Annotated in this window: 56 protein-coding genes (1 of these 56 only partly in view); 45 read left to right on the top strand and 11 right to left on the bottom strand. The window is 61.2% G+C overall.

The features are described 5' to 3' along the window. On the bottom strand, positions 1–1,316 hold the 5' portion of the coding sequence (locus DYL59_RS21330; RefSeq protein ID WP_193557568.1) for a GH3 family acyl-acid amido synthetase. The gene continues 286 nt to the left of window position 1, outside the view; only the first 1,316 of its 1,602 coding nucleotides appear in the window; it begins with the start codon at positions 1,314–1,316; its stop codon lies off the left edge, out of view. A gap of 355 nt (positions 1,317–1,671) precedes the next feature. Here DYL59_RS21330 and DYL59_RS21325 point away from each other — a divergent pair, with 355 nt between their 5' ends. From DYL59_RS21325 to DYL59_RS21305, 5 genes are read left to right on the top strand one after another with little or no spacing between them, the layout of a single operon-like run. Continuing rightward, complete coding sequence (locus DYL59_RS21325; RefSeq protein ID WP_135290948.1) at positions 1,672–2,658, top strand: aldo/keto reductase; 987 nt, start codon at positions 1,672–1,674, stop codon at positions 2,656–2,658. A 21-nt stretch (positions 2,659–2,679) separates the two neighbouring features. After that, on the top strand, positions 2,680–3,846 hold the full coding sequence (locus DYL59_RS21320; protein WP_135290947.1) for a hypothetical protein: 1,167 nt from the start codon (positions 2,680–2,682) through the stop codon (positions 3,844–3,846). Between the two features lie 11 nt (positions 3,847–3,857). Continuing rightward, positions 3,858–5,237 (top strand): MFS transporter, encoded by a 1,380-nt coding sequence (locus tag DYL59_RS21315; RefSeq protein WP_135290946.1) that lies wholly within the window; start codon positions 3,858–3,860, stop codon positions 5,235–5,237. 41 nt (positions 5,238–5,278) lie between these two features. After that, a complete protein-coding gene (locus DYL59_RS21310; RefSeq protein WP_135290945.1) occupies positions 5,279–6,109 on the top strand; it encodes a phytanoyl-CoA dioxygenase family protein in 831 nt (276 codons plus the stop codon). Between the two features lie 60 nt (positions 6,110–6,169). After that, on the top strand, positions 6,170–6,553 hold the full coding sequence (locus tag DYL59_RS21305; protein WP_135290944.1) for a tautomerase family protein: 384 nt from the start codon (positions 6,170–6,172) through the stop codon (positions 6,551–6,553). A 147-nt stretch (positions 6,554–6,700) separates the two neighbouring features. Here the strand turns inward: DYL59_RS21305 and DYL59_RS31420 are convergent, their stop codons facing one another. Then, positions 6,701–6,856, bottom strand: a complete 156-nt coding sequence (locus tag DYL59_RS31420) for a hypothetical protein (RefSeq protein WP_167496702.1) — start codon at positions 6,854–6,856, stop codon at positions 6,701–6,703. A gap of 141 nt (positions 6,857–6,997) precedes the next feature. Here DYL59_RS31420 and DYL59_RS21300 point away from each other — a divergent pair, with 141 nt between their 5' ends. The 14 genes from DYL59_RS21300 to DYL59_RS31515 all read left to right on the top strand — a co-directional run bounded on the left by DYL59_RS21300 (position 6,998) and on the right by DYL59_RS31515 (position 21,198). Further along, positions 6,998–7,747 (top strand): hypothetical protein, encoded by a 750-nt coding sequence (locus tag DYL59_RS21300; protein WP_135290943.1) that lies wholly within the window; start codon positions 6,998–7,000, stop codon positions 7,745–7,747. 117 nt (positions 7,748–7,864) lie between these two features. Beyond that, complete coding sequence (locus DYL59_RS21295) at positions 7,865–8,134, top strand: hypothetical protein (RefSeq protein WP_135290942.1); 270 nt, start codon at positions 7,865–7,867, stop codon at positions 8,132–8,134. A gap of 343 nt (positions 8,135–8,477) precedes the next feature. Beyond that, a complete protein-coding gene (locus tag DYL59_RS21290) occupies positions 8,478–9,326 on the top strand; it encodes a glycine betaine ABC transporter substrate-binding protein (protein ID WP_135290941.1) in 849 nt (282 codons plus the stop codon). Between the two features lie 89 nt (positions 9,327–9,415). Continuing rightward, complete coding sequence (locus DYL59_RS21285) at positions 9,416–10,528, top strand: quaternary amine ABC transporter ATP-binding protein (RefSeq protein ID WP_135290940.1); 1,113 nt, start codon at positions 9,416–9,418, stop codon at positions 10,526–10,528. Further along, complete coding sequence (locus DYL59_RS21280) at positions 10,525–11,373, top strand: ABC transporter permease (protein WP_135290939.1); 849 nt, start codon at positions 10,525–10,527, stop codon at positions 11,371–11,373. The genes DYL59_RS21285 and DYL59_RS21280 overlap by 4 nt, the downstream gene beginning before the upstream one ends. Further along, the gene (locus DYL59_RS21275) at positions 11,370–12,215 is read left to right on the top strand and encodes an ABC transporter permease (protein WP_135290938.1); all 846 of its coding nucleotides are present in this window, start codon (positions 11,370–11,372) and stop codon (positions 12,213–12,215) included. Before DYL59_RS21280 ends, DYL59_RS21275 begins: the two co-directional genes overlap by 4 nt. 1 nt (position 12,216) lies before the next feature. Continuing rightward, complete coding sequence (locus tag DYL59_RS21270; RefSeq protein WP_193557567.1) at positions 12,217–13,230, top strand: GlxA family transcriptional regulator; 1,014 nt, start codon at positions 12,217–12,219, stop codon at positions 13,228–13,230. 138 nt (positions 13,231–13,368) lie between these two features. Then, a complete protein-coding gene (locus DYL59_RS21265) occupies positions 13,369–14,091 on the top strand; it encodes a GntR family transcriptional regulator (RefSeq protein ID WP_135290937.1) in 723 nt (240 codons plus the stop codon). Between the two features lie 82 nt (positions 14,092–14,173). After that, positions 14,174–15,493, top strand: coding sequence for an NAD(P)/FAD-dependent oxidoreductase (locus DYL59_RS21260; protein WP_135290936.1), 1,320 nt, complete (start codon positions 14,174–14,176; stop codon positions 15,491–15,493). A 162-nt stretch (positions 15,494–15,655) separates the two neighbouring features. Further along, entirely contained in the window at positions 15,656–16,987 is a 1,332-nt protein-coding gene (locus DYL59_RS21255; protein WP_135290935.1) for an MFS transporter, read from the top strand. A gap of 38 nt (positions 16,988–17,025) precedes the next feature. Then, a complete protein-coding gene (locus DYL59_RS21250) occupies positions 17,026–17,928 on the top strand; it encodes a dihydrodipicolinate synthase family protein (protein WP_135290934.1) in 903 nt (300 codons plus the stop codon). Then, on the top strand, positions 17,928–19,424 hold the full coding sequence (locus tag DYL59_RS21245) for an aldehyde dehydrogenase (protein WP_135290933.1): 1,497 nt from the start codon (positions 17,928–17,930) through the stop codon (positions 19,422–19,424). The genes DYL59_RS21250 and DYL59_RS21245 overlap by 1 nt, the downstream gene beginning before the upstream one ends. Before the next feature lie 116 nt (positions 19,425–19,540). Further along, a complete protein-coding gene (locus DYL59_RS21240; RefSeq protein WP_135290932.1) occupies positions 19,541–20,419 on the top strand; it encodes a DMT family transporter in 879 nt (292 codons plus the stop codon). A 281-nt stretch (positions 20,420–20,700) separates the two neighbouring features. After that, entirely contained in the window at positions 20,701–21,198 is a 498-nt protein-coding gene (locus tag DYL59_RS31515; RefSeq protein WP_193557566.1) for a hypothetical protein, read from the top strand. Positions 21,199–21,248: 50 nt separating this feature from the next. Here DYL59_RS31515 and DYL59_RS21230 read toward each other — a convergent pair whose 3' ends face one another. Then, positions 21,249–21,875: a helix-turn-helix domain-containing protein gene (locus DYL59_RS21230; protein WP_135290931.1), complete on the bottom strand. Its 627-nt coding sequence runs from the start codon at positions 21,873–21,875 to the stop codon at positions 21,249–21,251. A gap of 5 nt (positions 21,876–21,880) precedes the next feature. Then, positions 21,881–22,039: a hypothetical protein gene (locus DYL59_RS31410; RefSeq protein WP_167496701.1), complete on the bottom strand. Its 159-nt coding sequence runs from the start codon at positions 22,037–22,039 to the stop codon at positions 21,881–21,883. Positions 22,040–22,261: 222 nt separating this feature from the next. Here DYL59_RS31410 and DYL59_RS21225 point away from each other — a divergent pair, with 222 nt between their 5' ends. The 3 genes from DYL59_RS21225 to DYL59_RS21215 all read left to right on the top strand — a co-directional run bounded on the left by DYL59_RS21225 (position 22,262) and on the right by DYL59_RS21215 (position 26,162). Continuing rightward, complete coding sequence (locus DYL59_RS21225; RefSeq protein WP_135290930.1) at positions 22,262–24,361, top strand: TonB-dependent receptor family protein; 2,100 nt, start codon at positions 22,262–22,264, stop codon at positions 24,359–24,361. A gap of 329 nt (positions 24,362–24,690) precedes the next feature. Beyond that, the gene (locus tag DYL59_RS21220) at positions 24,691–25,233 is read left to right on the top strand and encodes a sigma-70 family RNA polymerase sigma factor (RefSeq protein WP_135290929.1); all 543 of its coding nucleotides are present in this window, start codon (positions 24,691–24,693) and stop codon (positions 25,231–25,233) included. Continuing rightward, positions 25,230–26,162, top strand: a complete 933-nt coding sequence (locus DYL59_RS21215; protein ID WP_135290928.1) for a FecR family protein — start codon at positions 25,230–25,232, stop codon at positions 26,160–26,162. The genes DYL59_RS21220 and DYL59_RS21215 overlap by 4 nt, the downstream gene beginning before the upstream one ends. Here the strand turns inward: DYL59_RS21215 and DYL59_RS21210 are convergent. Then, entirely contained in the window at positions 26,159–27,964 is a 1,806-nt protein-coding gene (locus tag DYL59_RS21210) for a sigma-54-dependent Fis family transcriptional regulator (RefSeq protein WP_135290927.1), read from the bottom strand. The genes DYL59_RS21215 and DYL59_RS21210 overlap by 4 nt on opposite strands. A gap of 356 nt (positions 27,965–28,320) precedes the next feature. On the opposite strand from DYL59_RS21210, the gene DYL59_RS21200 reads away from it, so the two are divergent. From DYL59_RS21200 to DYL59_RS21175, 6 genes are all read left to right on the top strand, one after another. Then, entirely contained in the window at positions 28,321–29,415 is a 1,095-nt protein-coding gene (locus DYL59_RS21200; protein WP_135290925.1) for an ABC transporter ATP-binding protein, read from the top strand. Further along, the gene (locus tag DYL59_RS21195; RefSeq protein WP_135290924.1) at positions 29,415–30,512 is read left to right on the top strand and encodes an ABC transporter ATP-binding protein; all 1,098 of its coding nucleotides are present in this window, start codon (positions 29,415–29,417) and stop codon (positions 30,510–30,512) included. Before DYL59_RS21200 ends, DYL59_RS21195 begins: the two co-directional genes overlap by 1 nt. Further along, positions 30,509–31,375: a carbohydrate ABC transporter permease gene (locus tag DYL59_RS21190; protein WP_123717733.1), complete on the top strand. Its 867-nt coding sequence runs from the start codon at positions 30,509–30,511 to the stop codon at positions 31,373–31,375. The genes DYL59_RS21195 and DYL59_RS21190 overlap by 4 nt, the downstream gene beginning before the upstream one ends. Positions 31,376–31,385: 10 nt before the next feature. Next, positions 31,386–32,186, top strand: a complete 801-nt coding sequence (locus DYL59_RS21185; RefSeq protein WP_065885011.1) for a carbohydrate ABC transporter permease — start codon at positions 31,386–31,388, stop codon at positions 32,184–32,186. A gap of 11 nt (positions 32,187–32,197) precedes the next feature. Next, positions 32,198–32,470, top strand: coding sequence for a DUF2160 domain-containing protein (locus tag DYL59_RS21180; protein ID WP_003232363.1), 273 nt, complete (start codon positions 32,198–32,200; stop codon positions 32,468–32,470). A gap of 158 nt (positions 32,471–32,628) precedes the next feature. Beyond that, positions 32,629–34,371: an ABC transporter substrate-binding protein gene (locus DYL59_RS21175; RefSeq protein WP_135290923.1), complete on the top strand. Its 1,743-nt coding sequence runs from the start codon at positions 32,629–32,631 to the stop codon at positions 34,369–34,371. Positions 34,372–34,500: 129 nt separating this feature from the next. Here the strand turns inward: DYL59_RS21175 and DYL59_RS21170 are convergent, their stop codons facing one another. Beyond that, positions 34,501–35,388: an AraC family transcriptional regulator gene (locus DYL59_RS21170; protein WP_193557570.1), complete on the bottom strand. Its 888-nt coding sequence runs from the start codon at positions 35,386–35,388 to the stop codon at positions 34,501–34,503. 138 nt (positions 35,389–35,526) lie between these two features. Between DYL59_RS21170 and DYL59_RS21165 the strand changes: the two genes are divergently transcribed. Genes DYL59_RS21165 through DYL59_RS21150 form a run of 4 tightly spaced genes read left to right on the top strand, consistent with a single transcriptional unit; the run spans position 35,527 to position 38,119 of the window. Then, a complete protein-coding gene (locus DYL59_RS21165) occupies positions 35,527–36,270 on the top strand; it encodes an SDR family NAD(P)-dependent oxidoreductase (RefSeq protein WP_135290922.1) in 744 nt (247 codons plus the stop codon). A 16-nt stretch (positions 36,271–36,286) separates the two neighbouring features. After that, positions 36,287–36,688: a VOC family protein gene (locus DYL59_RS21160; protein ID WP_135290921.1), complete on the top strand. Its 402-nt coding sequence runs from the start codon at positions 36,287–36,289 to the stop codon at positions 36,686–36,688. Next, complete coding sequence (locus DYL59_RS21155) at positions 36,685–37,644, top strand: saccharopine dehydrogenase family protein (protein WP_135290920.1); 960 nt, start codon at positions 36,685–36,687, stop codon at positions 37,642–37,644. The genes DYL59_RS21160 and DYL59_RS21155 overlap by 4 nt, the downstream gene beginning before the upstream one ends. A 16-nt stretch (positions 37,645–37,660) precedes the next feature. After that, on the top strand, positions 37,661–38,119 hold the full coding sequence (locus DYL59_RS21150; RefSeq protein WP_135290919.1) for a nuclear transport factor 2 family protein: 459 nt from the start codon (positions 37,661–37,663) through the stop codon (positions 38,117–38,119). 53 nt (positions 38,120–38,172) lie between these two features. On the opposite strand, the gene DYL59_RS21145 is transcribed toward DYL59_RS21150, so the two are convergent. Beyond that, complete coding sequence (locus DYL59_RS21145) at positions 38,173–39,039, bottom strand: AraC family transcriptional regulator (protein ID WP_135290918.1); 867 nt, start codon at positions 39,037–39,039, stop codon at positions 38,173–38,175. A gap of 146 nt (positions 39,040–39,185) precedes the next feature. Between DYL59_RS21145 and DYL59_RS21140 the strand changes: the two genes are divergently transcribed. After that, positions 39,186–39,935 (top strand): glucose 1-dehydrogenase, encoded by a 750-nt coding sequence (locus DYL59_RS21140; protein WP_135290917.1) that lies wholly within the window; start codon positions 39,186–39,188, stop codon positions 39,933–39,935. 8 nt (positions 39,936–39,943) lie between these two features. On the opposite strand, the gene DYL59_RS21135 is transcribed toward DYL59_RS21140, so the two are convergent. Then, positions 39,944–40,855 (bottom strand): LysR family transcriptional regulator, encoded by a 912-nt coding sequence (locus tag DYL59_RS21135; RefSeq protein ID WP_135290916.1) that lies wholly within the window; start codon positions 40,853–40,855, stop codon positions 39,944–39,946. Between the two features lie 130 nt (positions 40,856–40,985). On the opposite strand from DYL59_RS21135, the gene DYL59_RS21130 reads away from it, so the two are divergent. Then, positions 40,986–41,735: an SDR family NAD(P)-dependent oxidoreductase gene (locus tag DYL59_RS21130; protein ID WP_135290915.1), complete on the top strand. Its 750-nt coding sequence runs from the start codon at positions 40,986–40,988 to the stop codon at positions 41,733–41,735. A 146-nt stretch (positions 41,736–41,881) separates the two neighbouring features. Here DYL59_RS21130 and DYL59_RS21125 read toward each other — a convergent pair whose 3' ends face one another. Next, the gene (locus DYL59_RS21125; protein WP_135290914.1) at positions 41,882–42,307 is read right to left on the bottom strand and encodes a hypothetical protein; all 426 of its coding nucleotides are present in this window, start codon (positions 42,305–42,307) and stop codon (positions 41,882–41,884) included. A gap of 163 nt (positions 42,308–42,470) precedes the next feature. Between DYL59_RS21125 and DYL59_RS21120 the strand changes: the two genes are divergently transcribed. Further along, positions 42,471–43,484, top strand: coding sequence for an ABC transporter substrate-binding protein (locus DYL59_RS21120; RefSeq protein ID WP_135290913.1), 1,014 nt, complete (start codon positions 42,471–42,473; stop codon positions 43,482–43,484). A 142-nt stretch (positions 43,485–43,626) separates the two neighbouring features. Here the strand turns inward: DYL59_RS21120 and DYL59_RS21115 are convergent, their stop codons facing one another. Continuing rightward, positions 43,627–44,523, bottom strand: coding sequence for a LysR substrate-binding domain-containing protein (locus DYL59_RS21115; RefSeq protein ID WP_135290912.1), 897 nt, complete (start codon positions 44,521–44,523; stop codon positions 43,627–43,629). A 172-nt stretch (positions 44,524–44,695) separates the two neighbouring features. On the opposite strand from DYL59_RS21115, the gene DYL59_RS21110 reads away from it, so the two are divergent. The 7 genes from DYL59_RS21110 to DYL59_RS21080 all read left to right on the top strand — a co-directional run bounded on the left by DYL59_RS21110 (position 44,696) and on the right by DYL59_RS21080 (position 51,234). Next, complete coding sequence (locus DYL59_RS21110; protein WP_135290911.1) at positions 44,696–45,643, top strand: branched-chain amino acid ABC transporter permease; 948 nt, start codon at positions 44,696–44,698, stop codon at positions 45,641–45,643. After that, on the top strand, positions 45,640–46,725 hold the full coding sequence (locus DYL59_RS21105; protein WP_135290910.1) for an ABC transporter permease subunit: 1,086 nt from the start codon (positions 45,640–45,642) through the stop codon (positions 46,723–46,725). The genes DYL59_RS21110 and DYL59_RS21105 overlap by 4 nt, the downstream gene beginning before the upstream one ends. Next, a complete protein-coding gene (locus DYL59_RS21100; RefSeq protein WP_135290909.1) occupies positions 46,722–47,495 on the top strand; it encodes an ABC transporter ATP-binding protein in 774 nt (257 codons plus the stop codon). Before DYL59_RS21105 ends, DYL59_RS21100 begins: the two co-directional genes overlap by 4 nt. Then, complete coding sequence (locus DYL59_RS21095) at positions 47,488–48,204, top strand: ABC transporter ATP-binding protein (RefSeq protein WP_135290908.1); 717 nt, start codon at positions 47,488–47,490, stop codon at positions 48,202–48,204. The genes DYL59_RS21100 and DYL59_RS21095 overlap by 8 nt, the downstream gene beginning before the upstream one ends. A gap of 63 nt (positions 48,205–48,267) precedes the next feature. Further along, on the top strand, positions 48,268–49,407 hold the full coding sequence (locus DYL59_RS21090; protein ID WP_135290907.1) for a branched-chain amino acid ABC transporter substrate-binding protein: 1,140 nt from the start codon (positions 48,268–48,270) through the stop codon (positions 49,405–49,407). A 119-nt stretch (positions 49,408–49,526) separates the two neighbouring features. After that, on the top strand, positions 49,527–50,006 hold the full coding sequence (locus DYL59_RS21085; protein WP_135290906.1) for an L-2-amino-thiazoline-4-carboxylic acid hydrolase: 480 nt from the start codon (positions 49,527–49,529) through the stop codon (positions 50,004–50,006). After that, complete coding sequence (locus DYL59_RS21080; RefSeq protein ID WP_135290905.1) at positions 49,999–51,234, top strand: Zn-dependent hydrolase; 1,236 nt, start codon at positions 49,999–50,001, stop codon at positions 51,232–51,234. The genes DYL59_RS21085 and DYL59_RS21080 overlap by 8 nt, the downstream gene beginning before the upstream one ends. A 161-nt stretch (positions 51,235–51,395) precedes the next feature. Here DYL59_RS21080 and DYL59_RS21075 read toward each other — a convergent pair whose 3' ends face one another. Then, positions 51,396–52,184, bottom strand: a complete 789-nt coding sequence (locus DYL59_RS21075; RefSeq protein WP_135290904.1) for an AraC family transcriptional regulator — start codon at positions 52,182–52,184, stop codon at positions 51,396–51,398. Between the two features lie 85 nt (positions 52,185–52,269). On the opposite strand from DYL59_RS21075, the gene DYL59_RS21070 reads away from it, so the two are divergent. From DYL59_RS21070 to DYL59_RS21060, 3 genes are all read left to right on the top strand, one after another. Beyond that, a complete protein-coding gene (locus tag DYL59_RS21070) occupies positions 52,270–53,268 on the top strand; it encodes a bile acid:sodium symporter family protein (protein ID WP_135290903.1) in 999 nt (332 codons plus the stop codon). An 86-nt stretch (positions 53,269–53,354) separates the two neighbouring features. Continuing rightward, positions 53,355–53,708 (top strand): type 1 fimbrial protein, encoded by a 354-nt coding sequence (locus tag DYL59_RS21065; protein ID WP_135290902.1) that lies wholly within the window; start codon positions 53,355–53,357, stop codon positions 53,706–53,708. A gap of 123 nt (positions 53,709–53,831) precedes the next feature. Then, a complete protein-coding gene (locus DYL59_RS21060; protein WP_135290901.1) occupies positions 53,832–55,016 on the top strand; it encodes a sugar transporter in 1,185 nt (394 codons plus the stop codon). Positions 55,017–55,116 lie beyond the last annotated feature (100 nt).

The raw sequence follows: 55,116 nt of genomic DNA, 5'->3' as shown, positions 1-55,116 counted from the left end.
ACCGGTGCGCACAGATACAAACCGGCATTGGGAATGCCGCACATCTGGACGGCGTCGTGCAGCTGGGTCTCGGTGATTTTCTCGCCGGTGAACGAATGCATCACGCCGTTGCGCCGGCTGAAGCTGATGCGTGGTACGGCGCCATGGAAGCCATGCACCCGGTAAATATCCCCGGTGTACAGACGAACCATGCCATTGCCCTGCCACATCACCAGGTGGTACTCGTCACCTTCCTTGAGCTGGTCCATGGCCACGGTTTCCGGCTGCAGGCGGTCGCGTACCACGGCGTCCATGTCCACGGCGGCGGGGATGAATTCGAAGAAGGCCTGGTCCACGGCGAGCGGCTGGCTGTCTTGATCATCGTCCACGGGCAGCGTCACCACCCCTTCGGTGCCACAGGACATGAAGGGCAACACCTTGGCCTCTCCGAGGATGCGTTGCAGTTGGGGTTTGTAGAGTTTGGCCGAGGCGGCGGTCCAGCAACTGAAGCGTTCCAGGCCCGGCCAGACGTCCGTAAGCGACACGTCGGGCGCGGCCAATACCGCATCCAGGTGGCGCGCCGCCGCCGGGTTGGCGGGCCGCTCGCCGGCGCCGTCATGCAGGTCGCGCAGCAGGCGTTCGCGGTTTTGCAGCAGGCTGTGGTGCAAGGACAGCAGGGTGCTGGGGTTGATCGCGGTGAGTAACCGCACGTCCTCGCCCAGCGTCCACAGCAGTCGCGCATACATCTTCTGTTCATGGCTGGCATCCGCCGCAGGCGTGAACCAGGGCGCCTCGTACCAGGGTGGGTTCCAGTCGCCGCTGCCGACCCTGGGGTGACGGTTGCTGATGGCCTGGTACGGCAGCCCTTCGACGTATTCCGTGCTGGGGTCGCGCACGGTCTGGGTGTCCAGCGTGGCCCAGGGGTTGGCGTGAAGGGCAGGGTAGTCGTGGCCGAAGAAGCCCCACATCGCCTGGATGGCGGGCACCCGGTACTGGCGGATCCAGTGCAGGGTGTAGGGAATCCGCTTGGACTGTCCGGTGGTCCCGCTGGTCTTGAGCCAGCGCACCACCGGGCTGCAACTGAGGATGCCGCCTTTTTGCTGGCCCTCGCGCACCAGGATTTCACTGAACCCTTCGTACGTCATGATCGGCACATTGGTGCGGGTAATCCGCCCTTTGCAGTGGGTGACCTGAAAACCATTCTCCTTCCAGAACAGTGACTTCTGGCAGACCTCGATGATGTCTTCCAACACATGTTCCTGTGCCTTGAGTGGCTTGTGCAGCCACTGCAGATAGTTCGCTTGCGCTTGGGCGCATTCCGCTTTGAAGGTCGGCATTCTGCGCTGCCAGTGGCCGACCCAAGAATCCATCTTGCCCATGCGTTCGTCCTCAACCCGTTGAAGGAAAGAGAGACAGTTATGTCTCTGTGTTGAGGTATTTATCCGTCAAGAATTTATGTGTCAAGGTGTTTCTGGTGATTGGATCCAATGATTTTGTTATGAGGAATGGCGTAAAAAACTGTTTTATCGACACGTAATATGTTGATTTATAGCAATAAATAAACCGTTTTCGATGGTTTTTCAGACAGCCTTGTGCTGTCGATGAAGAAAAATTTATTAAACAAAGCGTTGACGGAAAGCTGAAAATTTGAAAAAGATGTAGAACGATCAGTATCACACGGAGGGCGATTCGATGGTTTCCAAGATCTCGCTGGGCACGCAAGGACTGCGCGTAGGCCGAATTGGCCTGGGCTGCATGGGGATGAGCCAGTGGTATGGCGCCACTGACGATAACGAGTCGATTCGCACCCTGCATCGTGCGCTGGAACTGGGGGTGGACTTCTTCGATTCGGCGGAGGCCTACGGCCCGTACACCAATGAGCAACTGTTGCAACGAGCGTTTGCCGGGCGCCGCGAGCAAGTGGTGATCGCCACCAAGTTTGGCTTTCGTATCCAGGATGGCCAGATCGTCGGGGTAGACAGCTCCGCGGCCAATTTGCAGAAGGTCGTCGACCAGTCCCTCAAGCGCCTGGGCACGGACTACATCGACGTGCTGTATCAGCACCGGCTGGACCCCACCATCCCGATCGAAGAGGTGGTGGGGGCGATGGGTCGCTTTGTCGAACAGGGCAAGGTGAAATACCTGGGGCTGTGCGAAGTCGGTGCGCGAACCATCGAACGTGCCCACGCGACTCATCCGATTTCGGTGATCCAGGGCGAGTACTCGTTGTGGGAGCGCAACGTCGAACAGCAGATCTTGCCGCTGCTGCAAAACCTGGGTATCGGCTACGTCGCCTTCTGCCCCTTGGGCCGAGGCTTTCTGACCGGCAAGGCGGCGAGCGCCAGCCACTATGACGCCAACGACTTCCGCCAGCAGGACCCGCGTTTTCGCGAAGAAAATTTTGCCGCCAACACCTTCTTGACCGAGTCCATCCAAGCCCTGGCGGCGGCGTGGTCGATGACTCCTGCGCAGTTGGCGCTTGCCTGGCTGTTGACCCGCAGCGCGCACATGGCGGTGATTCCTGGCACCAAGCGGGTCACCTACCTGGAGGAAAATATCGCCGCCGACGGTGTTGCACTCGACGACGAGCAACTGCAGGCAATAGAGGCGCTGCTGGGCCAGTGGGCCGTCGCAGGGGCGCGTTATGAGCAGCGAATGATGCAGTTTATCGACCGTTAGGCATCGCCAGGGAGGCCGCATATGCAAGCGCATCACTTGTTGGATGAAACCGAACAGCGTTTTCACCAGAACTTTCTGCACCGTGACGGCAATACCCAGGTGACGTCGTTGTTGACGATTCCGGGTGGAGTCAGCCCCTTGCAGGCCATGAAAGCCTTTGAACAGCTGATCGCTGACTATCCCTTCCTGGCCCAGAAGATCGTGGCTGTCGACGAGAGCCGATACGGTTTTGTGCCGGTGGATAATCCGGTGCACCTGTCGCCCAGTGCCATGCCTGCGTCCCTGCGTGCCGATGCGTTGATCAAGCTTGAACTCAACCGCCTGCTGGGTAACGAGGAAGGCTGGCGCGCGTGGGTCGTGCCCGACGCCTTGCTTGGACGGACGCATATTCTGCTGACGCGCAACCATGCCATCTCGGACGGGTACAGCACGGCCCGACTGGTCAGCAGCCTGGCCGGGTACCTGGGTGCGGCGCCGCCCTACGCCGACAGTGAAAGCCCGGGTGCTTTCCATCTTCGCCTGGCCTGCTGGGGCGAGTCACCGCTGGACACAGGTAAACCCAGCCACGCCGATTTTGTGCGATTGCGGGTCACGCAGCAGGCTGTGCAGCGTATCAATCAACTGCGGGAAACCTCGGGGTTTACCGCCAACGCTATCTGGGGCGGGGTGTTCGCCTTCAGCTACCTCAAGCATGCGCGGGTGCCGGCATTTGATCTGTTTACCGCCTACTCCCTGCGCGATCCGAGCCAGCACGATCAGCCGCTGACCAAGGCCTGCCTGATTGACGTTCGTCACACCACCCTGACCGACGACGCGCCAGATGTGCTGGGAAGCATCGAGCGATACGCCCGTGTGGTCACCCAGGACAGGGCGCAACTGGGTGTGCGGCCGACACCTTCCGGGGGCATCGCGGCACAGGCCGCAAGGCCTGCGCTGGCGTTCACCAACACCGGTGTGCTGGACCGTTTTCTCACTCACCCCCAACAGCGCGTCCTGGGTTTCTCCACGGTCGTCAATCGCTCCGGTGGCAACTATGACTTCGTGCTGCACCTGGGCAAGTTCAACGGCACTTGGCATGCCGCGCTGGCGTTCAGTTCGCTGAAAGTCGACGTGGCGAGCGCACTCGCGTTCAAGGCGCAGATAGAACACACCCTGGACGCATTGCCTGCGCCACGCACCCTTCATTAAGGAGTTGATAAATGGAAACTTCCGGCAACAAGAACCTGACATTGTTCGCCACCTGCCTGGGATTTGTGGTGGTGCTGCTTGATGTGAGCGTGGTCAACGTGGCGCTGGAGCGCTTCAAGGCCGAGTTCGCCACCGACGTCCTGCAGCTGCAATGGATCGTCAATGCGTACACCCTGCTGTTTGCTTCGTTCCTGCTGACCGGCGGGGCATTGGGCGATCGGTTCGGCCACAAGAAGGTGTTTTTGTGGGGGTATGCCGTGTTCACCCTGGCCTCCCTGGGCTGTGGGTTGTCCGAGCAGTTGTCTACGCTGATCGCGTTTCGCGCGTTGCAAGGCATTGGCGCTGCGCTGTTGGTGCCCACCTCCCTGGCGCTGGTGCGCATTACCTTCGACGTGCCTGCCGAACGCAGCAAGGCGATTGCCTTGTGGGCGGGTGTTGCGGGCATTGCCTTGGCGGCCGGGCCGGTGGTGGGCGGGTTGCTGATCGGCGTCTTTGGCTGGCGCAGCATCTTCTTTATCAACCTGCCGATCGGCCTGATCGGCATCCTGCTGTGCCTGACCAATGCGCCCACTATCGCGCCCAATCACAAGGGCGGGTTCGACCTCTGGGGGCAACTGCTGGCGCTGTTTACCCTGGCCAATCTGACCTATGCGGTGATTCAGCTGGGGCGCACGGGAAGTGACGATCTGCGGGTCATGCTCCATGCCGCGTGCTTTGTGGCTGGGCTGATCGCCTTTGTGTGGGTGGAGTCGCGCACGGCGCGGCCGATGGTGCCGCTGTCGGTATTTGCCAACGCTGCGTTCAGCCTGGCGTCGATATTGGGCGTGATCGTCAACTTTGTGTTCTATGGGCTGATCTTTGTGTTCAGCATCTTTTTACAGCAGGTCAATCACTACTCGGTGATCAATACCGGCCTGGCGTTCATCCCCATGACGGGCATCCTGTTTTTCGGCAATCAGCTGGCGGCCAAATGGTTGCCCAAGCTCGGTGAGCGGCGCCTGCTGGCGCTGGGCTTGGCGATTGCGCTGGTCGGTGTTGTGGCGCTGGCGCCGTTTGTGGGGGGGGCGCCCTATGCGGACATTGCGGTGCAAATGTTCGTCATCGGTTTTGGCATATCGCTGACCGTTCCCACCTTGACCGCCACGGCCGTCAACCATGTCAGCAGTGACAAGTCCGGGGTCGCCTCGGCCATCGTCAACGCCTCGCGCCAGGTGGGCGGGTTGATTGGGGTGGCGATTTTCAGCCTGTTGATCAACGTGACCGATGCGGTGCAGTTCGGGCACGGATTTGCCCAAGTCATCGTCTTGTCCGCGCTGCTGTTGGCGGCGGGCTGGGTGTTGACGCTCGTGTTGCTACGCAAGCAACCCCTGGCCGCGCAATCGGCCGTCTGAAGCTGTGCTCAATGAACCTTGAACACCCATGGAGATTGAACATGCAAGCAGTCATGAAAACCGACTCGAACCCGGACTACACACCGTTCAAGCTGGATGCCCAGCAGATCCTCGACTTCCGCACCAACGGGTGGATGAAGCTGGAGAATGTCATCAACGCGCAAACGGTGCAGATGCTGCTCAATGAGGCCAAGGCCAGGATGGGGGAGGTGGCACGCACCGTTGACCGCAACGACCCGGGCAAGCAGATCGAAAACGCCTACCGCTGGTATGCGCGTTGGGATGAAGTGTCCAATACCTGCCCGCAGATCAAGGCCCTCAGTCACTCCCCGCAATTGGCCAGCATCGCATCGGCGCTGGTGGGTGAAGACGTGCGGTTCTATTCCGACCATGTGTTCGCCAAGAACCCCGAGTCCGAGGCCGGCGGCGACACGCCATGGCACCAGGACTTTCCCCATCACCCGCTGGATCGCCAGGGGGCGCTGAATATCTGGATCGCCCTGGTGGACCTCACGCCGGAAATGGGCACCATGCAGTTCCTGAGCCGCAGCCACCGGGCGGGCATGTTGGGGCGCTATTTCAACCGTCGCGATAACGTGACCCTGATCGACGAGCATCCTTGGGTACTGGAAGAGTTCGAGATGTCACCGCCCGTTTCGCTCAAGGCGGGCGATGCGACGGTGCATGACATGAACGTTATCCACGCGGCCCCGGCCAACAGTTCGAATACCCCGCGCTGGGTGTACTCGACCCTGTGGCTGCCGGTGTCGGCCCGCTATACCGGCGCGTCCAACCACCGCACCGACCCCCTGGGGCTGACGCTCGACATGCCCATGGAACATCCGAAGTTTCCCGTTATCCCTGCCCGTTAAGTGGCCTATGGGCCGACCGGCCTGTGCCGGTCGGCGTTTGAGCGCACAGAGGAATTGAACATGCCACATGTCTATCTTGAGTACACCGCTGGGGTGGGCGACGCCATTGACGTCAAGGAAACCTTTCGACGGCTGCATCACACGCTGGTGGAGGTTTCCGGTTTGCGGCTGGACCTGGTCAAGACCCGGCTCGTGCGGTACGACGGGTATTTTGTGGGTGATTGCGAGGACTGCCAGGAATTCATCCACCTGAACGTGTCGACGGTGACGGGCAAGGCCGGTGACGATGAAAAACGCCACACCATCAGCAGCGCCTTGCTGGACGTGCTGGCCGACATCTTCGAACCGGTGATGCAGGCGCACAAGGTGGACCTGTCGGTGCAAATCACCGAGGTTCCGGCCAGTGGGTATGTACGCAAGCGCTCCGAGGCCTTGCTGCCCTAGCGCAGGGGGGCAAGTGCCGGGCAATACCTCCCACCGCCACCTCGGCAGCTGGATGTAAAGGGAGGTGGCTCGTCGATCAGCAGAAGAGCTGAGCCACCGAAAGCAGGCAAATCATTTGCACAAAAATCTGCGCCCGAATGGGATGTTTCATCGCTGCAACCCTCCATTACAGCTGCGGGTGGAAGTGCCGTGGGCGATGTGAACGTCCGCGCCAGGCTGTTCCAGAGCCGTCACGCCACCCTGGATCGCCTGCAACACATGCAGCTGTTCCTCGCAGTATAGGCGCTGCAACGAATTCGACACGATTGGATCCAGCCGCCTTACAAACGGTTGCGCCTACAACTATCTGCCTACCCTTATCGCACTTTTTTTGATTTCTCCGATCTATGCTTGTCCCAGCCCCGCCGATCCCCCGCGTGGCCAGACGAAACAGATCGGGTGCCGATGGATCGCACGTGTCCTTTTTTGAGTGCTGTAACGTTGCGCCGGCCACTGCTGCTGGCGGTGATGCTGATGCTCTGCGCCGGCGGTTGCACCCAGCAGCAGGGCCGCGATATCGCCAAGCAGTTCAGCAATGGCAAGCCCGATGAGTTCTTCCAGACCAGTGTCGACCGCATGGCCACCCTGGGCATGCGCGACAACCTGCAAAGTCTCTACCTGCTGATGAACAAGCTCTACCTGCGCAACCCCAACCAGTGGCGGCAATCGGGTTACCCGGATGCGGTAACGGCTGCGCGGGAAATTCGCCAAGCCATCGAACAGCGCCGATCCTTGCCTGCCCTGGGGGACCGTCGCGACCTGGCGGCGCTCAGTTACTCCCTGAGCCCTGAGTTCAAGGGCGACCGGGTCGGGGCGTTTATCTACGCCATCGGCAGCATGCTGGTGACCGCCCACGGCGAGCGCACCGAGTTCTACATGACCGACTCGATCAACCCGCAATTTGTCAGCAATGCCGCGCGCAATATCGAGAAGGCCACCTGGTTGCTGAGCAAGCGCCAGGACGCCAATGGCGTGTTGCTGCTGTTCTCCAACGAGATTTCGGAGGAGGGCAGCAACCTCAGCTTTGCGGTGGAGTTTGGCAAGATCGTTGCGCGCCTCGACCTGCTGACCCAAATGCTTGACGAGCGCTACCGGCGTATAGGCCTTAACTATGCGCAAAGTCTGTTGCTGATGAATTTCTTGCCGGTGCAGTGATTGAGGTGCGGTGTTTCTCTTTCATCTGTAGGACGCTGCCTATCTTGCCTTCTGATGCTTGAAACACCCCTAGGTCATCAATAGCCTCGGATTTTTCCGAACATTCGAGGCTTCTCCATGGGTAAGCGAAAAACGGTTTGGCCCACTGATCGCGAAGTCCGCCTGCGTTTTATCCTTTATGCCTTGATCGACGCCGCGAGTGTCGAGGGCGTTTCGTCGGAGATTGTGCTGTCGGCACACAAACTACTGGGCGATTCACCCACCGAGGCGCAATTGCTCGGTGCCCTGGGCGAGATCCTGGCTGCCGATGAAATGTTCGGTTTCAGGTTTCCCAGAGGCTCGGAAGCCGAAGAGTTCATGCTGGCGCTGGAACAAATCGCCGGTTAGATGCCCCCCCTTCTTTTACATGTACCAGGAGACGGCCTTAGGGCCGCTTCTCATGTAAAGCGCGTTCCCCCCCCTGGCTTATGCCATTTCCGTCTACGGCGGAGCGTTCCAAAAACGACGCGATACTTTTCTATAACCGACCTGTCGGTTTTGCGTCGTTGTTTTATAACGCCTTGAATTTAAACAATAAAATATTATTCATATTGTGTTTTATTTGAATTCTATATGTATACAGAGAAAATACATTCTATTGACCGGCACTTTTGGTCATGCGAGTCTCGGTTGCACAGGCAGCCTTTACCGGGGCTTGAAACTAAAAAAACAACGTAGAACGAGGCGCGCCATGAAGAAATTTTGGAAGACCGTTTGTGCGGTTGCGTTAGTGGGTATGGTGGTTTTACCGGTGCAGGCCGAAGAAAAAACCATCACCGTCGGCACCATGTCCTGGGAAGACCTGACGCCGATCACCGGCATTACCAAGAAGGTTCTGGAAAACGCCGGCTACACCGTGAAGGTTGTTGAATTTTCCGAGATCGGCATCGCGTACGCCGCGTTGACCAAGGGCGATGTGCAAGTGCTGGCGTCGCAAACCGATTACGCCACCCAGGACTACTGGAACAAGAACAAGAACCGCCTGGAAAAACTCTCACCGGTGTCCTATGGCTTGTACCAGGCCATTGCGGTGCCCAAGTACGTCGATATCGATTCCCTGGAACAACTCAACGACAACGCCGCCAAGTTCAACGGCAAGATCATCGGCATCGAGCCCGGTTCAGGCTTGATGAGCGACGCCAACAAAGCCGTGAAGGACTATGGCTTCAAGCTGCAACTGCTTGAAGGCAGTACCGCAGCCATGACCGCCGCACTCAAATCCGCCGTCGACCGCAAAGAGTGGGTTGCTGTGACGATCTGGGAGCCGTCGTGGATGGCCCAGAAGTTTGACCTCAAGTTCCTCAAGGACCCAAAAGGCTCCTTCGCCCCGCCGCAAGCCTACTACTGGATTGGTCATAAAGGCTTCACCGCCGAATACCCCCACGCCCGTGAAGTCATCGCCAGCGTGTACGTGCCACTGGCCGATATCACCGCCATCAACGGCGTGGTCAAGGACGGCAAGACCATGGACGAGGCCGTCGCCGGCTGGGCTGACAACCACGCTGACCTGATGAAGCGCTGGGCCAATATCAAACAATAAGCATCGATGTTTTTTTGCCACTGCCAGGTACGGATAACGCGTTCTGATCAATTAGAAAAACCAGTCCAACTGGTTCAATAGGCTTAAGAATGACAACGGTCAAAATAGACACCAACGAAGTGCTTGTGGATTGCCAGTCGGTCTGGAAAATCTTCGGTCAGAATGCCAAGGCGGCGATGCAAGCGGTGGTCCACAAGGGCCTCGGCAAGACCCAGGTCCTGCAGGATTTCAGCTGCGTGGTCGGGGTTTCGGATGTGAGCCTGCAGGTTCGCCGCGGTGAAATCTTTTGCATCATGGGCTTGTCCGGCAGTGGCAAATCAACCCTGATCAGGTTGCTCAACCGATTGATCACCCCCAGCGCCGGCAAGGTGCTGGTCAAGGGCAAGGACCTCTCCGTCTTGTCTCCCGCGCAGTTGCGGGAGGTAAGGGCGAAAAATATTGGCATGGTGTTCCAGAGCGTGGCCTTGCTGCCTAACCGCACCGTGTTGGAAAACACCGCCTTCGGCCTGGAAGTGCAGGGCGTGGGCAAGGCTGAACGCTATGCAGTGGCGGAACGCGCGTTGGCCAAGGTGGGCTTGACCGACTGGGCCTCGCGCTACCCCAGCGAACTTTCCGGCGGCATGCAACAGCGTGTTGGCCTGGCACGGGCGCTTACCGCCGACCCTGAAATCATCCTGATGGACGAGCCGTTCAGTGCGCTCGATCCCTTGATCCGTCGTCAATTGCAGGACGAGTTCCGCCAGCTCACCAAGGAGCTGGGCAAGTCTGCGGTGTTTATCACCCACGACCTGGAAGAGGCGATCCGCATTGGCGATCGCATCGCCATCATGAAGGACGGGGTGATTATCCAGGTTGGCACGGCCGAAGAGATCGTGTTGAACCCGGCGGATGACTATGTAGCCGAATTCGTCGCGGGCATCTCGCGCCTGCACCTGGTCAAGGCCCATTCGGTGATGACGCCGATTGCGCGCTATACCCAGGCGTTCCCGCAGTGCGACTTTTCACGCTTGACCCAGACCTCGCCGGACACCGATATCGATGCGCTGATCGGCCTGACCATGGGCGCCGACCTGGAGCCCCTGGCAGTGGTCGAGCACGGTGTGGTGATCGGTGTAATCACCGCCAAGGACCTGCTGCGCGGCGTGCAAGGCATTCCCAACGACGCCCAGGCTCTCGCTCCCGTGCTGGAGACCTCGTCATGAGCACCCCGGACTTCTCGGTGCAATTCGATGCCGCCGTGGACTCGGGCCTGATGTGGCTGCAGGACAACGGCGAGGCCTTCTTCGAGGGGGCCAATACGGCGTTGACCTCGGTATTCAAGGCTGTGCAATGGTGCATCGCGTCACCACCGTTCTACGTGATTGCCATTGTCATCGGCCTGCTGGGCTGGCGCATGGTGGGCACACGGTTCGCGTTGTTGTCAGTGTTGGCCTTGTTGGCGTGCAACTTCATCGGCCTGTGGCCCGAAACCGTCAGCACCCTGGCGCTGGTGCTCACGGCTACCTTGCTGGCGTTGCTGGTAGCGGTGCCGTTGGGTGTGCTGGCCGGGCTGACCCCTGCGTTCGACCGCGTGGTCGACCCCTGCCTGGACCTGGTGCAAACGCTGCCACCCTATATCTACCTGCTGCCGGCCATTGCGCTGCTGGGTTACGGCCCGGCGACCGCACTGCTCGCCACCTTTATCGTGGCGGTGCCACCGGCGCTGCGCCTGACCTCCCTGGGTATCCGCATGACGCCCAGGGAATTCGTCGAACTGGGTGAGGCCAGCGGCGTCACCGGCCTGCAGATGTTCTTCAAGATCCGCCTGCCGTTTGCGATGCCCAGCATCATGGCCGGGGTCAACCAGAGCCTGATGATGGCATTCGGCATGGTGGTCATCGCCGGCATCGTCGGCTCCGGCGGCTTGGGTGAAACCATCTACGGCGCAGTCCGCACCCTGGACATCGCCAAGTCGATCAACGCCGCACTGGCCATTGTCATTCTCACCATGATCCTCGATCGCCTCGCGCAAGCCGCCGCACAGTCGCGGATGGGAGCAAGCCAATGAACCTGACGGACTTCCGTTTTTCGCCGGGTGCCTTCCTGGCGCCCGCCATCGATTGGCTGAACGCCAACCTGCATGGCCTGTTCGTGGTGATCAGCAAGATCATCGAAGCCACCTTGGGCGCCATCGAGACGGCGCTGCTCGCACCCCACGCCTATGTGTTGATCGCCGTCGTGGTGTTGGCCGCCTGGGTCCTGGCCAACTGGCGTGTGGCGCTGTTTGCCGGGCTGATGTTGGCGTTCTGCCTGTTTGCCGGGCTGTGGGTGGCGTCGATGCAGACCATTGCGCTGGTGTCGGTGGCGGTGCTGATTTCGGTCAGCGTGGCGTTCCCCCTGGGCATCCTGGCGGCGCGGGTCAAGCGTGTGGATGCGGCGTTGTTGCCGATCCTCAACATCATGCAAACCGTGCCACCCTGGGTATACCTGATTCCGGCGGTGATGCTGTTCAGCCTGGGCCGGGTGCCGGCGATCATTGCCACCATTGTGTACGGCATTCCGCCGATGCTGCGCCTGACCACACTGGCCTTCAAGCAATTGCCCAAGGATCTGCTGGAGCTCGGTCAGGCCATGGGCGCTTCGCCACGGCACATCCTGTTCAAGATCGAGTTGCCTACTGCGGCGCCCACGCTGCTGGTGGGGTTGAACCAGTGCATCCTGTTGTCCCTGGCGATGGTAGTGCTGGCCGGATTGGTCGGGGCAGGGGGCTTGGGTGCTGAAGTGACGCGCGGCCTGACTCGCATGGAGATGGGCCTGGGGCTGCGTGCCGGCCTGGCCATTGTAGCGGTGGCGTTGTTGCTCGATCGTTTGTCGCGCGGCGCGTTGCAGCGTCAGGCAAGGCGCACATAACGTGGTAGCGCGACGTCAATTCAGCGATGCCATGCAGTGCAAGAACCTGCGCTACCTCACCGATCACCAAGGCCAGGAGGTGCGCAAGGCGCGAGCCGGGTTTGTCCTGCTGGAGCATTTTTCGCTGCCGGCCTTCACCCAGGCGCTGGACACCATTGTCACCGCCAATCTGTTGCGACCGGAATTGTTTGCAACTCAAACCTTTGGCCTGACCGCCGACGAAATCGTCAGCGACCTGGGCCTGGTCATCCGCCCAGACGAGCGCCTGACGCTCAAGGCGGTGTGCGAACTGGACCTGCTGGTGATTTGCGGCGGCTATCGCACGCCGCTGCGTTACAACGATGAACTGAGCCTGCTGCTGGAAGCGGCGGCGGAGCAGGGCGTGGCGCTGGCCGGTATATGGAACGGTGCATGGTTTTTGGGGCGGGCAGGGCAGTTGGACGGTTACCGGTGCGCGGTTCATCCGGAGCATCGCCCGGCCTTGGCCGAGATTGCCCGGCTGACCCATGTAACGAGCGAAGCCTACGTGGTGGACCGCAATCGTCTGACAGCCTCAAGCCCCACCGGGGCGTTTTATATGGCCCTGGAGTGGATCCGCAGCCTGCATGGCAAAAACCTCACCGACGGCATCGAAGACATCCTCGCGTTCGAGGCCTCGCGCTTTCGGCGCGTCAAGCCGCAGTTGAGCGTGTCGGTCAGCGGGCCGCTGCGGGAGGTCATCAACCTGATGGACGTAAACCTTGAAGAGCCGCTGCAAATGCACGACCTGTGTCTGTACGCCGGTCGCTCAAGGCGACAGATCGAGCGGCTGTTCAAGGAGCAGTTGGGCACCTCGCCGCAACGCTATTACATGGACCTGCGCATCACCGAAGCGCGGCGGCTGTTGCAGCACACGTCGCTGACCATCGTGGAGGTGTCGGTGGCCTGTGGCTTTGTCTCGCCGAGTCATTTCAGCAAGTGCTACAGCGCCTATTTCGGGCATCGGCCATCCAAGGAAATCCGCCTGGTCAAATAGCCCCAAGGCCCCGTGGGCAAAGGGCTATGACTGATGTTTATGCTGTGTATTTTAATTGTAGACACAAAGTATTTTGTTGTTTTATAGTGCGAATACAGGTAGTAGACCGTGTGCACTTACTACTAGGAAGGTTTCACCATGGCTACCAAAGAACTCAGCACTCCGGCTCCTGTCGAGCCAACCCTGGACCGCAAGGCGGTATTGGGTGAAGCGCTACGGCGCCGCATCCTCAGCATGGAGCTGGCACCGGGGGCCGTGGTGGACGAGTTGGCGCTGTGTGATGAGTTCGGTTTGTCGCGCCCACCGGTGCGTGAACTGATGCGGCAGATGGCGGCGGAGGGGTATATCGACCTCGAAGCCAACCGCGCTGCACGGGTGTCGGCAATGAGTTATCAGTCGCTGCGCAGTTTCTTTTTGGCGGCGCCATTGATTTACATCGCCACGACCCAGTTGGCCTGCTCCCACGCAACGCCGGCCGAGATCGTGGAGTTGAAGCGGATACAGGCGTTGTTTCGCAGGGCCATCGACGAAACCGATGTCGAGAACCGGGTGTTGTACAACGACGAGTTTCACCTGCAGATCGGCAAGATGGCCCACAACGCCTACCTGATGCCGAGCCTGCAGCGCTTGCTGATCGACCACGCCCGCTTGGGCAAGATCTTCTACCGCCACCCCACCACGGTGGACATGCAGGAAGACCTGGAAGTGGCCGCCCAGCAGCACGACGACATGATCAGCGCAATTGAACACCACGATCCGGTCTTGGCCGGGGAAATCGTGCGGGCCCACCTCGAACTGTCCCGTCGGCGGATGTCCGAGTACGCGGCGCCCGAAGGCCTGGATGTACCGCTCAACTTCTGACCTGTGAATGCCGGCCAGTGTGACGCGATGCAACCGGGTAGCTGTTAGCTCTAACAACTATAAAAGAACCCAGGTCGCGAACATGGCACTCATCAGAAACACCCCGGCAGACGATTCAACCTGCGGCTGGTTTCACCTCAGCCCACCGCGCGTGGCCCGCCCACCGCATATCGGTACGCGAACGGCGCGTTGGGCCGTGGTAGGGGCGGGGTTCACCGGCCTTGCGGCGGCTCGCCAACTGGCGCTGAATTTTCCGGACGACGAGATCGTACTGATCGAGGCGCAGGAAGTGGGCTACGGCGCCTCCGGGCGCAACGCCGGCTTTGCCATCGATTTGCCCCACGACATTGGCGCCGAAGACTATATCGGCGACATCGCCACCGCCAAGATCAGCATGGAACTTAACCTCGCCGGGCAGTCCATGCTGCGTGCGCTGGTGGACCAACACGGCATCAACTGCCAGTGGCGCGATTGCGGCAAGTACCAGGCCGCCATCGAAGACCGTGGCATCGCCGTGCTGGATGCCTACCGTCGCGGCCTCGACAAACTAGGCCAGCCGTATCAAGTGATCGAAGGCGACGAGCTGCCCAACCGCATCGGCACCCGTTTCTATCGCAAGGCCCTGTTCACCCCCGGTACCGCACTGGTGCAACCGGCGGCGCTGGTCAAAGGCCTGGCAGACACTTTGCCGGCCAACGTCACCCTCTACGAAAACACCCCGATCACCGAAGTGGAGTACGGCGACAAAACCGTGCTGGTCCACAAGCACGGGCGCATCGTTGCCGACAAGCTGGTGCTCACCAACAACGCCTTCGCCATGAGCTTTGGCTTTCTCAAAAGCCGCATGCTGCCAATCTTCACCTACGCCAGCCTCACCCGTCCGCTGGACGAAGAAGAGCAAGCGCGCCTGGGTGGCGACCCGTTCTGGGGCGTGATCCCCGCCGACCCGTTTGGCACCACCTTGCGTCGCACCGTCGACAACCGCTTGCTGGTGCGCAACAGCTTCAGCTTCAACGCCGATGGGCGCAGCAACCCCAAATACCTGCAGCGGTTTGTGAAGCGCCACAAAGAGTCCTTCGACCGGCGCTTCCCGCTGCACCGCCAGGTCAATTTCGACTACACCTGGGGCGGTTCCCTGAGCCTGTCGCGCAACCACATGGCGCACTTCGGCGAGCTGGCCAAAAACGTCTACGGCGCCCTGTGCTGCAACGGCCTGGGCGTCACCCGCGGCACCGTCACCGGCACCTTGCTGGCTGAATGGCTGGCGGGCAAAAGCAACCACCTGGTGGACTTCCTGTTGACGTCCCCGGGCCCGAGCAGAAACCCACCGGAGCCGCTGTTATCAGCGGGTGTAAACATGAACTTGCTATGGGGACAAAGCCGCGCCGGCCAGGAAAGCTGATTCGCAACACGCAATACACGTAATACCGAACTTAATCTATTGATTGGAAAACAGCAGGCGTTTTAGCGACTGCGGTTTCTGATTGAGACGGCTTTCATTCGCCTGGATTTCAAGTGTGCGTTGTACCCCCGGCGAATGAACGAAGCGAAGTAGGAGATAATAATGACAAGTCCGAATGCCTCAGTTGAGGATGTACCTCTTAATAACTTTCACCGTTTGCTCACGGCCCGTTCGGGTGGTGGTTCATTCGTCGATGGTTATGTTTTAAGCATTATCGGCATTGCCATGTTGCAGGTGACCGGCGCCCTGGAACTGACTGAATTCTGGCAGGGGCTTATTGCCGCTTCTGCCTTGATCGGTGTGTTCTTTGGCGGCTTTATCGGCGGCTGGTTGACCGATAAGTTGGGGCGCAAGAAAGTTTATTTCATTGGCCCGTCGTTATTTATCATGTGTTCCCTGGCGCAGTTCTGGGTCGAGTCGGCGTGGGTGTTATTCGCCTTGCGCTTCATCATTGGTTTGGCCGTGGGGATTGAATACCCGGTGGCCACTTCGTTGTTGGTGGAGTTCCTGCCGAAGAAACAACGGGGCCCACGGCTCGCCGCGTTGACCATCCTGTGGTTTGCCGGCGCCGCGTTCGCCTATGTAGTGGGCAACGCCATTATCAATACCGGCGCTGATGACGCTTGGCGCTATGCCTTGGCCAGTGCTTCGGTGATTGGCCTGGTGCTGTTCGTATTGCGCCTGGGCACCCCGGAATCGGCCCGCTGGTTGCTCAGCAAAGGCCGCGACGCCGAAGCCGAGCAGGTGATCAAGCGCGTCTACGGGCCGCACTACTCGCTGCGCGACCTGCCGGAGCAACCGGACGAGCGCAAGATGACCTTCCGCGACCTGCTGCGTTCGGGTTACGGCAAGCGCCTGTTCTTTGTCTCGGTGTTCTGGTCGTGCTCGATCATCCCCGTGTTCGCCGTGTATGCCTTCGCCCCCAAAGTGCTGCAAGCCTTGAACCTGAAAGGGGAGTGGGCCTCCTACGGCTCGATGTTCATCACCCTGCTGTTTGTGGTGGGCTGCGTGCTCGCCACACGGCTGATCAACACCATTGGCCGACGCAGCATGCTGATTCACAGCTTCCTGTGGTCCGGGCTTGCCCTGCTGTTGCTGGCGGCCTTCTCCAACAGCCATGAGCTGCTGGTGCTGTGCCTGTTCGGTGCCTATGCCGTGTTTATCGGCGGCGCCCAGGTGCTGCAACTGGTGTACCCGAACGAACTGTTCCCCACCGAAATCCGTGCCTTCGCCGTCGGCATCGGCACCTCGCTGTCGCGGGTCGGCGCCGCCGTGGGTACCTACCTGGTGCCGCTGTCGCTGACCTCCATCGGTATCGGCAACACCATGTACGTCGCGGCTGGCGTGACCTTTGTCGGCCTCGCCGCCGCCTGGGCCATGGCGCCTGAAACACGCTCACTGAACTTGCGGGACGCAGCGGCATTGAGCAGCTGAACGAAACAACTACCCCTTTTACTGTTGGAGAAGCACCCATGAAATTTGAAGGCATCTACACCCCGGCAATCACCCCGCTGACCGCCACTGGTCAGATCGACACCGCAGCCTTCGCCGAAGTGCTGGAATACCTGATCGAATCCAAGGTACACGGCATCATCATCGGCGGCTCCACCGGCGAGTACTATGCGCACACCTCCCAGGAACGCATTGACCTGGCCGCCCACGCCAAGGAAGTCATCGGCAACCGCGTGGCGCTGATCGTCGGCACCGGCGCCATCCGCACCGAAGACTCGGTGGAATACGCCAAGGCTGCCCGTGCCATCAAGGCCGATGCGATCCTGGTAGGTTCGCCGCCGTACGCACTGCCCACCGAAGAAGAAAACGCCATCCACGCCCTGGCCGTAGACAAGGCGGCCGACCTGCCGATCATGCTCTACAACTACCCGGGCCGCATGAGCGTGAGCATGGGCAACGAGTACTTCAAGGCCGTGTCTGCCTCGAAGAACGTCGTGGCCATCAAGGAAAGCTCCGGCGACATGGGCCAGGTGCATCGCCTGGCCACCCAGTTCCCGAACATTGCGCTGTCTTGCGGTTGGGACGACCAAGCCCTGGAATTCTTCGCCTGGGGCGCCCGCAGCTGGGTATGTGCCGGTTCCAACTTTGTACCGCGTGAACACGTAGCGCTGTACGAAGCCTGCGTGATCGAAAAAGACTTCGACAAAGGCCGCAAGATCATGGCCGCGTTCATGCCGTTGATGGACTACCTCGAAGGCGGCAAATTCGTCCAGGCCATCAAGGCCGGCTGCGCCTTCAACGGCCTGCGCACCGGCAGCGTTCGCGCACCGCTGCAACCGCTGACCGAAAGCGAAAACCAGGCGCTGCAAACCGTGATTACCAACCTCAAGCGTGACGTTGCGCAAATCGTCGGAGGTGCATGATGACTCACCTGTTGAGCGCCGCCGAATACGCCGCAATTGCCAAGGACATCCAGTTCCCCACCCAGTCCTTCATCAATGGCGCGTTGCACACCTCTGCCTCGGGCAAGACCTTCACCACCACCAACCCGGCCACCGGCGAGTTGCTGGCTGAAATCACCGCGTGCAACAGCGTCGATGTGGACTACGCCGTGGCTTCGGCCAAGCAGGCCTTCGACGATGGCCGCTGGCACAAACTCAGCCCCGGCACGCGCAAAAAAGTCCTGCTGCGCTTTGCCGACCTGCTGGAGCAGCATTCCCACGAACTGTCCGTGCTCGAAAGCCTGGACAGCGGCAAGCCAGTGCGTGAGTGCCAGCTGACCGACGTGCCGGAAACCATCCACATGATCCGCTGGCACGCTGAGCTGATCGACAAGATCTACGACAACACCGCGCCCGTGGGCCACGACGCCCTGACCCTGGTGGTGCGCGAAGCCATTGGTGTGGTCGGCCTGGTGCTGCCGTGGAACTTCCCGCTGCTGATGCTGGCCTGGAAAATCGCGCCGTCCCTGGCGGCCGGTTGCTCCATCGTGGTCAAGCCCGCCAAGGAAACCACCCTGACAGCGCTGCGCGTGGCCGAGTTGGCGTCCCAGGCGGGTATCCCGGACGGCGTGTTCAACGTGGTCTCCGGTGGTGGTCGCGAGGTGGGTGAGCCGCTGGGTCGTCACATGGACGTCACCATGGTCAGCTTCACCGGCTCCACCGACACCGGCCGCCTGTTCCTGCAATACGCGGCCGAGTCCAACCTCAAGCGCATCGTGCTGGAACTGGGCGGAAAAAACCCGGCCGTGGTCATGAACGACGTGGCCGACCTGGACTTGGTGGCCGGGCATATCGTCAACGGTTCGTTCTGGAACATGGGCGAGAACTGCTCGGCGTCGTCGCGCCTGATCGTGCACGCCGACATCAAGGACGAGCTGCTCAAGCGCATTGGCGTGCAGTTGCAAGACTGGAAGATGGGCAGCCCGCTGGACCCGGACAACCGCCTGGGTTCGATGGTGAGCAAGGCGCACTTCGACAAGGTCAGCTCGTACCTGGTCAACGCCAGCGAAGGCAACCAGCGCGTGGTGTTCGGTGGCAAGACCGAAGACGGCATCTACGTGCAACCGACCGTGGTCGATGGCGTGAGCGCCGACAGCCTGCTGTTCAAGGAAGAGATCTTCGGCCCGGTGCTGACGGTCACCACCTTCAACACCCTGGAAGAGGCCATCAGCCTGGCCAACGACACCATCTACGGCCTGGCCGCCTCGGTGTACACCGACAATCTGCGCAACGCGATCAAGCTGTCCCGCGAGATCCGTGCCGGTATCGTCACCGTCAACTGCTTCGGCGAAGGCGATGCTTCGACACCGTTCGGTGGCTACAAGCAGTCCGGTTTCGGCGGGCGTGACAAGTCCATCTGGGCCCACGACCAGTACACCGAAATCAAGACCATCTGGATCGACACGTCCGAAGGTTAATCACACCAGGCGCCCCTCTACAAAGCTCCACGCAAGCGGCGATTGGGGCGCCTTCCTCTCAACCGGGCCAACAATAAGAAAGCCACGGCCCAGCTCGTTTTCTCGAAGCCCTTTTCATGACTGCTTATCGCACTGCCCTTACGTCTGCCCATGTCACCGCAATACTGTTTGGCTTGACCGGAATTTTTGGTGCGCTGATTCACGCCAGCGCCAGTGTGATCACCTTCGGCCGTGCGGCGTTTGCCATGCTGGCCCTGGCGGTGTTTGCGCTTTTACAGGGCCGCGCGTTGCTGCGCGGCCTGAACCGCAAGAAACTCTTTATCTACTTCGTCTCGGGGCTGATGCTGGCCGCGCACTGGGTCACGTTTTTCATCGCGATCAAAGTGGGCGGGGTGGCCGTGGCGACCCTGGGGTTTGCCAGTTTCCCAGCCTTTATCACCTTGCTCGACATGGCGGTGTTCCGCGACCGGCCGCACCTGGCCGAATCGCTGTTGCTGTTGCTGGTGACCCTTGGCCTGGTGTTGGTGACGCCTTCGTTTGAACTGGCCAACCAGGGCACCGTGGGCTTGCTGTGGGGCATCGCCTCCGGCTTGTCGTTTGCCTTGTTGGCGATGACCAATCGCCGTGCCACCGATGGCCGCAATGGGGTGCAGGTGGTGTTCTGGCAGAACGCGACCGTGGCGCTGATCATGGCGCCGTTTGCCGTGTTCGACCTGGTGGAGTTGGGGCCTATGGACTGGACCAACCTGGCCATCCTTGGCGTGCTTTGCACTGCGGTGTCCCAGGCGTTGTTCGTCAAGAGCCTCAAGGGCCTCAATGCGCGCAGCGCCGGCATGATCATCTCCCTGGAGCCGGTGTATGCCATTGCCTGTGCCTGGTGGCTGTTTCACGAGGCGCCGTCCTATCGGATGCTGGCGGGCGCAGCGTTGATCGTGCTGGCCATTGTGCTGTCGGCCCAGGGCAAAGGGCATGGGCCTCAGCCGGCGACGGGGTGAAGTGAAGTTTTTTCAGCGCTGTTAGATCGATTATTTCCTTCTGATTGGTCGACATTCCTCATTCGAATATCCATGGCGCCGATTTCATCCATTAAGTGGAGGGAATCGGCGTTATCACGACGAAAGGCACGTTAACGCATCTTGAGTGACTGTTTTGTTCGACTAAGCTTGCCCCCGAGCATCCAAACCTGCTGCTCTGCCGCCGTCTTGCGCCACCGTCGGGCGTCTCTAGAATCGGCCCCAGAACTTAGCCATTTCCTGTCGATTACGGAGTTTCGAACATGATGAATGCAATGCAGATGCCGATGAACACCACCATGCCCATGATGCCGATGATGGGCATGCCGATGATGATGGCCACCATGACATGCGAAATGGCTGGCGACGCCATGATGTGCACCATGAAGCCTGCCGCCGGCATGGACATGGCTCAGTTCAAGACCAACGCCGACATGATGGCGATGATGATGAACTGCGGCATGCCGATGATGATGCAGTGCGCCAACATGGCGATGATGTGCATGTCGGCCGATGCCATGAAGATGATGAAGGACATGAACATGCCGATGATGGGCATGGGCATGGGCATGCCAATGAACTGCATGATGGAATGCACCCTGATGGGTGACAGCATGCAGTGCAAAATGATGCCAATGCCCGGCATGAGCATGGCCATGATGGAAAACTGCTGCATGCTCATGAACAAACTGATGAACGACTGCGCCATGCCGATGATGATGAGCTGCAACGGCATGCCGATGATGTGCTGCACCTGCTGATAGGTCACACGCCATGAAAAACGCCCCGACTCGTCGGGGCGTTTTGCGTTTCAGTCCAGGCGTTCGGGGTAGGTGATCACCAAAAACGCTACGGCCTCGCTGTCTGCGGGGTTGCGGTAGCGGTGGGGCTGGTCGGCGTAGAACAGGATCGAATCGCCGGTGGAGAGCAGATAGCGCTCGTCATTGACGCTCACCTCCAGCACGCCCTGGGCCACCACCAGGTTTTCCTGGATACCGGGGCCATGGCCTTCGGAGACTTCCTCGCCCAACCCGCGCAGGCGAATTTCATAGAATTCGGATTGGCGCGCCGTGTCATAGGGGAACAGCGCACGGCTGATAAATGCGCCGTCGGCACTCACCAGGCGCTTGCTCTGCTGCGCCGGCAGCACCTCCACGCCTTCAAAGGCGCGATCCTCCAGGAACGCCGCCACCGACACCTTCAACCCCTTGGCAATCTTGCACAGCACCTTGATCGACGGCACGCTGCGCCCGGACTCGATTTGCGCCAGCATCGCCCGGCTCACGCCGCAGGCGCGGGCCAAGCCATCCAGCGATAAATGACGCTTGCTGCGCAGGCGTTGCAGGTTGTGGGCGACGCACAGGCTGATCACATCGTCGTCGGTGTTGGGTTTGGGCAGGGGTTCGGGTGGTTCGGGCAGCACATGCAGGAAGTTCATCGGCCTTACGCCCGGCGAGTGTCGCTGGGGGCGCTGGCGTGTGCAGTAAACACCGCAAGCCCGGCACGCGCTGCGTACATCGCCCACATCAACTCGGCCGCGGCACGCGCCTGGCGGCGTTTACGGTGGAGCGTGAGGTCGATGATGGTGGCGGATGTTTGCATGGGTGCGGTCTCATGGGGCGTGGTGAACTCAGTGGTTCTACAGTAATCGTTGCCGGTTATTTCTTTAAATACTGAGTTTGCATGTGGTCATTCGATTTTGGACTTAGAAATAATCCTGGTCCGACGCTGTTGTGGGAAAGCTCTGGTCCGTTAATAAGGAGTGACTTGGCGTGCCTCGCTGCCATCCCATCCCATGCCCCCCGAATCCCAAGGACCTGCCCGATGCTGTTGCGCCAACCTCCGCTGCTGTTTGCCGCCCTGACGTTCAGTTCACTGGTACACGCCGAAGACCTGCAATTGGCCCCGGTGGAAGTCACCAGCAGCGAAGCCAGCGCCGGCGAAATCGCCCAGGCCCAGCTCAAGAGCGTGCCCGGCGGCACCAATTTCATCGACATGAGCAGCGTGGCGCAGGGGCGGGTCAGCACCAACGAGGATGTGTTCAAGTACCAGGCCGGGGTGTACGCCAAGGCGGCGAACAACGAAGGCATCAAGCTCTCCATTCGCGGCTCGGGCCTCAACCGCAGCCCTGGTGCCCACGGTTCGGGCCTGTACGAGATGTTCGACGGCCTGCCGCTGACCGGCCCAGGCGGCACACCCTACGAGTTGAAGGTGCCCTTGTGGCAAAACCACGTCGAAGTGCTGCGCGGTGCCAACGGTTTTGACCAGGGGGCATTGGCCCTGGGTGGCGCGGTCAACTACGTGACCCACACCGGCTACGACGCGCCCAAGCTGCAGTTGCGTTACGAGGTGGGCAGCAAAGGCTACGCCCAGCGCGAGATCAGCTCGGGGCAGGTGTTGGGGGATGCCGACTACTACATCAGCCTCACCGATTCCGAATCCGACGGCTACCAGCGCCAGAGCGCGGCAACAGGCAAGGGCTTTGCGGCCAATTTCGGCTACCGCTTCAGCCCGGAGCTGGAAACCCGTTTCTATATCCGCTACCGCGAAACCACCAACGACACCCCCGGCAAACTCACCCGCGACCAGATCAGCCACGACCCCCGCGCCGCCAACAGCCTCAATGCCGCCCGCGACTCCAAGCGCCTGGAGCCGGGTTCCACCTGGATCGCCAACAAGACCACCTTGCAGCTGGACGACAGCTCGCGCCTGGAGTTCGGCCTGGCGTACCACGACTACCCCATGGACCTGCGCGAAGGCACCATCCGCCTGAAGGTTGCCTACACCGACATCAGCAGCACCCTCAACTACATCCGCCAGGACACGTTGTTTGGGCATGACAGCAAGACCACCGTTGGCTTGCGTACTACCCAGGCGATGCCCAATAACGGCGGTTCGGAATACGTGCGTATTCCGGGCGCCTACGCCCCCGGCACCAAGACCCGCGACTACAGCTACCTGGGCTCCGACACCGTGCTGCATATCGGCAACGACCTGGAGCTGGTGCCCGACCTGTGGCTGACCACCGGCCTGGCCGCGATCTACACCCGTCGCGAAACCGAGGTGAGCTACCCCGAGACGGATGCAAAGGTGAGCCAGCACGCCTGGGACTACGCGCCGCGCATCGGCCTGCGCTGCGACTTCACCCCGCAATTGCAGGTGTACGGCAACCTGAGCCGTTCGGTCGAGCCGCCGCATGCGTGGTCGATGATCTGGGGGTCTGGTAACAAATTCACCACCGGTCCAGCCGCTGGCTATGCCCGCGAAGGCATCAAACTGAAAAACCAGACCGCCACCACTCTGGAAATCGGCGGCCGTGGCGAACAATGGTTCGGCCAGTGGGACCTGGCGCTGTACCGCTCCGAAGTGCGCCACGAACTGCTCACCGTGGAAACCCAGGCGCAAACCGCCACCACCAATGCCGTCACCGCCGAAAACAACGCCAGCCCCACCGTGCACCAAGGTGTCGAACTGAGCCTGCTCAGCCCGCTGTGGGAGGGCGGCCGCAATGGTCGGCTGGCCCTGCGCCAGGCCTACACCTATAGCGACTTCCATTACCGCGACGATGACCGCTTCGGTGGCAACACCCTGCCGGGCATCCCCAAGCACTACTACCAGGCGCAGGTGCGTTATAGCCATCCCACCGGTTTCTACACCAGCCTTAATACCGAGCATTCTTCAAAGGTGGCGGTGGACTACGCCAACTCGTTCTACGCGGCGTCCTACACCCTACTGGGCGCGACCTTCGGTTACGACGCGCCCAAGCAGGATTGGCAGGCATGGGTTGACCTGCGCAACCTGACCAACAAACGCTACGCCAACACCGTTACGCCGGGTTACGACGACAAAGGTCTCGACGCCGCTCGTTCCACCCCAGGCGATGGCCGAGGCATCTACACCGGCGTGTCCTGGGCCTGGCGATGATAAAAATGTGGGAGGGGGCTTGCCCCCGATGGCGGTGTGTCAGCGGCAAATTTTTCGACTGACACTCCCTCATCGGGGGCAAGCCCCCTCCCACAGTTTTGATCTCCATACATCAGTTAGAGAGTGGTTTGCTCTGGCTCTTGATCTTAGGCGCCCTGTTAAACCACGCTGGCCGAACGCAGGCTTGCCGAGGCGGATACCTATACCCATCGCATGCACACCCCCTCCCACCGTTGATTTGTATCAACTTAGAGATCCTTGCCCCCTCGCCGTTTTACTGGCATTGTTCACGCAATTGGTAACACTTCCCATTTGAGACCTTTTTGCGCATGCACAACATTCCGGCCGCGCTCGGCGATTCAGTCCGCCAGCAGACCCTTACGGCGATGTACAGCGAGCACCACGGCTGGTTGCACGGCTGGCTGCGCAGAAAACTCGGTTGTTCCCAGCATGCCGCCGACCTGGCCCACGACGCGTTCATCCGCGTACTCATGCTGGCCGAACCGCAGAACATCCAGGAACCCCGCGCCTTCCTGGCCACCACGGCGGGGCGCCTGCTGATCGACGGGGCCCGTCGTCGCGTTATCGAAAAAGCCTACATGCAAGCCCTGGTGATCCAGTGCGAAGACGCCGGCATGCCCGACCCGGCCGCGATTCACGTAGCGCTGCAAGCCCTGGAGCGCATCGCCGAGATGCTCGCCGGCTTACCTGCCAAGGCTCGTGAAGCCTTCCTGCTCAGTCGCCTCGACGGGCTGACCTACAGCGAAATCGCTACCCAGTTGGGCGTGTCACCCAGCACCGTCAAAAACTATATCTCCAACGCGCTGGTGCACTGCTACCACAGCCTGCATGGGGCGCAACCGCTGGCATGAACACCGAACAGATCATCCAGCAAGCCGCGAATTGGCTGACACGCCTGCACGACGAGGACGTCACCGACGCCGACCGCCGTGCCTTCGACAGCTGGTGCCAGGCCGATCCGCGTCACGCCCTGGCCATCGACCGCATGCGCGGCCTGTGGGGCAGCTTCGACACTGTGCCCGCCAAACCGGCACGCGTCGCCCTCAACCGCGCCTTTGCCCCACGCCGCCCGCGTGGCGCGCAGGTGGCGGGGCTGGTGGGTATGCTCATGTGTGGCTGGTTCGGCCTGGATCACTTGCCGGTGTGGATGGCCGACCAACGCACCAGCGTTGGCGAGCGTCGACAGATTGCCCTTGAAGACGGCAGCCAATTGCAGCTCAACAGCAACTCGGCAGTGGACGTGAAATTCGACGGCCACCAACGGGTGATCGAACTGCTGCAAGGCGAGTTGTGGGTGGACGTGGCCAAGGATGCGCAACGGCCGTTCGTGGTGCGCACCGACCAGGGCACGGCGACCGCGTTGGGCACGCGCTATCTGGTCAAACGCTTAGAGGACGGGACCACCTTGGTGACGGTGATCGAGTCCAGCGTGGCGGTCAAAGGCGACAGCAGCGAAGGGGTCAAGGTCACGGCCGGCCAGCGTGCGATCCTCGATCACGGGCGCGCCCTGACCCCGCAAGCCACCAACAGCAGCGACCCCGACGCCTGGACCCGTGGCCTGCTCAAGGTCAACGACCAACCCCTGGGCGACGTACTGCAAACCCTGGCCAGCTACCGCCACGGCCTGGTGCGTTTCGACCCCCAGGCCCTGCAGAACCTGCGTGTGTCCGGGGTGTTCAAGCTGGACGACACGGCGGCGGCGCTCGCGTCCCTGGCCGACAACCTGCCGATCCAGGTGGAGTACTTCACCGACCTGCTGGTGGTGGTCAAACCGCGCTAGGGTTGGCGCAAACGCTTGTACAACGTATTGCGGCTCACCCCCAGCTCACGGGCCAGGTGGGAGATATTCCCGCCGGCCGCCTTGAGGCGCTGGGTCAGGTCGAGGCTGTCATCCAGGGGGGCGCCAGTTGGCAGCGTTGCCAGCAGGTTCAAATCCACAAAAAAATCATCCGGCAGGTGCTCTCGGCGAATCGGCTGTTCCTCGGCCATCGCCAACGCCACCTGCAACACGCTGCTGACCTGGCGCAAATTGCCCGGCCATGGGTGTTGCTCGAATAACGTCAACACCTCGGCGCTCAGCCCGGCCCATTGGGTAGGGGCGCGGTGTTGCTGCCACAGTTGCTGGAACAGGGCGCGCTTGTCGGTACGCTCGCGCAATGGCGGCAGCTCCAGGGTCAGGCCGCCGATGCGGTAGTACAAATCCTCACGAAAGCGTCCGGCGTGCACCCATTCCCGCAGGGCGCGGTTAGTGGCCGAGATGATGCGCAAATCCACCGGGAACAACTCGCTGCTGCCCACCGGTTGCACGCAACGCTCCTGCAATACCCGCAACAAACGGGCCTGGGTCGGCAGGGGCATATCGCCGATCTCATCGAGAAACAGCGTGCCCTTGTCGGCCTTGCGGATCAGGCCAATGCTGCCTTTTTGATTGGCGCCAGTGAACGCACCTTTTTCGTAGCCGAACAGTTCCGATTCCACCAGCTCCGCCGGGATCGCCGCACAGTTCACGGCGATAAACGCCTGCTGGCTGCGGGAACTGGCCTGGTGCAGGGCTTTGACGAACAGCTCTTTGCCCACCCCGGTTTCGCCGTGGATGAGCAATGGAATGTCCTTTTCCAACAAACGCTCGGCCTGGCGCACGGCTTTCTCTACGCGCACATCGCCAAAATGCAGGGTCTGGAGGCCAATGGGCGCAGGCTTTGGCGGCTCCTTGAACACGCGTGCTTGCACTGGCACATGCTGGGGCCGCCTCAACAGGCACTGGAAGCGATTGCGTCCTGCCGCCTGCAACGAAAACGGCAAGCCTTCGGGCTGGTTGAGCAACTCCAGCAGCGACACCTTGAACAGACTGTCGATCATCACCCGCGACAAGCTGATGCCCAGCAAATTGTCGGCGCGACGATTGGCCGACAGCACCTGGCCGCTTTCATCAAAAATCAGCAGGCCCGCCCACTGGCTGTCCAGGTTGCTCAGGCCGGTATTGAAGGTCAGTTGGAAATGCTCGCCGCGAAACAGGTTGAGGATCAGCCGGTTTTCAACCGTCTGGCTCATCATCTTGACCATGCCCAAGGTGTGGGACGGCGGCAGGTAGCTGTCGCTGGACACATCCAGCACCGCAATGATCTCGCGCTGGGCATCGAAGATCGGCGCGGCGGAGCCGGTCATGAAGCGGTTGGCCTTGAGAAAGTGCTCATCGTGCTCGATATGCACCGCCTGCGCACAGGCCAGCGCGGTGCCGATGGCATTGGTGCCGCTGGAGCGCTCCTGCCAGCTGGCACCGGGGGTGAAGCCACGGGCCAGCTTCGGCTCGATAAAGCGCTGGGTGCCCCACGAGGTCAGCACCTGGCCCTGGTTGTCGGCCAGCATGATCAGGCAGTTGGAATTGCTCAGGATGTTCTCGTAGTAAGGCAGCACTTCCTGGTGGGTGGTCTGCACCAGGGAATGCTGGCTTTCCAGCAACTGGCTGATGCCCTCGGCGGGGAGCTGGTCGAAGCTGGGCGTGCTTTGGTGGTCCAGGCCAAAGGCGCGGCAGCGGCGCCAGGATTCCTGGATGAGGGTGTCGTGAGACAAGGGTTCGGCCATGGGGCGACCTTCGTTTTTATTGTTATGGGGGCCTTGCACAATCCAACGATTGAAACCGGATCAAAATGTGGGAGCGGGCTTGCTCGCGAAAGCGGACTGTCAGTCACCAGGTGCATTGACTGATCTACCGCATTCGCGAGCAAGCCCGCTCCCACATTTGTCCTGTGTTGGTCGTGAGAGTGTTGTTCAGAACTGTTCATTGTCAACCCCGCAACTGTTCAGTTGTTCACCCGAAGTGTTCACTCCCGAACATCCCGTTTCCCCCATTTCCTTACACATCAAGCCCTTGGCGTTTTGGCACGAAACTCGCTCTGACGAATGGCCAGATTCATTCCAATAATAAAAAAGGTCGTGTCATGTCATTGACCCTGGAACATGTCTCCCGCGTCGTAGAAGGGCAAACCTGGATTGACGACGCCACCCTGCGTTTCGAAGCCGGTTCCTTCAACGTGTTGCTCGGCCGCACCCTGTCGGGCAAGACCAGCCTGATGCGCCTGATGGCCGGCCTGGACAAACCCGACAGCGGCCGCATCCTGATGAATGGCGTGGACGTCACGCAAAAGCCGGTACGCCTGCGCAACGTGTCGATGGTGTATCAGCAGTTCATCAACTACCCCACCATGACCGTGTTCGAGAACATCGCCTCGCCGTTGCGCCAGGCCGGTGTGGCTAAGGAGGTCATCCAGAGCAAGGTGCTGGAAACCGCCAGGATGCTGCGCATCGAGAAGTTCCTGCAGCGCCACCCGCTGGAGCTGTCCGGCGGCCAGCAGCAACGCACGGCCATGGCTCGGGCCCTGGTGAAAGACGCCGAACTGATCCTGTTCGATGAGCCCCTGGTGAACCTGGACTACAAACTGCGCGAAGAACTGCGTCAGGAAATGCGCGAGTTGTTCAAGGCGCGCCATACCATCGCCATCTACGCCACCACCGAACCCAACGAAGCCCTGGCCCTGGGCGGCACCACCACCATCCTCCACGAAGGCCGGGTGATCCAGAGCGGCAAGGCCGCCGAGGTCTACCACCAACCGCAGACCGTGCTGGCCGCCGAGCTGTTTTCCGAGCCGCCGATCAACCTGATGCCAGGGCGTATCAGCGGCAACGAAGTCAGCTTTGCCAATTTCGTGCACTTCCCGCTGAACGTCGATTTGCGCCCCATCGGCGAAGGCGAGTTCCGCTTTGGCGTGCGCCCCAGCCACATCAGCCTGGTGCCCAGCAACGACGATGACCTGGAACTGGCCGTCACCGTGGAGGTGGCCGAGATCAGTGGCTCGGAAACCTTCCTGCATGTGCGCAGCGAGCACTTCCTGCTGGTGTTGCACCTGCCCGGCGTGCACGAGTACGACGTCGATGCGCCGATTCGCGTGTACATCCCCACCCATAAACTCTTTGTGTTCGATGGCCAGGGCCGCTTGGTCCAGGCCCCCGGGCGCCGTGTCGCGAGGGTTGCCTGATGGCCGAGATCCATTTGCAGAACCTGGCCCACAGTTACAGCCCTACGCCTAGCGGCCCTGAGGACTACGCCATACGCGCAATGAATCATATTTGGGAGCAGGGCGGGGCCTACGCCTTGCTGGGGCCGTCCGGCTGCGGCAAGTCGACCTTGCTCAATATCATCTCCGGCTTGCTGAGCCCGTCCGAAGGCCAAGTGCTGTTCGATGCCAAGGTGGTCAACGACCTCACTCCGGAAAAACGCAATATCGCCCAGGTGTTCCAGTTCCCGGTGGTGTACGACACCATGACCGTGTTCGATAACCTGGCATTCCCCCTGCGAAACCAGGGCATGGCCGAGGCGAAAATTCACAGCAAGGTGCAGGAAATCGCCGAAGTCCTTGACCTGCAAAACCTGCTGAACAAGAAAGCCCGCAACCTCACCGCCGACGAAAAACAGAAAGTCTCCATGGGCCGTGGCCTGGTGCGCGACGACGTGTCGGCGATCCTGTTCGATGAACCGCTCACCGTGATCGACCCGCACCTGAAGTGGAAACTGCGGCGCAAGCTCAAGCAGATCCACGAGCAGTTCAACATCACCATGGTCTACGTCACCCACGATCAGCTGGAGGCCTCGACCTTCGCCGACAAGATCGCGGTGATGTACGGCGGGCAGATCGTGCAGTTCGGCACCCCGCGCGAGCTGTTCGAACGACCCAGTCACACCTTTGTCGGCTATTTCATCGGCAGCCCTGGGATGAATCTGATCGAAGTGCAGGCCGAGGCGGGTGGGGTGCGTTTTGCCAATACCCATCTGCCGCTGTCCCAGGCCTTGCAGCAACGCCTCAGCGAGACGGACTACACGACACTGCAGGTGGGCATCCGCCCGGAATTTATCCACGTCTGGGACGAGTACAACCCCGACGCCCTGCAAGCCGACGTCACACACCTGGAAGACCTTGGCACCTACAAGATCATGACCCTCAACCTTGACGGCGCCCCGTTGAAAGTGCGCCTGGCCGAAGACAAACCGGTACCCGACGGCAGGGCGTCCATCAGCTTCCCCGCGCAATGGCTGATGCTCTACGCCGACGACTACCTGCTGGAGGTGCAGCCATGAACAAGGTGCAGAACAACAAGGCCTGGTGGCTGGTATTGCCGGTGTTTTTGCTGGTGGCCTTCAGCGCGGTGATCCCGATGATGACCGTGGTCAACTACTCGGTGCAGGACATTTTCGACCAATCCAGCCGTTATTTCGTCGGCGCGGATTGGTACAAGCAAGTACTGCTGGACCCACGGCTGCATGACTCATTGCTGCGCCAGTTCATCTACTCGGCCTGCGTGCTGCTGATCGAAATTCCGTTGGGCATCGCCATCGCCCTGACCATGCCCACCAAGGGCCGCTGGTCTTCGCTGGTGCTGATCATCCTGGCCATTCCGCTGCTGATTCCGTGGAACGTGGTGGGCACTATCTGGCAGATCTTTGGCCGCGCCGACATTGGTTTGCTGGGTTCAAGCCTTAACGCGATGGGCATCAGCTACAACTATGCGGCCAACACCGCGGACGCCTGGGTCACCGTGCTGGTGATGGATGTATGGCACTGGACTTCGCTGGTGGCGCTGCTGTGCTACTCGGGCCTGCGGGCGATTCCGGATGTGTACTACCAGGCCGCGCGGATCGATCGCGCATCGGCCTGGGCGGTATTCCGACATATCCAGTTGCCGAAGATGAAAAGCGTGCTGTTGATCGCGGTGATGCTGCGCTTCATGGACAGCTTCATGATCTACACCGAGCCCTTTGTGCTCACCGGCGGCGGGCCGGGGAATGCCACCACGTTCCTGAGTCAGACGCTTACCCAGATGGCTGTAGGCCAATTTGACCTGGGGCCGGCGGCGGCGTTTTCTCTGGTGTACTTCCTGATCATCCTGTTGGTGTCCTGGCTGTTCTACACCGCCATGACCCACTCCGACGCCAACCGCTGAGGCCGCCAACATGAGCAAGCGCAAGGTTATCCCGCTGCTGGTCTACATCCTGTTTTTGCTGGTGCCGATCTACTGGCTGTTGAACATGTCGTTCAAGAGCAACACCGAAATCCTCGGCGGGCTGACGCTGTTTCCGCAGGACTTCACCCTGGCCAACTACAAGGTGATCTTCACCGACCCGAGTTGGTACACCGGCTACCTCAACTCGCTGTACTACGTGAGCCTGAACACGGTGATCTCGCTGAGTGTGGCGTTGCCGGCAGCCTATGCGTTTTCGCGCTATCGCTTCCTGGGTGACAAGCACCTGTTCTTCTGGCTGCTGACCAACCGCATGGCGCCACCGGCGGTGTTCTTGCTGCCGTTTTTCCAGCTGTATTCGTCCATTGGCTTGTTCGACACCCATATCGCCGTGGCCCTGGCCCACTGCTTGTTCAACGTGCCGTTGGCGGTGTGGATTCTTGAAGGCTTCATGTCGGGTGTGCCCAAGGAAATTGACGAAACCGCCTACATCGACGGCTACTCTTTCCCTAAGTTCTTCGTGAAGATTTTTATCCCGTTGATCGGCTCCGGCATCGGCGTGACGGCGTTTTTCTGCTTCATGTTTTCCTGGGTCGAGTTGCTGCTGGCGCGCACCCTGACCTCGGTCAACGCCAAGCCGATTGCGGCGGTGATGACCCGCACGGTTTCGGCCTCGGGCATCGATTGGGGCGTGCTGGCAGCGGCGGGGGTGTTGACCATCCTGCCGGGCATGCTGGTGATCTGGTTTGTTCGTAACCATGTGGCCAAGGGCTTTGCCCTGGGCCGGGTCTAGAGGAATCGATGATGGAATGGATGGCCTGGACCACCCCCACTGCACTGTTCTTTGGCGGCATCGCCCTGATTCTGGCGGGCATGACCACTTGGGAACTGCGTTCGCCGAGCATCCCCCGGCGCGGTTTTTTACCGATCAGCACCACCCGTGGTGATCGCTTGTTTATCGGTCTTCTCGGCAGCGCTTACCTGCATTTGCTGGTGATCGGCGTTACCGACTGGAGCATCTGGGTGGCGTCCGCGCTGTCCCTGGTATGGCTGTTGAGTGTGATGCGCTGGGGCTAGTGCTGCTTCCCCAGTAGGAGCGAGCTTGCTCGCGAAAACCGCCAACGATAACGCGTGCACCCTGATTCAACGCGTTGTCCTTGCGTGCTTCGCGAGCAAGCTCGCTCCTACAGGGTGTGGCGGCTGTAGCTCTTTTTGAAATTAACCAGGAGGTCTCTATGTTGAATAAGAACAATAAGCTGCGACATAGCATTTCATTGGCCGCCGTATTGGCCCTCAGCGGTTTGAGCGCCTCGGCCTGGGCCGATGCGTATGAAGATGCCGCAAAAAAATGGATCGGCAGCGAATTCAAACCCTCCACCCTCACGGCCGAGCAGCAGCTTGAAGAACTCAAGTGGTTTATCAAGGCCTCGGAGCCGTTCCGTGGGATGAAGATCAACGTGGTGTCAGAAACCCTCACCACCCACGAGTACGAATCCAAGGTGCTGGCCAAGGCCTTCAGTGAAATCACCGGGATCAAGCTCACTCACGACCTGCTGCAGGAAGGCGACGTGGTGGAAAAGCTGCAAACCCAGATGCAGTCGGACAAGAACATCTATGACGGCTGGGTCAACGACTCTGACTTGATCGGCACACATGTGCGTTACGGCAAGACCGAATCCCTCACCGATCTGATGGCCAATGAAGGCAAGGACTACACCTCGCCGACCCTGGACCTGAAGGACTTTATCGGCATTTCCTTTACGACAGGTCCCGACGGCAAGGTTTACCAGCTGCCCGACCAGCAGTTCGCCAACCTCTACTGGTTCCGCGCCGACTGGTTCGAGCGTGCCGACCTCAAAGCCAAGTTCAAGGAAAAGTACGGCTATGAACTGGGCGTACCGGTGAACTGGTCAGCCTATGAAGACATCGCTAAGTTCTTCAGCGAAGACGTCAAGGAAATCGACGGCAAGCGCATCTACGGGCACATGGACTACGGCAAGAAAGACCCGTCCCTGGGCTGGCGCTTCACCGATGCCTGGTTCTCCATGGCCGGTGGCGGCGACAAGGGCTTGCCCAACGGCTTGCCGGTGGACGAGTGGGGCATTCGCGTGGAGGACTGCCACCCGGTGGGCTCCAGCGTCACCCGTGGCGGCGACACCAACGGCCCGGCCGCAGTGTATGCAACGCAAAAATACGTGGACTGGATGAAGGCCTACGCACCACCGGAAGCGGCGGGCATGACCTTCTCCGAATCGGGCCCGGTGCCGTCACAAGGCAACATCGCCCAGCAGATCTTCTGGTACACCGCGTTTACCGCCGACATGGTCAAGCCGGGCCTGCCAGTGGTGAACGCCGACGGCACGCCGAAATGGCGCATGGCGCCGTCGCCGGTCGGACCTTACTGGGAAAAGGGCATGAAAAAGGGCTATCAGGACGTAGGCTCCTGGACCTTCCTCAAGTCGACGCCGGAGAAACAGAAACTCGCGGCCTGGCTTTACGCGCAGTTCGTGACCTCCAAAACCGTCTCGCTGAAAAAAACCATCGTCGGCCTGACGCCGATTCGTGAGTCCGACATCAACTCCCAGGCCATGACCGACATGGCGCCCAAACTCGGGGGCCTGGTGGAGTTCTACCGCAGCCCGGCGCGCACCGAATGGTCGCCCACCGGCACCAACGTGCCGGACTACCCGCGCCTGGCACAACTGTGGTGGAGCAACATCGCTGCTGCCGCCAGCGGCGAGAAAACCCCGCAGCAAGCGCTGGACAACCTGGCCAAAGAGCAAGACGCCATCATGACGCGCCTGGAACGCTCCAAGGTGCAACCGGTGTGCGGCCCGAAAATGAACCCCGAGCGTGACGCGCAATACTGGTTCGACCAGCCGGGCGCGCCCAAGCCGAAACTGGCGAATGAGAAGCCAAAAGGCGAGACCGTGGCTTACGGTGACTTGCTTAAGCAGTGGGAGGCGGCGCGCAAATAGTCACTTTGAAATACTAACTACCAAACGAAGCAGAGCAACTGTGGGAGGGGGCTTGCTCCCGATAGCGGTGTATCAGTCGACAGATTAATTGACTGGTATACCGCTATCGGGAGCAAGCCCCCTCCTGCATTACCGACCTTTGTTCGCCGCCAGAATCCGCGCCGTATCCCGCGCCGGCGGCAAGCCAAACACCCGCGCGTAATCGCGGCTGAACTGAGTTGCGCTTTCATACCCCACCTCAAACGCCGCACTGGTTACGTTGCTCGCGCTGGCCACCATCAACGTGCGCGCCTGCAACAGCCGCACGCGTTTCTGATACTGCAACGGGCTTAGGTTCGTCACCGCCTTGAAGTGCCGGTGAAACGCCGAAACACTCATCGCCGCCTTCTCGGCCAGTGCCTCCACGCGGATCGGCTCGGCAAAGTCACGACGAATCCACTGGATCGCCCGGCTGACCCGTGCCATCGCGGTATCCGGCGCGGCAATCTCGCGCAGCATCCAGCCATGGGGGCCTTGCAATACGTGGTAGAGAATTTCCCGTTCATACGCAGGTGCCAATGCAGCAATCGCCACCGGGTCGCCCATCAGGCGCAGCATGCGTACCCAGGCGTCCATCAACGCAGGGGTGACGGCCGCCACCGAAAACCCCGCCTCCTGTTCGCAGCGTCCGCTGGGGGCGGGCAGGTCGTTGAGCAGGGTGGTGAGCACGGTCGGGTCCAGGGTCAGGCTCACTGCCAGGTACGGTTCACCGCTGCTCGCCGGGTTCACCACGCCCACGGCGGGTAGCTCGATGGACATCACAAAATAGGTCGCCGGGTCGTAATGCAACGTGCGATCACCCACGGTCATGCACTTACTGCCTTGCAGGATCAGGTTGATCATGGGGTCGTAGACCGCTGCGAGCATATGCTCCGGAATCGCCCCCTGGACCATGGCCACCCGTGGGATGCCGGTCTCGGTGCGGCGGTTTTCGGCGCTTGCGGCCAGGGCGCGCAGTTCGATCAATTGAGTATTCATGCTGGCCATGCTGTTCCTTCCTACGACGCTTGCGCAAGCAAAAAGCAGAAACAGGCAGGATTGGAGTAGGAACGGCTGAGTGTCGGGGTAGGGCGATGGCTACTGTGGTCACTCAACTTTCCAACAGTGGAGTAGGCCATGAGCGTCATCGTGATTACCGGAGGCAGCCGCGGGATCGGCGCCAGTACCGCCGAGCTGTGTGCCCGCCAGGGGCATGGCGTGATCCTTACCTACAACCGTCATCCGGAGGCGGCGCAGGCAGTGGTGCAGCGTATCGAGGCCGCTGGTGGTAAGGCGGTGGCGCTGCAACTGGATGTGGCCAACGTCAGCACCTTTGCAGCCTTCCATGACGCTGTGCTGCAAGCCCTGCACACCACCTGGGGCGTGAACACCCTGAGCGGCCTGGTGAACAACGCCGGCTACGGCCTGTTCAACCCGCTGCAATCGGTGACCGAGGCGCAGTTCGACGGCCTGTTCAACGTGCATCTAAAAGGCCCGTTTTTCCTCACCCAAACCCTGCTGCCGCTGCTGGAGGAACACGCCAGCATCGTCAACCTCACCAGTGCCACAACCCGCGTCGCCACCGCTGGCGTTGCACCCTACGCTGCATTCAAGGGTGGCCTGGACGTACTCACCCGCTACATGGCCAAGGAGTTCGGCGAACGACGCATCCGCGCCAACGCCGTGTCCCCCGGCGCCATCCGCACCGAGCTGGGCGGCGGCTTGAACGATGAGTTCGAAGCCCTGCTGGCCGGGCAAACCGCCCTCGGGCGGGTTGGCGAGCCAGAAGACGTGGCGCGGGTCATTGCGATGCTGCTCTCGGAAGACGGCCGCTGGATCAACGCCCAGACCCTCGAAGTCGCGGGCGGCTACATCATCTGAATCAGGAGGCCACACGATGCTCGATCATCTGTTTATTTCAGTCAGTGATATTCAGCGCTCCATCCGCTTCTACGAAGCCACCCTGACGCCCCTGGGCATCACCGCACGCCTGGACTATGACGGCAAGGACGGCCCACCCGGCCATCCGGACCTCAAAGGCTTTGGCGCCAATGGGCGGATGTTCTTCTGGCTGCGCGAAGGCGTGGTGCAAGGGCGGGCGGTGCATGTGGGCTTTGTCGCCAACAACCGCGCCGAGGTGGAACAGGCCTACGCCGCTGCCCTGGCGAACGGCGCCACCGACAACGGCGCCCCCGGTGCGCGCCTGCACTACGACCCCAACTACTACGCCGCCAACGTGCTCGACCCGGACGGCTACAGCCTCGAATTCGTCTACAAGAACTGGCAGCACAGCGCATGAAAACCTTGATGATCTACGGCGCCACCGGCTACACCGGGCGCATGGCCGCCGCACACGCCAAACAACTCGGACTGAACCTGGTGCTTGCCGGTCGCAACGCCGAGCGGCTGGCGGCGCTGGCTTCAGCACTGGACGCGCCGTATCGCGTATTCACCCCGGATGCCAGCCAGCTCGACGGCATCGACGTCCTGCTCAACTTTGCCGGTCCTTTTGCGCAAACCGCCGACGCCCTGATGCGCGCCTGCATCGCCAGCGGCACCGACTACCTGGACATCACCGCCGAAATCAACGTGTACCGCCTGGCCGAGCAACTCGGCGCCGGGGCGGACGTGATGTTGCTGCCTGGCGTGGGCTGGGACGTGGTGCCCACCGATTGCCTGGCCATGCATGTGGCCAGCCGCGTATCGCAGCCGCAGTCACTGAAAATCGCTTTGCAGGTGCCTGGCGCCATGTCTCGGGGCTCGGCCATGAGTGTCGGCGAAATCATCGGCGCCGGCGTGATGGCGCGCATCGATGGGCAACTGGTTGCCACCCCCGATGCACCGGCGCAGCACCTGGACTTCGGCGACGGCCCGGCGTTGTGTGCGCCACTGTCCTTTGGTGATTTGGTCACCGCGTGGCATTCCAGCGCCATCCCGAATATCCAGATGTTCGTGCATATCACCGGCGAAGCCTTCCCCGAAGGCGACCTGTCGCTACTGCCCGACGGCCCCACGCAAGACCAGCGCGATGCCCATCGTGCTCGCGCCGTGGCTGAAGTCACAGGCCTGGATGGCACGGTTGCGCGCTCGGTGATCGAGACCGTCAACGGCTACAGCTACACCCCGCTGGCCGCCGTGGAAGCAGCTCGTCGCGTGCTCGCTGGCGAACGCCGCCGCGGTTTTGAAACCCCGGCTCGGCTGTTCGGTGTGGGCTTTGCCCAGACCATCGGCGGCACGCGCATTACCGATTATTGAACCCAGGAAGTGCACCATGACTGATCTTAAAACAGCCGCCGAACGATTGGCGGTCATCGACACCCTGCATCGCTTCGCGGCGGGAATCGACCTCAAAGACTCGGCGTTGCTCGCGTCGGCATTCACCCTCGACGCCGTCTCGGACTTTCGCCCGGCCGCCGCGAAGGCCGGGTTCGAATACCCGGTGCTGGAAGGGCGTGACGCCATCGTCGCCGCGTTGTCGGCGGCCCTCGGGCCACTCGACACCACCCACTCCGTGAGCAACGCGAGGGTGACCCTCGATGGCAGCCATGCGCGCCTGGATGCCCTGGTGGAGGCGCAACATGTGCCGCAAAGCGATCCGTCGCGCCATTACCTGATGAAGAACCGGTATGACGTCAAGTTGGTGCGCGAGGGCAGTGAATGGCGGATCCAGCGCGTGACCGTGGATAACGTGTGGCGCACGGGCGACATCGCCGTGCTTGCAGGTATCTGACAACCCCGTGGCGAGGGAGCAAGCCCCCCTTGCCACACGGGTTTGCAGTCGGTTCAGGCAGGGGTCTTGAACCTGGCCGCATCCTTCACCGGCGGCAACCCGAACAGCCGCGCATATTCGCGGCTGAACTGCGAGGCGCTTTCATACCCTACGGTAAAGGCAATGGACGCCGCATCCAGGGTGTCGAACAGCAATAACCAGCGCGCCCGCAACAGGCGCAGGCGTTTCTGGTACTGGATGGGGGTCATGGCGGTGATGGCTTTGAAATGCCGATAGAACGCCGCCACGCTCATGTCCGTCATGGCGGCCAGGGGCTCCACGCGAAAGGGCTCGGTGTAGTGCTGGCGAATCCATTCGGTGGCGCGGCGGATCTGCGCCAGGCGCCCGTCGGGGCGTGCCATGTCCACCAGCGTGTCGCGCAGGGGCCCTTGTAGCGCCCGGAACACAATCTCCCGTTCGATCATCGGTGCCAACACGGCCGCCTCATGGGGGCGATCCATTAGCCGCAGCATGCGCAACCAGGCCTCCATCATTTCGTCCGGCGCCTGCACCGCTGCGAACCGCTGGGTGCGTGGCCGTTCAGGCGGCGGTATTTCATCGGCCAGCACGGCGCCGATCACGGCCGGGTCCAGGGTGAGGCTGAGGGCCAGGTAGGGCAACCCCTTGGCAAAGGGGTGAACCTGCCCGGTCGCCGGCACCTCCACCGGCACCACAAAATAGCTGGCGGGCCCGTAGGTCGCGACTTGATCGCCAATCGACAACGTTTTTGAACCTTGCAGCACCAGGTGCAGCATGGGCTGATACACCTGGTCGGCGCAGGCTTCGGCACACACCATCGCCACGCGGGGCAGGCCGGTGTCGGTCCATCTGTTGTCGGCGCGTTGCACGAGGCGGCGCAGTTCTTTCAGGGTCTCGTTCATGGACTCGACCATGGGCCACGCCGGTCGGCAACGCAAGGCCGCTGAGAAGAATAGGCAAGCATGCAAGAAGAACCGGCAACCGCCATCCCGTCGGCGCACCGAATACTGGCAGCACGCAATCTCATCCCACCTCAGGAAACAAACCCATGAAGCTCGACGGAAAAATCGCAGTGGTCACCGGCGCCTCCAAAGGCATTGGCGCAGGCATTGCCAAAGGCTTGGCAGCGGCAGGCGCGACCGTGGTCATCAATTACGCCTCCAGCCAGTCCGACGCACAGGCGGTGGTGGCCCATATCCAGGCGCAGGGCGGCAGCGCCATCAGCGTGCAAGCGGACATGAGCGTGAGCGCTGATGTCGCGCGCTTGTTCGACACGGTGCGCGAGACCTACGGCACCTTGGATATCCTGGTCAACAACGCCGGTGTCGCAGTGTTCCAGATGCTTGAAGACCTGACCGAAGAGGCCTTCCACAAGCAGTTCAACCTCAATGTACTGGGCTATCTGCTGGCGGCGCGGGAGGCCGTGAAGTTGCTGGGGCAGGGCGGCAGCATCATCAATATCAGCTCGATCCTCAGCACCGACCCCTACCTGGCCTCTAGCGTGTATTCGGCCACCAAGGGCGCGGTGGATACGCTCACCTTCGCCCTGGCGCGGGAGCTGGGGCCCAAGGGCATCCGGGTCAATTCGATCCTGCCGGGGCATACCAATACGCCGGCCACCGATGGCAACTTTGCCGGTGAGTTTGGCCAGTCGCTGGTGGCCGGCACGCCGCTGGGGCGTTTCGGCGAGCCGGAAGATATCGCGCCGTTGGCGGTGTTCCTCGCCTGCGAGGATGCCCATTGGGTTACCGGAGAATCCATCCGCGCCTCAGGCGGTGTGCGTGGGGTAGGTTACTGATCGACTGATCATTGCTGCACATGAGGATGTGCGGCAAACACCTCCACCAGCCAATCCACAAACACCCGCACCCGAGCACTCAGGTGGCGGTTGGGCATGTACACCACCGACAGCGGATTGGGCGGCGCCGACCATTGCGTGAGTACCGGCACCAACGTGCCCGCATCGATATGTGGTTGCACCATGAAGCGCAGCGTGTGGATCACGCCCAGCCCGGCAAGGCCTGCCGCCAGGTAGGCATTGCTGTCATTTACCGCGACGATATGGCGGCCTTCCACTGACACCTGCTCATCCCCCTTCAACAGCGCCAGCCTGTTTTGCTTGCCGCTGCCGGGGAAAAAGTAGCGCACCAGGGTGTGACCCTCTTCAAGTTCTGCGGGGTGGCGGGGTGTGCCGTGGGTGGTCAGGTACGCCGGTGTGGCACAGGTAACGAACGCCAGGCTGCCCAGGCCGCGTGCAATCAACGCCGAATCCGGCAAGTGCCCGCCACGGATCACGCAATCGATGCTTTCGCTGGCCAGGTCGGCGGTGCGGTCGCTGGCGCCGATATCGATCTGGATATCCGGGTAACGTTGATGAAAATCGTGCAAGGCCGGGATCACCAGCAACGTGGCGATGGTCGTGCCCATGTCTACCCGTATCCGGCCACGCGGGCGGCTGCGGGACACCGCCATGTCCGATTCGGCCTCAAGCCACTGGTCCAGCACCCGGCTCATGCGTGTGTGGTAAGCACTGCCCTCGGGTGTGAGCGTCACCGTGCGCGTGGTGCGGTTGAGCAGCTTCACTTGCAGGTGGGATTCAAGCGCCTGCATCTGTTTGGTCACCGCGTTGGGATGTACCTGCAGTTGGGCGGCGGCCTTGACGAAGCTGCCGGTCTCGACGATGCGCAAAAACGCCTGTACGGCCTGGAAGTAGTCCATGGAGTTTCGCCTATTGTCACGAAATAGGTGATACGGCATACAGAAAGTCGCCGTTTATCACCAATGGCCAAGAGATTACCTTGATTTACGCCTCGCAACCCGCGAATCGACAGGCTTTCAAGGAACCCTCATGACTCACTCGCTCAACGGTAAAGTTGCACTGGTCACCGGCGCCTCAAGGGGAATCGGCGCGGCCATCGCCAAGCGCCTCGCCGCCGAAGGTGCCGATGTTGCATTCAGTTATTCCCAATCTGCCGAGCGTGCCCAGGCGGTGCTGCGCAGTATCAAGGCCCATGGGGTAAGGGGGCTGGCCGTGGCGGCCGATCAAGCCGACAGCGCGGCCGTGGCGGCGCTGGTCAGCACGGTGCATGAGCACTTCGGGCGTCTGGACATTCTGGTCAACAGCGCCGGGGTTTTCACGATGGGCGTAGTGGGTGACCCCGACGCCGACATAGCGGCGCTGGACCGCCAGCAAGCGATCAACCTCAATGGTGTGGTCGCCGCCGTGCGGGCGGCGGTGCCGCTGATGGCCGATGGCGGGCGCATTGTGTCGATCGGCACCATGTTCGCCAGTCGCGCGCCGTTTCCCGGTATCGGTGATTATGCGGCGAGCAAGGCTGCCGTGGCCGCTTATAGCCGCGCCTGGGCACGGGACCTGGGGCCGCGGGGGATCACGGTCAATACCGTGCAGCCGGGGCCGATCAATACCGAGATGAACCCAGAGACTGGCGATATGGCGCCGTTGGTCAAACAGATGACTGCGCTGGGGCGTTACGGCCAGCCGGAAGAAATTGCCGGGGTGGTGGCGTTTCTGGTGGGGGCGGATGCGGCCTATATCACTGGTGCCACATTAAACGTCGATGGTGGGCAGAACAGCTGACATCTGATCACTGAGGTCCAATGTGGGAGGGGCGGTGCGACGATTCGACTTGCCCCCGATAGCGGTGGGTCAGCCAGCACATGCACCAACAGACCTACCGCCATCGGGGGCAAGCCCCCTCCCACATTTAGACCTGTATTCGCCTGCTAGTCCTGCGGTTGAATCTGCAACTCCCCATCCACATCCTTGACGAACCCACTGGCCAAAAACAACGGCGCCAAACGCTTGTGCAGTTGCGGCTCGACAAATTCCTTCACGGTGTCCAATGCCAGCACACCGCTCAGCGCCAACTCCGCCTTGGTGTACGACAACCACGCCTTCTTCAACACCTGCAACACATCGCTGCCCGCCGTGGTGGCGAAGCGGCGATTTGTGGGTTTGCCATCGAAGTTGAAGGTGTGCTGAAACGCATACCCCGTTTCATCGCCACCGCTGGCGGTGCAGCGGATGCAGGTGCACGGGCCGTCGCCAAAAGCGCTGCGCAGGTAGGCGTTGAAGTCCACCACGGGTTTGAGTGACAGGCGTTTATCGACCTCGAACAAATCCCCAGTCATTTTTTCGTCAGTGTTCAACGTCCAGTTCCTCGCAGGTTCGGCAGTTTTTCAAAGCGCGGCACAATACCAGCCGAGCGCGTGTTTGTGGGTTATTTGCATAACAATAGACCCCGATATTCTTTTCCCGTCTTAAAAATCGTGGCTACCCTCGCTCACCTTCTCAAAAGTGCGGCAGAACCCCATGACCTTCAAGCGCTCCTCCCTGACCCTGTTGGCGGCCTCATTGGCTGCTGCCACCGCGTTGCTCAGCCCTGGAGCCCAGGCCGAAGGCAAGATCAGCATTGCCCAGCAGTTCGGCATCGGCTACCTGATCCTCGACGTGGTGCGCGACCAGCACCTGATCGAGAAACACGGCAAGGAACAAGGCCTGGACATCAAGGTGGAGTGGAACAGCATCTCCGGCGCCACCGCAATGAACGAGTCGTTGCTGGCCGGCGCGCTGGACGTGGTCTCCGCCGGTGTACCACCGATGCTGACCCTGTGGGACCGCACCAAGGGCAAGCAGAACGTCAAGGCCATCGCCTCCCTGGGCTCGATGCCCAACTACCTGCTGACCAACAACCCCAACGTGAAGACCCTCAAGGACTTCACCGAAAAAGACCGTATTGCCGTACCCGCCGCCGGCGTGGGCTTCCAGTCGCGCACCTTGCAGATCGAGACGGCCAAGCAGTTCGGCGATGCCAACTACAAGAAGTTCGACGACATCTCCATCAGCCTGGCCCACCCCGATGCCACGGCAGCGCTGATTGCTGGCGGCTCGGAGATCAATTCGCACTTCTCCAGCCCGCCGTTCCAGTACCAGGAACTGTTGAATCCCAAGGTGCACAAGGTGCTCAGTTCCTACGACATCCTGGGTGGGCAGGCGACGTTCAACGTGCTGTACACCACGCAAAAATTCCACGACGAAAACCCCAAGACCTACAAGGCGTTCTATGACGCGTTGGCCGAAGCCGAGAAGATCATCAAGGCGGACAAACCGGCAGCGGCCAAGGCCTACATTCGCGTAGAACAATCCAAGCTGCCGCTGGACCTGGTGGAGAAGATCGTCCAGGACCCGGAGATCGATTTCACTGTGGTGCCGCAGCGCACCTTTATCTATGCCGAGAAATTGCAGGAGCTGGGCGTGCTGAAAAACAAGGCGGCGAGCTGGAAGGACTACTTCTTCGAAGAAGCCCATGGCGGCAACGGCAGCTGACGTGTTATTGGGGTGTGAACCCAATCCAAATGTGGGAGCGGGCTTGCTCGCGAATGCGGTGTGTCAGTTACAGATTTGACACCTGATACACCGCCTTCGCGAGCAAGCCCGCTCCCACATTTTGATCTGCGTTGGCTTGAAACTAAACCGCAACCAAGCTCCTCTTGATCCAGTCATACAAATCATTACCCTCGCTCGACAACTCACTGTTGGCCCGCCGGCACAGGTAGTACTGGCGGCCATCATTGACCTCCAGATCAAACAACTTCACCAACTCACCACTGGCCACATGCGGCCCCACCAACGGTTCGCGCAGCAGCGCACAGCCCAGGCCGGTGAGGGTGGCGGTCAGCGCCAGTTGGCCATCTTCCAGCAGCAACCCATTCAATGCGGTGGCATCCACCTCGGCGGCTTCGAACCATTGGCCCCACGTGCCGCGTTCCTCATCGTGCAGCAGCGGCAATTCACTCAGCGCCTGGGGCGTATCGATCGGCCCGTGTTGCGCCAGGAACGCGCGGCTGCAATAGGGGGTCACCGCGCCAGAGATCAACGGTTCGCTGTGATACCCCGGCCAATGCCCGGTGCCGAAGCGGATCGACAGGTCGGCCGCATCGCTGGGGTAGCTGCGGTGGTTGGCGTAGGTCACGTTGATGTCCAGCGCAGGGTGGTCGATGAGGAAGCTCGCCAATCGCGGTATAAACAGGTTGATGCCAAACAGCGGGATCAGGCTGATGGTCACCTGGCGCGTGGCGCTTTTTTCCCGTACGTGTTCGGTGGCACTGCGCAGCACGGCGAACGCCGAGCGAATGGCGCGGTAGTACTCGCGGCCTTCATCGGTGAGCACCAGGTTGCGGCCCTGGCGCAAGGTCAGCGGCTGCTGCAAAAAGTCTTCCAGCAAATGCAGTTGATGGCTGATGGCCGACGCGGACACCTCCAGCTCGCGAGCGGCGGCATTCACCCCGCCGTGGCGGGCAAACGCTTCGAAGGTGCGCACGGCGCGCAGGGGAGGGTCGTTGGCTAACTGTTCTGATTTATTCATGTATTGAATTAAATACCAACTCTTCTTGCGAATAAAGAGCCATAAGTGCCGTATTTATGGCGTATATAGCGTATTTCAGCTTTGATATAACCATATGACTTTCTGATATTTGATAAAAACAGAATAGATGCTTAGTGTGCCGCCCCTGTACGCACTGAGGTCGAAGGTTTTAATGGATGGGTTTATCCAACAACTGCTCAACGGTTTGATGACGGGCAGTCTCTACGCGCTGGTGGCCTTGGGTTACACCATGGTCTATGGCATTTTGCGCATCATCAACTTCGCCCATGGCGATGTGCTGATGATCGGCGCGTTGGTGGGCTTGTCGATGATTCGCCTATTGCAGGCGACCTTTCCAGGCATGCCGCCGGTGCTGGTGTTGCTGGGTGCCACCGTGGTCGCCATGGCGTTTTGCGCAGTGCTCGCGGTGGTGATCGAGCGCGTTGCCTATCGCCGCCTGCGCCATGCACCACGCCTGGCGCCGTTGATCAGCGGTATCGGCGTGTCGTTGCTGCTGCAAACCCTCGCCATGCTGGTGTGGACCCGCAACCCGCAGATGTTCCCGCAACTGCTGCCGCTGGAGCCGATCGAAGTGCTGGCCGGCGCCTCCGCGCATCCGGCGATCACCAACGTGACTGCGCTTACCACCATTGCCATTGCCGTGTCGGTGATGGTTGCGCTGCTGGTGCTGGTGGAGCGCACGCGTTTTCGCCGGGCCATGCGCGCCGTGGCAGAAAACCCCCAGGTCGCCAGCCTGATGGGCATCAGCCCCAATCGCGTCATTGTCATCACCTTTGCCATCGGCGGCGCGTTGGCGGCGTTGGCCGGGGTGATGATGGCCAGCAACTACGGCAGTGCGCATTTCTACATGGGCTTTTTGCCGGGGATCAAAGCCTTCACCGCAGCGGTGTTGGGCGGTATCGGCAACCTCAAGGGCGCCATGGTCGGCGGCTTGCTGCTGGGGCTGATCGAAGCCCTGGGCACCGGTTACCTGGGCGCGGCCACCAATGGGGTGTTCGGCAGCAATTACCAGGACGTGTTCGCCTTTATCGTGTTGATCGCGGTGTTGGTGTTCCGGCCTTCCGGGTTGTTGGGCGAACGTTTGGCGACCCGCGCATGATCCAGTCCTTGTCCCCCAATAAGCGTGCGAGCCTGGGCTTGCTACTGTTCGCCGTGGCCCTGGTGCTGGCGCCGTGGATCGTCGGCCATGCCGGCGGCAACACCTGGGTGCGTACCCTGGATTTTGCCCTGCTGTACATCATGCTCGCCCTCGGGCTGAACATCGTGGTCGGCTATGCCGGGCTGCTGGACATGGGCTTTATCGCGTTCTACGCGGTGGGTGCGTATCTGGCGGCGTTGCTCTCGTCGCCCCATTTGCTGCAACAGTTCCCGGCATTGGCGGCGATGCTGCCAGCAGGCATGCACACCTCGATCTGGCTGATCCTGCCGTTGGGCGCGTTGCTCGCCGCCGGTTGCGGCGTGGTGCTGGGCGCACCGACTTTGCGCTTGCGCGGCGACTACCTGGCCATCGTCACCCTGGGCTTTGGCGAAATTATCCGCATCCTGCTGCGCAACCTGGATCGGCCGGTGAATATCACCAACGGCCCCAAAGGCATTTCCCAGGTCGATCCGGTCAGCCTGTTCGGCATGAACCTCGGGCGTACCCAAGAGCTGTTCGGCCTGCGCCTGCCCTCGGTGTACCTCTACTACTACCTGTTTGCGGCGCTGGTGGTGTTGATCCTGTTCGCCTGTATCCGCTTTGAGCGTTCGCGCATCGGCCGTGCCTGGGTGGCGATCCGTGAAGACGAAGACGCCGCCCAAGCCATGGGCATCAACACCGTGCGCCTCAAGCTGCTGGCCTTCGCCATTGGTGCAGCCTTCGGCGGGGTGGGCGGGGTGTTGTTCGCCTCGTTCCAGGGGTTTGTGTCGCCCGAGTCCTTCACTCTCAACGAGTCCATCGCGGTGTTGGCGATGGTGGTGTTGGGTGGCATGGGCCATATCCCCGGCGTGATCCTCGGCTGCATTTTGCTGGCGGCCTTGCCCGAAGCCTTGCGCGCCAGCATGGGGCCGTTGCAGCAGACGCTGTTCGGCCAGGTGCTGGTGGACCCGGAAATCATCCGCCAGCTGTTCTACGGCTTGGCGCTGATCCTGGCGATGCTTTACCGACCCGCCGGCTTGTGGCCCAAAGGAGTGGCACGATGAACGCACCGCTGTTGCAGATCGACAAGGTCAACAAACACTTTGGCGGCGTCGCGGCGCTGAGCGATGTGAGCCTGAGCATCCAGCCCGGTGAGATCTACGGCTTGATCGGCCCCAATGGCGCGGGCAAGACCACCTTCTTCAACGTGATGACGGGCCTGTACACGCCGGACTCCGGGCGTTTCCAGCTGGACGGACGTGACTACCAGCCCACCAGCGTACACAAGGTGGCCGAAGCCGGTATCGCCCGTACCTTCCAGAACATCCGCCTGTTCAATGCCATGAGCGCCCTGGAAAACGTCATGGTGGGTCGCCATGTGCGCACCCGCAATGGCCTGTGGGCGGCCTTGAGCCAACATCGCCGCGCACGGGAAGAAGAGGCGCAGACCCGCGCCCATGCCCATCGTTTGCTCGCCTATGTGGGCCTGGCCGGCTACGCCCATTACCGCGCCGACAGCCTCAGCTACGGCCACCAGCGCCGCCTGGAAATCGCTCGCGCCCTGGCCACCGAACCGCGCCTGCTGGCCCTGGATGAGCCGGCGGCAGGCATGAACGCCAGCGAGAAAGTGCAATTGCGCGGCCTGCTGGAAAAAATCCGCGACGACGGCCATACCCTGTTGTTGATCGAACACGACGTAAAACTGGTGATGGGCGTGTGCGACCGCATCAGCGTATTGGATTACGGCCAGGTCATTGCGGTGGGCCCTCCGGTCGAAGTGCGCCAACACCCGGCGGTGATCCAGGCCTATCTGGGAGCCAGTGCCCATGTCTGAACCCTTATTGAACGTCGACGGTTTGCAGGTGCGCTACGGCGCCATCGAAGCCGTCAAATCCCTCGACCTGCATATCCACGAAGGCGAGCGCGTCACGCTGATCGGCGCCAACGGGGCCGGCAAGTCCTCCAGCCTCAAGGCGCTGACCGGCTTGCTGCCGGCGGCCAAGGGCGAGATTCGTTTTGCCGGGCAGTCGATTCTAGGCCAGGCCCCGGAAAAACTCCTGCGCCAGGGCATCGCCATGGTCCCCGAAGGCCGCGGGATTTTTGCGCGCATGAGCGTGTTGGAAAACTTGCAAGCCGGTGCGTTTTTGCGTCGCGACAACGAACAGGTGCAGCGCGAAATGCGCCAGTTGTTCGAGCACTTCCCACGCCTGGAAGAGCGCCTGCACCAATCCGCCGGCCTGCTCTCGGGCGGCGAGCAACAGATGCTCGCCCTGGCCCGCGCGTTGCTGTCGCGCCCACGCTTGCTGATCCTGGATGAGCCGTCCATGGGCCTGGCGCCGATCATGGTGGAGAAGATCTTCCAGGTGATCGACGACGTGTGCCGCCAGGGCATGACCTTGCTGCTGGTGGAGCAGAACGCAAGGCTGGCGCTGCAAGTCACCGACCGTGCCTATGTGATGGACACCGGGCGCATCAGCCTCACCGGCCCCTCCAAGGATTTGCTTGAACACCCTGAGGTGCGCAGCGCGTACCTCGGCGAATAAACCCATGACGCTACCGGACGCCCGGCGTGTTCCGACCCGCCCGAAAAGAAGCAGGAAACCCTGATGAATACGTTGAAGAAAACCGCCTTGATCGGCCTGGCCCTGAGCAGCCTGGCCAGCGCCGTCGCCCAAGCCGACCAGACTGTGCTGATCGGCCTGGCTGGCCCGTTGACCGGCCCGTCCGCACGCATCGGCAAAGACCTGGAAAACGGCGCCCAACTGGCCATTGACCAGGCCAACGCCAAGCACCCGAAGATCAACGGTGAGGCCGTGACCTTCAAGCTGGTCTCCGAAGACGACCAGTCCGACCCGCGTACCGCCGTCACCGTGGCCCAGCGCCTGGTGGATGAAGGCGTGGTGGGCGTGGTGGGCCATTGGAACACCGGCACCAGCATCCCGGCGGCGCGGGTTTACCACGATGCCGGTATTGCTCAAGTCGCGCCGGTTGCGACCGGTCACGCTTACACCCAGCAAGGGTTCGATACCAGTTTGCGCATCATGGGCCATGACGACGATGGCGGTCAGGTGGCGGGCGACTATGCGTTGAACACGTTGAAAGCCAAGCGCATCGCCGTGATCGACGACCGTACCGCTTTCGGCCAGGGCCTGGCGGACCAGTTCGTCAAAGCCATTGAAGCCGGGGGCGGCAAGGTCGTGGGCCGTGAATACGTGGACGACAAGACCATCGACTTCAGCGCCGTGCTCACCAACATCCGCAGCCAGAACCCCGACCTGATCTTCTTCGGCGGTGTCGACTCCCAGGCCGCTCCGCTGGCCCGTCGCATCAAGCAACTGGGCATCAAGGCCCCCTTGATGGGCGCTGGTGGCTTTGTCAGCCAGACCTTCCTGGAACTGGCGCAAAACGAAGGCGAGGGCGTGATTGCCCTGGAGCCGGGTTTGGCGGTTGCCCAGATGCCGGGTGGCAAGGCCTTTGAGCAGGCTTACAAAGAACGCTACAAGACAAATATCGAACTGCACGCCCCGTTCGCCTATGACGGCGTCGGCGTGCTGGTGGCGGCCATCGAAAAGGCCGACTCGGTGGACCCGCAAAAGTACCTGCCGGTACTGCGTGCCATCAGCTACCCAGGCGTCACCGGCACCATTGCCTTTGATGCCGAAGGCAATTTGAAGAAACCCTCGTTCACCGTGTACCAGGTCAAGGCCAACCAATGGCAGCCGGTCAGCGTGGCGGGCGGTAAATAAACCCCCACCCCTTGTCGGAGCGAGCTTGCTCGCGAAGGTATTTCAGGCGCATCACGCTGTCGGATGTACCTTTTTCGCGAGCAAGCTCGCTCCTACAAAAGGGCTAATGGAGAGCAGTCATGAGCAAACTGGAAGGTGAACTGGGCATTCTCGCCCGGCGGCGGATCGAGGCTGAAATCATCAAGCCGATCTACGAGATTCTCAAGCGCGAGCAGGGCAAGGACTTTGCCGCTGCCGTGATTGGCGAAGCGGTGGGCAACGCGGCGATCCAGGCGGGCAAGCATTTCGCCTCGCTTGAAGACAACGCCGACCTCAAGAGCTTCGTCGAACTGCAAGTGCTGTGGGAGAAGGACGACGCGCTCAAAGTCGAGATCATTGCCAGCGACGCCGAGCACTACGACTACGACGTCAAGCGCTGCCGCTATGCCGAGATGTACAACGAGATGGGGCTGGGCGAGATCGGCCACCTGTTGTCGTGCAACCGCGATGAGCTGTTTATCGTCGGCTACAACCCGGACATCGAACTGACCCGCACCCAGACCATCATGGGTGGCGATCATCGTTGTGATTTCCGCTACCGGGCCAAGCCCCATGAGTAACCTGGCGCGGGTGAATGGCCAGCGTTTGTGGGACTCGCTGATGGACATGGCGCAGATCGGTGCCACCGAAAAAGGCGGCGTTTCGCGCCTGGCCCTCACCGATGAGGATCGCCGTGGCCGCGACCTGTTTGTGCAGTGGTGCGAGGCTGCCGGGTGCAGCATCCGCGTGGACGCCATGGGCAATATCTTTGCCCGTCGCGCCGGGCGTCACGACCATCTGGCGCCGGTGCTCACCGGCTCCCACGGCGACTCCCAGCCGTTTGGCGGCAAGTATGACGGTATCTACGGCGTGCTCGCGGGCGTGGAAGTGCTGCGCACCCTCAATGACCTGGGCATCGAGACCGACCGGCCGATTGAAGTGGTCAACTGGACCAACGAAGAAGGCTCGCGCTTTGCGCCGGCGATGATTTCCTCCGGTGTCTACGCGGGGGTGTTTGACCTGCAATACGGCCTGTCCCGTGAAGACAAGGCCGGTGTGACCATCGGCCAGGCGTTGCAGGAAATAGGCTATGCAGGCCCTCACCCGGTGGGCGGCCAGGACGTACATGCGGCGTTTGAACTGCATATCGAACAAGGCCCGATCCTGGAGGCCCAGAACATCAGCATCGGCGTGGTCACCGGCGCCCAGGGCCAGCGCTGGTACGAAGTGGAACTGACCGGCCGCAGTGCCCATGCCGGCACCACGCCGATGGACCACCGCCTGGATGCCTTGCTCGGCTTTGCCCGCGTGGTCGAGGCCGTCAACGGCCTGGGCCTGGAGCAGGGCGCCGAAGGGCGCGCCACTGTGGGCATGGCCAATATTTACCCCAACTCGCGCAATGTGGTGCCGGGGCGGGTGTTTTTCAGCGTGGAATTCCGTCATCCGGACGAAGCGGTGCTGGCGCGCCAGGACCTGCAACTGCGTGACGCCGTTGCAGGTATCGCCCAAGTCATTGGCTTGCAGCACAGCGTGAAGCAGATCTTCCAGTACGCGCCGATTGCCTTTGACGCCGATTGCGTGGACGTGGTGCGGGCCTCTGCCCAAGCGTTGGGCTACAGCCACCGGTCGATGATTTCCGGGGCGGGGCATGATGCCTGTTACCTGAACAAGGTGGCGCCGACGGCGATGATTTTTGTGCCATGTGTGGATGGGTTGAGCCACAACGAAGCGGAAGAGATTTCCCAGGCATGGTCGACGGCAGGGGCGGATGTGTTGCTCCAGGCGATTTTGGCCAAGTCCCACCTCTAACAGGCCAGCACAAATCAAAATGTGGGAGGGGGCTTGCTCCCGATTGCAGTATGTCAGCCAACAGAAACATTGACTGATACACCGCTATCGGGAGCAAGCCCCCTCCCACATTTGGATCTCCTACATCTGAGACATCTCCTACATCTGATGCATCTGGGTGGTCAGCGAAAGAATTCCCCCGGCGTCGCCTCAAACTGCTGTCGAAACGCATTGATAAATGCCGACGTCGACTCATAGCCACACCCCAGCGCCACATCCGTCACCCGCTCGCCTTGCTCCAGGGCGGGCAGGGCGCTCAACAGCCGTAACCGCTGGCGCCACGCGCGAAACGTCAGCCCGGTATCACTCAAAAACAACCGACTGAGCGTCTTCTCACTCACCCCCAGCTTCTGGCTCCATTGGCCCAGCGTGGTCTGTTGCTCCGGGTGCAGGTTCAAGCTGCGATAGATCTGGCGCAACCGTGGGTCCAGGGGCAGCGGCAACATCAAATCCACCTGGGGCGCTGCGGCCAACTGGTCCAGCACCACCTGGGCCAATCGACCATCCGGCCCGTCCTCGACATATTCCACCGGCAGTTCGCTGAAGTTGCGGATCAATTCGCGCAACAAACTACTCACTTCCAGCACATGGCAACGCTCGCTGGCCCAGGCGGTGACGCTGCAATCGAGATACAGGCTGCGCATTTCCGTGCGGGGTGAACTGAACACCCGATGTGGCACCCCCGCCGGGATCCATACTGCGCGCTGGGGCGGCGCGACAAAGCGGCCGGCGCTGGTCTGGATCTCCAGCACCCCGGAAATCGCGTAGGACAATTGCACCCAAGGGTGGCTGTGCCGACGTGTCAGCGCGCGATTGGGTAAGGATTCGGTACGTCCGTACACCGGCCGTGGCAGGCTGGAAAGCCCAGGCACGCTGCGGCGCACGGTCTTGTCATGTCCTTTAGGCGGCATTTACTGGCTCATTGGCGTTAGTCGGTAACAAGCCGTTACGTTAGAGTCGCCAGCACGCTCTTGGCAACCCCGGAAGAACCCACCTATGACTCGGCCTCGCTTTCTGCCCGACAACTTCACCCTCACCCTGATCGCCACGGTGATCCTGGCCTCCCTGCTGCCCGCCAGCGGCCAGACCGCCGTGGCCTTTGGCTGGGTGACCAACCTGGCCATCGCGCTGCTGTTTTTCCTGCATGGCGCCAAGCTGTCGCGCCAGGCCATCGTCGCCGGTGCCGGGCACTGGCGCCTGCATCTGCTGGTGTTCAGCCTGACCTTTGTGTTGTTCCCGTTGCTGGGCCTGGCGCTCAAGCCTGTGCTGTCGCCATTGGTTGGCAACGACCTGTACATGGGCATGCTCTACCTGTGTGCGCTGCCGGCCACGGTGCAGTCGGCGATTGCCTTTACGTCCCTGGCGCGCGGCAACGTTCCGGCAGCGATTTGCAGTGCGGCGGCGTCGAGTCTGTTCGGCATCTTCCTTACGCCGCTGCTGGTGACCCTGTTGCTCAATGTGCACGGGGAAGGCAGCAACACGGTGGACGCCATCCTGAAAATCAGTGTGCAACTGCTGCTGCCGTTTATCGCCGGGCAGATCGCCCGGCGCTGGATTGGCGAGTGGGTGGGGCGCAATAAGTCGTGGCTCAAGTTCGTCGATCAGGGCTCGATCCTGCTAGTGGTGTACGGCGCGTTCAGCGAAGCGGTCAACGAAGGCATCTGGCACCAGATCCCGCTGTGGGAACTGGGTGGCCTGGTGGTGGCGTGCTGCGTGTTGCTGGCCCTGGTGCTGGTGGCGTCCACGGTGCTGGGCAAGGCGTTTGGCTTCAGCCAGGAAGACCGCATCACTATTTTGTTCTGTGGTTCGAAGAAAAGCCTGGCCACCGGTGTGCCCATGGCCCAGGTGTTGTTTGCCGGGGCGAGCATGGGCGTGTTGATTTTGCCGCTGATGTTGTTCCACCAGATCCAGTTGATGGTCTGCGCGGTGCTGGCCCAGCGTTATGCCAAGCGCCCGGAAAGTGTTCCCGAGTTGATGGGGCAGGTGGATCCGTAACTTTTCCTTCAATCACTGACGAATGGTCTTAAGTTAACGCCTGACAAGACGACTTACTTCTTGAGAGTCCAAGAAGGAGTGTCGCGATGAACGTTAAAGGTTTGTCAGTGGTTACCGGCTTTCTTGCGATATGGGCAGGAAGTTGTATGGCTGGCGGTGTGATTCAGTTTCACGGCAGTGTGGTCACGCCGGGTTGCGAGGCCGGTGCCTCGGGCGGCTCGATCCTGGAGTTGAAGGGTTGCCCGCAGGTATTTCGCGGCAACCAGTTCGAGGTACGGACCATCCGCAGCGTACAAGCGGTGGGCAATGCGCCGGTCAACGTGAAGTTGGTGGCCGACAGTGGTGAGGGGCGATATTACGACCAGCGGTACCAACTGGTGGATTCCCGTGGAAAGCCCGTTCTGTCGGGGGCCTACATCATCACCATGATCGCGCCTTGATGAAACTGATGGCTTTTTGATCAGGATCAGCGTCAACAGGCCGCCGAGAAACCTATAGAATGCTCGGCGGCGGCGCTTGTCCAGGGCTGCCGTTTGATCATCCTCCGAGTACCTCGCCGTTCAATGAGCATTTCAGCCGCAACCCCCCAAGCCAATTGGCAACCGGTCATCGCCCTCGCGTTGGCCGCCTTTGTGTTCAATACCACCGAATTCGTGCCCGTCGGGCTGCTCAGCGCCATTGGTGCCAGCTTCGATATGCCGGTGTCCAGCGTTGGCCTGATGCTGACCATCTATGCGTGGATCGTGTCCCTGACGTCGCTGCCGGTGATGCTGCTGACCCGTAACGTCGAGCGGCGCAAGCTGCTGATCGTGCTGTTTTGCATGTTTATCGCCAGCCATGTCCTCTCAAGCGTCGCCACCAGTTTTGGCCTGCTGATGGTCAGTCGGGTCGGTATAGCCTTGTCCCATGCGTTGTTCTGGTCGATCACCGCGTCCCTTGCCGTGCGCCTGGCGCCGGAAGGCAAGCAGGTGCAAGCCCTGGGGTTATTGGCCACCGGCACGTCGCTGGCGATGGTGTTGGGCATTCCCCTGGGCCGCCTGCTGGGCGAAGCCATGGGCTGGCGCACCACCTTCCTGGTGATCGGCGCCTTCGCCGCCGCCCTGGTGTTCTGGCTGGCGCGCACCTTGCCGCTCCTGCCGAGCCAGAACTCCGGCTCCCTGCGCAGCCTGCCGTTACTGTTCAAACGCCCGGCATTGGTGGCGCTCTACGTGCTGACCGCCATGACCGTCACCGCGCAGTTCACCGCCTACAGCTACATCGAACCCTTCGTCGAAGGCGTGGCGGGCATGAGCGGCAGTGCGGTAACCCTGATCCTGCTGGTGTTCGGCGGCGCGGGCATTATCGGCTCGTTGCTGTTCAGCCTGGTGCACCGCTTCAACCCGCACCTGTTCGTGGTCGGCGCCGTATTTATCCTGGCCGCGTGCCTGGCGCTGATGCTGCCGTTGAGCGGCGCAGAATCCTACCTGGTGGTACTGAGCATCTTCTGGGGCATGGCGATCATGGGCTTTGGCCTGGCCATGCAGTCCAAGGTGCTGGTACTCGCGCCAGATGCCACCGACGTGGCCATGGCAATGTTTTCCGGCATCTACAACATCGGCATCGGCGGCGGCGCCCTGATGGGCAGTTGGGTCGGCAGCCAATTCGGCTTCGCCTGGATCGGTGCGGCGGGTGGGTTGTTGGCGGCGGTGGCGTTGGTGATGTATTGCCTGGCGATCAAGCGTTTTGGGCAGGGTGTGGCGGGAGCCTGAAGCCGGACCGGGTGTACACAAATCACATGTGGGAGCGGGCTTGCTCGCGAAAGCGGTGGATTAGCTGGAACATCTCTGTCTGACACTCCGCCTTCGCGAG

This window comes from Pseudomonas kairouanensis, assembly GCF_004682055.1.
Lineage (GTDB): Bacteria > Pseudomonadota > Gammaproteobacteria > Pseudomonadales > Pseudomonadaceae > Aquipseudomonas > Aquipseudomonas kairouanensis.
This window is presented reverse-complemented; position numbering and strand designations above follow the sequence as displayed.

Excerpts from the sequence above, each read along its gene's own strand:
- DYL59_RS21325 (WP_135290948.1), top strand. The coding sequence starts at position 1,672 with ATGGTTTCCAAGATCTCGCTGGGCACGCAAGGACTGCGCGTAGGCCGA.
- DYL59_RS21320 (WP_135290947.1), top strand. The coding sequence starts at position 2,680 with ATGCAAGCGCATCACTTGTTGGATGAAACCGAACAGCGTTTTCACCAG.
- DYL59_RS21315 (WP_135290946.1), top strand. The coding sequence starts at position 3,858 with ATGGAAACTTCCGGCAACAAGAACCTGACATTGTTCGCCACCTGCCTG.
- DYL59_RS21310 (WP_135290945.1), top strand. The coding sequence starts at position 5,279 with ATGCAAGCAGTCATGAAAACCGACTCGAACCCGGACTACACACCGTTC.
- DYL59_RS21305 (WP_135290944.1), top strand. The coding sequence starts at position 6,170 with ATGCCACATGTCTATCTTGAGTACACCGCTGGGGTGGGCGACGCCATT.
- DYL59_RS21300 (WP_135290943.1), top strand. The coding sequence starts at position 6,998 with ATGGATCGCACGTGTCCTTTTTTGAGTGCTGTAACGTTGCGCCGGCCA.
- DYL59_RS21295 (WP_135290942.1), top strand. The coding sequence starts at position 7,865 with ATGGGTAAGCGAAAAACGGTTTGGCCCACTGATCGCGAAGTCCGCCTG.
- DYL59_RS21290 (WP_135290941.1), top strand. The coding sequence starts at position 8,478 with ATGAAGAAATTTTGGAAGACCGTTTGTGCGGTTGCGTTAGTGGGTATG.
- DYL59_RS21285 (WP_135290940.1), top strand. The coding sequence starts at position 9,416 with ATGACAACGGTCAAAATAGACACCAACGAAGTGCTTGTGGATTGCCAG.
- DYL59_RS21280 (WP_135290939.1), top strand. The coding sequence starts at position 10,525 with ATGAGCACCCCGGACTTCTCGGTGCAATTCGATGCCGCCGTGGACTCG.
- DYL59_RS21275 (WP_135290938.1), top strand. The coding sequence starts at position 11,370 with ATGAACCTGACGGACTTCCGTTTTTCGCCGGGTGCCTTCCTGGCGCCC.
- DYL59_RS21265 (WP_135290937.1), top strand. The coding sequence starts at position 13,369 with ATGGCTACCAAAGAACTCAGCACTCCGGCTCCTGTCGAGCCAACCCTG.
- DYL59_RS21260 (WP_135290936.1), top strand. The coding sequence starts at position 14,174 with ATGGCACTCATCAGAAACACCCCGGCAGACGATTCAACCTGCGGCTGG.
- DYL59_RS21255 (WP_135290935.1), top strand. The coding sequence starts at position 15,656 with ATGACAAGTCCGAATGCCTCAGTTGAGGATGTACCTCTTAATAACTTT.
- DYL59_RS21250 (WP_135290934.1), top strand. The coding sequence starts at position 17,026 with ATGAAATTTGAAGGCATCTACACCCCGGCAATCACCCCGCTGACCGCC.
- DYL59_RS21245 (WP_135290933.1), top strand. The coding sequence starts at position 17,928 with ATGACTCACCTGTTGAGCGCCGCCGAATACGCCGCAATTGCCAAGGAC.
- DYL59_RS21240 (WP_135290932.1), top strand. The coding sequence starts at position 19,541 with ATGACTGCTTATCGCACTGCCCTTACGTCTGCCCATGTCACCGCAATA.
- DYL59_RS31515 (WP_193557566.1), top strand. The coding sequence starts at position 20,701 with ATGATGAATGCAATGCAGATGCCGATGAACACCACCATGCCCATGATG.
- DYL59_RS21230 (WP_135290931.1), bottom strand. The coding sequence starts at position 21,875 with ATGAACTTCCTGCATGTGCTGCCCGAACCACCCGAACCCCTGCCCAAA.
- DYL59_RS31410 (WP_167496701.1), bottom strand. The coding sequence starts at position 22,039 with ATGCAAACATCCGCCACCATCATCGACCTCACGCTCCACCGTAAACGC.
- DYL59_RS21225 (WP_135290930.1), top strand. The coding sequence starts at position 22,262 with ATGCTGTTGCGCCAACCTCCGCTGCTGTTTGCCGCCCTGACGTTCAGT.
- DYL59_RS21220 (WP_135290929.1), top strand. The coding sequence starts at position 24,691 with ATGCACAACATTCCGGCCGCGCTCGGCGATTCAGTCCGCCAGCAGACC.
- DYL59_RS21215 (WP_135290928.1), top strand. The coding sequence starts at position 25,230 with ATGAACACCGAACAGATCATCCAGCAAGCCGCGAATTGGCTGACACGC.
- DYL59_RS21210 (WP_135290927.1), bottom strand. The coding sequence starts at position 27,964 with ATGGCCGAACCCTTGTCTCACGACACCCTCATCCAGGAATCCTGGCGC.
- DYL59_RS21200 (WP_135290925.1), top strand. The coding sequence starts at position 28,321 with ATGTCATTGACCCTGGAACATGTCTCCCGCGTCGTAGAAGGGCAAACC.
- DYL59_RS21195 (WP_135290924.1), top strand. The coding sequence starts at position 29,415 with ATGGCCGAGATCCATTTGCAGAACCTGGCCCACAGTTACAGCCCTACG.
- DYL59_RS21190 (WP_123717733.1), top strand. The coding sequence starts at position 30,509 with ATGAACAAGGTGCAGAACAACAAGGCCTGGTGGCTGGTATTGCCGGTG.
- DYL59_RS21185 (WP_065885011.1), top strand. The coding sequence starts at position 31,386 with ATGAGCAAGCGCAAGGTTATCCCGCTGCTGGTCTACATCCTGTTTTTG.
- DYL59_RS21180 (WP_003232363.1), top strand. The coding sequence starts at position 32,198 with ATGGAATGGATGGCCTGGACCACCCCCACTGCACTGTTCTTTGGCGGC.
- DYL59_RS21175 (WP_135290923.1), top strand. The coding sequence starts at position 32,629 with ATGTTGAATAAGAACAATAAGCTGCGACATAGCATTTCATTGGCCGCC.
- DYL59_RS21170 (WP_193557570.1), bottom strand. The coding sequence starts at position 35,388 with ATGAATACTCAATTGATCGAACTGCGCGCCCTGGCCGCAAGCGCCGAA.
- DYL59_RS21165 (WP_135290922.1), top strand. The coding sequence starts at position 35,527 with ATGAGCGTCATCGTGATTACCGGAGGCAGCCGCGGGATCGGCGCCAGT.
- DYL59_RS21160 (WP_135290921.1), top strand. The coding sequence starts at position 36,287 with ATGCTCGATCATCTGTTTATTTCAGTCAGTGATATTCAGCGCTCCATC.
- DYL59_RS21155 (WP_135290920.1), top strand. The coding sequence starts at position 36,685 with ATGAAAACCTTGATGATCTACGGCGCCACCGGCTACACCGGGCGCATG.
- DYL59_RS21150 (WP_135290919.1), top strand. The coding sequence starts at position 37,661 with ATGACTGATCTTAAAACAGCCGCCGAACGATTGGCGGTCATCGACACC.
- DYL59_RS21145 (WP_135290918.1), bottom strand. The coding sequence starts at position 39,039 with ATGAACGAGACCCTGAAAGAACTGCGCCGCCTCGTGCAACGCGCCGAC.
- DYL59_RS21140 (WP_135290917.1), top strand. The coding sequence starts at position 39,186 with ATGAAGCTCGACGGAAAAATCGCAGTGGTCACCGGCGCCTCCAAAGGC.
- DYL59_RS21135 (WP_135290916.1), bottom strand. The coding sequence starts at position 40,855 with ATGGACTACTTCCAGGCCGTACAGGCGTTTTTGCGCATCGTCGAGACC.
- DYL59_RS21130 (WP_135290915.1), top strand. The coding sequence starts at position 40,986 with ATGACTCACTCGCTCAACGGTAAAGTTGCACTGGTCACCGGCGCCTCA.
- DYL59_RS21120 (WP_135290913.1), top strand. The coding sequence starts at position 42,471 with ATGACCTTCAAGCGCTCCTCCCTGACCCTGTTGGCGGCCTCATTGGCT.
- DYL59_RS21115 (WP_135290912.1), bottom strand. The coding sequence starts at position 44,523 with ATGAATAAATCAGAACAGTTAGCCAACGACCCTCCCCTGCGCGCCGTG.
- DYL59_RS21110 (WP_135290911.1), top strand. The coding sequence starts at position 44,696 with ATGGATGGGTTTATCCAACAACTGCTCAACGGTTTGATGACGGGCAGT.
- DYL59_RS21105 (WP_135290910.1), top strand. The coding sequence starts at position 45,640 with ATGATCCAGTCCTTGTCCCCCAATAAGCGTGCGAGCCTGGGCTTGCTA.
- DYL59_RS21100 (WP_135290909.1), top strand. The coding sequence starts at position 46,722 with ATGAACGCACCGCTGTTGCAGATCGACAAGGTCAACAAACACTTTGGC.
- DYL59_RS21095 (WP_135290908.1), top strand. The coding sequence starts at position 47,488 with ATGTCTGAACCCTTATTGAACGTCGACGGTTTGCAGGTGCGCTACGGC.
- DYL59_RS21090 (WP_135290907.1), top strand. The coding sequence starts at position 48,268 with ATGAATACGTTGAAGAAAACCGCCTTGATCGGCCTGGCCCTGAGCAGC.
- DYL59_RS21085 (WP_135290906.1), top strand. The coding sequence starts at position 49,527 with ATGAGCAAACTGGAAGGTGAACTGGGCATTCTCGCCCGGCGGCGGATC.
- DYL59_RS21080 (WP_135290905.1), top strand. The coding sequence starts at position 49,999 with ATGAGTAACCTGGCGCGGGTGAATGGCCAGCGTTTGTGGGACTCGCTG.
- DYL59_RS21075 (WP_135290904.1), bottom strand. The coding sequence starts at position 52,184 with ATGCCGCCTAAAGGACATGACAAGACCGTGCGCCGCAGCGTGCCTGGG.
- DYL59_RS21070 (WP_135290903.1), top strand. The coding sequence starts at position 52,270 with ATGACTCGGCCTCGCTTTCTGCCCGACAACTTCACCCTCACCCTGATC.
- DYL59_RS21065 (WP_135290902.1), top strand. The coding sequence starts at position 53,355 with ATGAACGTTAAAGGTTTGTCAGTGGTTACCGGCTTTCTTGCGATATGG.
- DYL59_RS21060 (WP_135290901.1), top strand. The coding sequence starts at position 53,832 with ATGAGCATTTCAGCCGCAACCCCCCAAGCCAATTGGCAACCGGTCATC.